Annotated in this window: 65 protein-coding genes (2 of these 65 only partly in view); 43 read left to right on the plus strand and 22 right to left on the minus strand. The window is 39.8% G+C overall.

The genetic code is table 11. From position 1 onward, the window contains the following. A protein-coding gene (locus HMPREF2979_RS03480) for an MDR family MFS transporter (RefSeq protein WP_070655144.1) crosses the window boundary here: on the minus strand, positions 1-245 show its 5' portion. 1522 nt of this gene lie to the left of the window's left edge; 245 of the gene's 1767 nt are visible here — the first part of the coding sequence; it begins with the start codon at positions 243-245; the stop codon falls past the left edge of the window. Positions 246-416: 171 nt separating this feature from the next. Here HMPREF2979_RS03480 and HMPREF2979_RS03485 point away from each other — a divergent pair, with 171 nt between their 5' ends. From HMPREF2979_RS03485 to HMPREF2979_RS03515, 7 genes are all read left to right on the plus strand, one after another. After that, the gene (locus tag HMPREF2979_RS03485; RefSeq protein WP_070655146.1) at positions 417-959 is read left to right on the plus strand and encodes a TetR/AcrR family transcriptional regulator; all 543 of its coding nucleotides are present in this window, start codon (positions 417-419) and stop codon (positions 957-959) included. Positions 960-1273: 314 nt separating this feature from the next. Beyond that, complete coding sequence (locus HMPREF2979_RS03490; RefSeq protein WP_070655148.1) at positions 1274-2113, plus strand: DUF4300 family protein; 840 nt, start codon at positions 1274-1276, stop codon at positions 2111-2113. A gap of 49 nt (positions 2114-2162) precedes the next feature. Beyond that, complete coding sequence (locus HMPREF2979_RS03495) at positions 2163-2912, plus strand: CPBP family intramembrane glutamic endopeptidase (protein ID WP_070655150.1); 750 nt, start codon at positions 2163-2165, stop codon at positions 2910-2912. A gap of 163 nt (positions 2913-3075) precedes the next feature. Further along, the gene (locus HMPREF2979_RS03500) at positions 3076-4119 is read left to right on the plus strand and encodes a FecCD family ABC transporter permease (protein WP_070655152.1); all 1044 of its coding nucleotides are present in this window, start codon (positions 3076-3078) and stop codon (positions 4117-4119) included. Between the two features lie 4 nt (positions 4120-4123). Further along, positions 4124-4879: an ABC transporter ATP-binding protein gene (locus tag HMPREF2979_RS03505; protein WP_070655154.1), complete on the plus strand. Its 756-nt coding sequence runs from the start codon at positions 4124-4126 to the stop codon at positions 4877-4879. A 20-nt stretch (positions 4880-4899) separates the two neighbouring features. Beyond that, complete coding sequence (locus HMPREF2979_RS03510; protein ID WP_021144450.1) at positions 4900-5916, plus strand: ABC transporter substrate-binding protein; 1017 nt, start codon at positions 4900-4902, stop codon at positions 5914-5916. Then, positions 5897-6586, plus strand: a complete 690-nt coding sequence (locus HMPREF2979_RS03515; RefSeq protein WP_070655156.1) for an alpha/beta hydrolase-fold protein — start codon at positions 5897-5899, stop codon at positions 6584-6586. The genes HMPREF2979_RS03510 and HMPREF2979_RS03515 overlap by 20 nt, the downstream gene beginning before the upstream one ends. Before the next feature lie 292 nt (positions 6587-6878). On the opposite strand, the gene HMPREF2979_RS03520 is transcribed toward HMPREF2979_RS03515, so the two are convergent. After that, positions 6879-7760 carry a diacylglycerol/lipid kinase family protein gene (locus HMPREF2979_RS03520; RefSeq protein WP_070655158.1) on the minus strand — a complete coding sequence of 294 codons (882 nt, stop codon included), beginning with the start codon at positions 7758-7760 and terminating at the stop codon, positions 6879-6881. 103 nt (positions 7761-7863) lie between these two features. Continuing rightward, the gene (locus tag HMPREF2979_RS03525; protein WP_060972391.1) at positions 7864-8889 is read right to left on the minus strand and encodes a DUF389 domain-containing protein; all 1026 of its coding nucleotides are present in this window, start codon (positions 8887-8889) and stop codon (positions 7864-7866) included. A gap of 698 nt (positions 8890-9587) precedes the next feature. Here HMPREF2979_RS03525 and HMPREF2979_RS03530 point away from each other — a divergent pair. The 6 genes from HMPREF2979_RS03530 (at position 9588) to HMPREF2979_RS03555 (ending at position 15663) form a co-directional block, all read left to right on the plus strand. Then, positions 9588-9827, plus strand: a complete 240-nt coding sequence (locus tag HMPREF2979_RS03530; protein WP_002890536.1) for a GlsB/YeaQ/YmgE family stress response membrane protein — start codon at positions 9588-9590, stop codon at positions 9825-9827. A gap of 256 nt (positions 9828-10083) precedes the next feature. Then, the gene (locus tag HMPREF2979_RS03535; protein ID WP_070655160.1) at positions 10084-10287 is read left to right on the plus strand and encodes a CsbD family protein; all 204 of its coding nucleotides are present in this window, start codon (positions 10084-10086) and stop codon (positions 10285-10287) included. Positions 10288-10855: 568 nt separating this feature from the next. After that, positions 10856-12196 (plus strand): dihydrolipoyl dehydrogenase, encoded by a 1341-nt coding sequence (gene lpdA / locus HMPREF2979_RS03540; protein WP_060972390.1) that lies wholly within the window; start codon positions 10856-10858, stop codon positions 12194-12196. A 105-nt stretch (positions 12197-12301) separates the two neighbouring features. Next, complete coding sequence (locus HMPREF2979_RS03545; RefSeq protein ID WP_014634179.1) at positions 12302-13375, plus strand: thiamine pyrophosphate-dependent dehydrogenase E1 component subunit alpha; 1074 nt, start codon at positions 12302-12304, stop codon at positions 13373-13375. 16 nt (positions 13376-13391) lie between these two features. Next, entirely contained in the window at positions 13392-14423 is a 1032-nt protein-coding gene (locus HMPREF2979_RS03550; RefSeq protein WP_004182823.1) for an alpha-ketoacid dehydrogenase subunit beta, read from the plus strand. Between the two features lie 10 nt (positions 14424-14433). Further along, positions 14434-15663 carry a dihydrolipoamide acetyltransferase family protein gene (locus tag HMPREF2979_RS03555; RefSeq protein ID WP_070655162.1) on the plus strand — a complete coding sequence of 410 codons (1230 nt, stop codon included), beginning with the start codon at positions 14434-14436 and terminating at the stop codon, positions 15661-15663. 179 nt (positions 15664-15842) lie between these two features. Here the strand turns inward: HMPREF2979_RS03555 and HMPREF2979_RS03560 are convergent, their stop codons facing one another. Continuing rightward, the gene (locus HMPREF2979_RS03560; RefSeq protein ID WP_070655163.1) at positions 15843-16436 is read right to left on the minus strand and encodes a class I SAM-dependent methyltransferase; all 594 of its coding nucleotides are present in this window, start codon (positions 16434-16436) and stop codon (positions 15843-15845) included. Positions 16437-16591: 155 nt separating this feature from the next. Here HMPREF2979_RS03560 and HMPREF2979_RS03565 point away from each other — a divergent pair, with 155 nt between their 5' ends. The 3 genes from HMPREF2979_RS03565 to HMPREF2979_RS03575 all read left to right on the plus strand — a co-directional run bounded on the left by HMPREF2979_RS03565 (position 16592) and on the right by HMPREF2979_RS03575 (position 18431). After that, positions 16592-17173, plus strand: a complete 582-nt coding sequence (locus HMPREF2979_RS03565; protein ID WP_070655164.1) for a TetR/AcrR family transcriptional regulator — start codon at positions 16592-16594, stop codon at positions 17171-17173. Between the two features lie 107 nt (positions 17174-17280). Continuing rightward, complete coding sequence (locus HMPREF2979_RS03570) at positions 17281-17592, plus strand: hypothetical protein (RefSeq protein ID WP_070655167.1); 312 nt, start codon at positions 17281-17283, stop codon at positions 17590-17592. A gap of 89 nt (positions 17593-17681) precedes the next feature. Beyond that, on the plus strand, positions 17682-18431 hold the full coding sequence (locus HMPREF2979_RS03575; RefSeq protein ID WP_070655169.1) for a CPBP family intramembrane glutamic endopeptidase: 750 nt from the start codon (positions 17682-17684) through the stop codon (positions 18429-18431). A gap of 246 nt (positions 18432-18677) precedes the next feature. Here HMPREF2979_RS03575 and HMPREF2979_RS03580 read toward each other — a convergent pair whose 3' ends face one another. Both HMPREF2979_RS03580 and HMPREF2979_RS03585 read right to left on the minus strand, forming a co-directional pair. Then, on the minus strand, positions 18678-18875 hold the full coding sequence (locus HMPREF2979_RS03580; RefSeq protein ID WP_070578006.1) for a bacteriocin immunity protein: 198 nt from the start codon (positions 18873-18875) through the stop codon (positions 18678-18680). Positions 18876-18974: 99 nt separating this feature from the next. Further along, the gene (locus HMPREF2979_RS03585; protein ID WP_070578009.1) at positions 18975-19394 is read right to left on the minus strand and encodes an SP_0198 family lipoprotein; all 420 of its coding nucleotides are present in this window, start codon (positions 19392-19394) and stop codon (positions 18975-18977) included. A 176-nt stretch (positions 19395-19570) separates the two neighbouring features. On the opposite strand from HMPREF2979_RS03585, the gene HMPREF2979_RS03590 reads away from it, so the two are divergent. The 5 genes from HMPREF2979_RS03590 to HMPREF2979_RS03610 all read left to right on the plus strand — a co-directional run bounded on the left by HMPREF2979_RS03590 (position 19571) and on the right by HMPREF2979_RS03610 (position 21794). Further along, entirely contained in the window at positions 19571-19963 is a 393-nt protein-coding gene (locus HMPREF2979_RS03590; RefSeq protein ID WP_070655170.1) for a YbgA family protein, read from the plus strand. After that, on the plus strand, positions 19960-20322 hold the full coding sequence (locus HMPREF2979_RS03595; RefSeq protein WP_070655172.1) for a TIGR02328 family protein: 363 nt from the start codon (positions 19960-19962) through the stop codon (positions 20320-20322). Before HMPREF2979_RS03590 ends, HMPREF2979_RS03595 begins: the two co-directional genes overlap by 4 nt. Before the next feature lie 12 nt (positions 20323-20334). Beyond that, entirely contained in the window at positions 20335-20712 is a 378-nt protein-coding gene (locus HMPREF2979_RS03600; RefSeq protein WP_070655174.1) for a hypothetical protein, read from the plus strand. A gap of 4 nt (positions 20713-20716) precedes the next feature. Further along, a complete protein-coding gene (locus tag HMPREF2979_RS03605; RefSeq protein ID WP_070655302.1) occupies positions 20717-21079 on the plus strand; it encodes a hypothetical protein in 363 nt (120 codons plus the stop codon). A 103-nt stretch (positions 21080-21182) separates the two neighbouring features. Next, complete coding sequence (locus HMPREF2979_RS03610; RefSeq protein ID WP_070655176.1) at positions 21183-21794, plus strand: CPBP family intramembrane glutamic endopeptidase; 612 nt, start codon at positions 21183-21185, stop codon at positions 21792-21794. Positions 21795-21862: 68 nt separating this feature from the next. On the opposite strand, the gene HMPREF2979_RS10420 is transcribed toward HMPREF2979_RS03610, so the two are convergent. Next, entirely contained in the window at positions 21863-22018 is a 156-nt protein-coding gene (locus HMPREF2979_RS10420) for a hypothetical protein (protein ID WP_244628731.1), read from the minus strand. Here HMPREF2979_RS10420 and HMPREF2979_RS03615 point away from each other — a divergent pair. The 3 genes from HMPREF2979_RS03615 (at position 21992) to HMPREF2979_RS03625 (ending at position 25081) form a co-directional block, all read left to right on the plus strand. Beyond that, positions 21992-22462, plus strand: coding sequence for a GDSL-type esterase/lipase family protein (locus tag HMPREF2979_RS03615; RefSeq protein WP_398584217.1), 471 nt, complete (start codon positions 21992-21994; stop codon positions 22460-22462). The two genes, HMPREF2979_RS10420 and HMPREF2979_RS03615, sit on opposite strands and share 27 nt — an antisense overlap. Before the next feature lie 95 nt (positions 22463-22557). Next, the gene (locus tag HMPREF2979_RS03620; protein WP_014633340.1) at positions 22558-23172 is read left to right on the plus strand and encodes a hypothetical protein; all 615 of its coding nucleotides are present in this window, start codon (positions 22558-22560) and stop codon (positions 23170-23172) included. A 247-nt stretch (positions 23173-23419) separates the two neighbouring features. Continuing rightward, the gene (locus HMPREF2979_RS03625) at positions 23420-25081 is read left to right on the plus strand and encodes a SulP family inorganic anion transporter (protein ID WP_070655180.1); all 1662 of its coding nucleotides are present in this window, start codon (positions 23420-23422) and stop codon (positions 25079-25081) included. 52 nt (positions 25082-25133) lie between these two features. Here HMPREF2979_RS03625 and HMPREF2979_RS03630 read toward each other — a convergent pair whose 3' ends face one another. Genes HMPREF2979_RS03630 through HMPREF2979_RS10425 form a run of 3 tightly spaced genes read right to left on the minus strand, consistent with a single transcriptional unit; the run spans position 25134 to position 26988 of the window. Further along, a complete protein-coding gene (locus tag HMPREF2979_RS03630) occupies positions 25134-25949 on the minus strand; it encodes a TIGR03943 family putative permease subunit (RefSeq protein ID WP_048790719.1) in 816 nt (271 codons plus the stop codon). Then, a complete protein-coding gene (locus HMPREF2979_RS03635) occupies positions 25949-26851 on the minus strand; it encodes a permease (protein ID WP_045771836.1) in 903 nt (300 codons plus the stop codon). Before HMPREF2979_RS03635 ends, HMPREF2979_RS03630 begins: the two co-directional genes overlap by 1 nt. A 5-nt stretch (positions 26852-26856) precedes the next feature. Continuing rightward, positions 26857-26988: an SPJ_0845 family protein gene (locus HMPREF2979_RS10425; protein ID WP_002885949.1), complete on the minus strand. Its 132-nt coding sequence runs from the start codon at positions 26986-26988 to the stop codon at positions 26857-26859. Between the two features lie 278 nt (positions 26989-27266). Here HMPREF2979_RS10425 and HMPREF2979_RS03640 point away from each other — a divergent pair, with 278 nt between their 5' ends. The 7 genes from HMPREF2979_RS03640 to HMPREF2979_RS03670 all read left to right on the plus strand — a co-directional run bounded on the left by HMPREF2979_RS03640 (position 27267) and on the right by HMPREF2979_RS03670 (position 32979). Continuing rightward, complete coding sequence (locus HMPREF2979_RS03640; RefSeq protein ID WP_070655182.1) at positions 27267-29399, plus strand: Tex family protein; 2133 nt, start codon at positions 27267-27269, stop codon at positions 29397-29399. Then, entirely contained in the window at positions 29386-29826 is a 441-nt protein-coding gene (locus HMPREF2979_RS03645; protein ID WP_070655183.1) for a SprT family protein, read from the plus strand. Before HMPREF2979_RS03640 ends, HMPREF2979_RS03645 begins: the two co-directional genes overlap by 14 nt. Before the next feature lie 65 nt (positions 29827-29891). Further along, entirely contained in the window at positions 29892-30155 is a 264-nt protein-coding gene (locus tag HMPREF2979_RS03650; RefSeq protein WP_070655185.1) for a PspC domain-containing protein, read from the plus strand. Positions 30156-30282: 127 nt separating this feature from the next. Further along, positions 30283-31212 (plus strand): HPr(Ser) kinase/phosphatase, encoded by a 930-nt coding sequence (gene hprK / locus HMPREF2979_RS03655; RefSeq protein ID WP_070655187.1) that lies wholly within the window; start codon positions 30283-30285, stop codon positions 31210-31212. Beyond that, positions 31212-32003, plus strand: coding sequence for a prolipoprotein diacylglyceryl transferase (lgt, locus tag HMPREF2979_RS03660; protein WP_070655189.1), 792 nt, complete (start codon positions 31212-31214; stop codon positions 32001-32003). The genes hprK and lgt overlap by 1 nt, the downstream gene beginning before the upstream one ends. Before the next feature lie 124 nt (positions 32004-32127). Further along, positions 32128-32526 carry a DUF948 domain-containing protein gene (locus tag HMPREF2979_RS03665; RefSeq protein WP_002885965.1) on the plus strand — a complete coding sequence of 133 codons (399 nt, stop codon included), beginning with the start codon at positions 32128-32130 and terminating at the stop codon, positions 32524-32526. A 12-nt stretch (positions 32527-32538) separates the two neighbouring features. After that, positions 32539-32979 (plus strand): YtxH domain-containing protein, encoded by a 441-nt coding sequence (locus HMPREF2979_RS03670; RefSeq protein WP_002885903.1) that lies wholly within the window; start codon positions 32539-32541, stop codon positions 32977-32979. 52 nt (positions 32980-33031) lie between these two features. Here HMPREF2979_RS03670 and HMPREF2979_RS03675 read toward each other — a convergent pair whose 3' ends face one another. Continuing rightward, positions 33032-33328: a DUF3270 domain-containing protein gene (locus HMPREF2979_RS03675; RefSeq protein WP_002886140.1), complete on the minus strand. Its 297-nt coding sequence runs from the start codon at positions 33326-33328 to the stop codon at positions 33032-33034. 238 nt (positions 33329-33566) lie between these two features. On the opposite strand from HMPREF2979_RS03675, the gene HMPREF2979_RS03680 reads away from it, so the two are divergent. The 3 genes from HMPREF2979_RS03680 to HMPREF2979_RS10060 all read left to right on the plus strand — a co-directional run bounded on the left by HMPREF2979_RS03680 (position 33567) and on the right by HMPREF2979_RS10060 (position 36195). After that, positions 33567-34496 (plus strand): peptidase U32 family protein, encoded by a 930-nt coding sequence (locus tag HMPREF2979_RS03680; protein ID WP_037603903.1) that lies wholly within the window; start codon positions 33567-33569, stop codon positions 34494-34496. 95 nt (positions 34497-34591) lie between these two features. Further along, positions 34592-35878 (plus strand): peptidase U32 family protein, encoded by a 1287-nt coding sequence (locus tag HMPREF2979_RS03685; protein WP_004182776.1) that lies wholly within the window; start codon positions 34592-34594, stop codon positions 35876-35878. Further along, the gene (locus HMPREF2979_RS10060; protein WP_083312366.1) at positions 35878-36195 is read left to right on the plus strand and encodes a CHY zinc finger protein; all 318 of its coding nucleotides are present in this window, start codon (positions 35878-35880) and stop codon (positions 36193-36195) included. Before HMPREF2979_RS03685 ends, HMPREF2979_RS10060 begins: the two co-directional genes overlap by 1 nt. A 46-nt stretch (positions 36196-36241) precedes the next feature. On the opposite strand, the gene HMPREF2979_RS03690 is transcribed toward HMPREF2979_RS10060, so the two are convergent. Both HMPREF2979_RS03690 and HMPREF2979_RS03695 read right to left on the minus strand, forming a co-directional pair. Next, entirely contained in the window at positions 36242-36781 is a 540-nt protein-coding gene (locus HMPREF2979_RS03690) for a biotin transporter BioY (protein WP_014634210.1), read from the minus strand. Between the two features lie 95 nt (positions 36782-36876). Then, positions 36877-37161 carry a hypothetical protein gene (locus tag HMPREF2979_RS03695; protein ID WP_037603900.1) on the minus strand — a complete coding sequence of 95 codons (285 nt, stop codon included), beginning with the start codon at positions 37159-37161 and terminating at the stop codon, positions 36877-36879. Between the two features lie 124 nt (positions 37162-37285). On the opposite strand from HMPREF2979_RS03695, the gene HMPREF2979_RS03700 reads away from it, so the two are divergent. Beyond that, positions 37286-37498 carry a YdbC family protein gene (locus tag HMPREF2979_RS03700; RefSeq protein ID WP_070655191.1) on the plus strand — a complete coding sequence of 71 codons (213 nt, stop codon included), beginning with the start codon at positions 37286-37288 and terminating at the stop codon, positions 37496-37498. Between the two features lie 36 nt (positions 37499-37534). Here the strand turns inward: HMPREF2979_RS03700 and HMPREF2979_RS03705 are convergent, their stop codons facing one another. Then, positions 37535-38869 (minus strand): Nramp family divalent metal transporter, encoded by a 1335-nt coding sequence (locus HMPREF2979_RS03705; protein WP_070655193.1) that lies wholly within the window; start codon positions 38867-38869, stop codon positions 37535-37537. A gap of 197 nt (positions 38870-39066) precedes the next feature. Between HMPREF2979_RS03705 and HMPREF2979_RS03710 the strand changes: the two genes are divergently transcribed. Together HMPREF2979_RS03710 and HMPREF2979_RS03715 are read left to right on the plus strand one after the other, a co-directional pair. After that, positions 39067-39375 (plus strand): hypothetical protein, encoded by a 309-nt coding sequence (locus HMPREF2979_RS03710; RefSeq protein WP_070655195.1) that lies wholly within the window; start codon positions 39067-39069, stop codon positions 39373-39375. A gap of 102 nt (positions 39376-39477) precedes the next feature. Continuing rightward, a complete protein-coding gene (locus HMPREF2979_RS03715) occupies positions 39478-39867 on the plus strand; it encodes a (deoxy)nucleoside triphosphate pyrophosphohydrolase (RefSeq protein WP_070655197.1) in 390 nt (129 codons plus the stop codon). A gap of 22 nt (positions 39868-39889) precedes the next feature. Here HMPREF2979_RS03715 and HMPREF2979_RS03720 read toward each other — a convergent pair whose 3' ends face one another. Then, positions 39890-42775, minus strand: a complete 2886-nt coding sequence (locus tag HMPREF2979_RS03720; RefSeq protein ID WP_070655199.1) for a DEAD/DEAH box helicase — start codon at positions 42773-42775, stop codon at positions 39890-39892. Positions 42776-42822: 47 nt separating this feature from the next. Continuing rightward, positions 42823-43695 carry a MerR family transcriptional regulator gene (locus HMPREF2979_RS03725; protein WP_070655201.1) on the minus strand — a complete coding sequence of 291 codons (873 nt, stop codon included), beginning with the start codon at positions 43693-43695 and terminating at the stop codon, positions 42823-42825. A 96-nt stretch (positions 43696-43791) separates the two neighbouring features. On the opposite strand from HMPREF2979_RS03725, the gene HMPREF2979_RS03730 reads away from it, so the two are divergent. Next, positions 43792-44823, plus strand: a complete 1032-nt coding sequence (locus tag HMPREF2979_RS03730; RefSeq protein ID WP_013990830.1) for an NAD(P)H-dependent amine dehydrogenase family protein — start codon at positions 43792-43794, stop codon at positions 44821-44823. Between the two features lie 299 nt (positions 44824-45122). On the opposite strand, the gene HMPREF2979_RS03735 is transcribed toward HMPREF2979_RS03730, so the two are convergent. Next, positions 45123-45659 carry a DUF7832 domain-containing protein gene (locus HMPREF2979_RS03735; RefSeq protein ID WP_070655203.1) on the minus strand — a complete coding sequence of 179 codons (537 nt, stop codon included), beginning with the start codon at positions 45657-45659 and terminating at the stop codon, positions 45123-45125. A gap of 52 nt (positions 45660-45711) precedes the next feature. Continuing rightward, the gene (lysS, locus tag HMPREF2979_RS03740; protein WP_037597643.1) at positions 45712-47202 is read right to left on the minus strand and encodes a lysine--tRNA ligase; all 1491 of its coding nucleotides are present in this window, start codon (positions 47200-47202) and stop codon (positions 45712-45714) included. A gap of 227 nt (positions 47203-47429) precedes the next feature. Here lysS and HMPREF2979_RS03745 point away from each other — a divergent pair, with 227 nt between their 5' ends. The 4 genes from HMPREF2979_RS03745 (at position 47430) to HMPREF2979_RS03760 (ending at position 50930) form a co-directional block, all read left to right on the plus strand. Continuing rightward, entirely contained in the window at positions 47430-48737 is a 1308-nt protein-coding gene (locus HMPREF2979_RS03745; RefSeq protein WP_070655205.1) for a LysM peptidoglycan-binding domain-containing protein, read from the plus strand. A 13-nt stretch (positions 48738-48750) separates the two neighbouring features. Continuing rightward, positions 48751-49230 carry a hypothetical protein gene (locus tag HMPREF2979_RS03750; RefSeq protein WP_002885961.1) on the plus strand — a complete coding sequence of 160 codons (480 nt, stop codon included), beginning with the start codon at positions 48751-48753 and terminating at the stop codon, positions 49228-49230. 320 nt (positions 49231-49550) lie between these two features. After that, positions 49551-50453, plus strand: coding sequence for an HAD family hydrolase (locus HMPREF2979_RS03755; RefSeq protein WP_002890593.1), 903 nt, complete (start codon positions 49551-49553; stop codon positions 50451-50453). A 57-nt stretch (positions 50454-50510) separates the two neighbouring features. Then, positions 50511-50930, plus strand: coding sequence for a hypothetical protein (locus HMPREF2979_RS03760; RefSeq protein ID WP_070655206.1), 420 nt, complete (start codon positions 50511-50513; stop codon positions 50928-50930). Positions 50931-51030: 100 nt separating this feature from the next. Here the strand turns inward: HMPREF2979_RS03760 and HMPREF2979_RS03765 are convergent, their stop codons facing one another. From HMPREF2979_RS03765 to HMPREF2979_RS03780, 4 genes are all read right to left on the minus strand, one after another. Further along, positions 51031-51669: a histidine phosphatase family protein gene (locus HMPREF2979_RS03765; protein ID WP_070655208.1), complete on the minus strand. Its 639-nt coding sequence runs from the start codon at positions 51667-51669 to the stop codon at positions 51031-51033. Positions 51670-51671: 2 nt separating this feature from the next. Then, on the minus strand, positions 51672-52145 hold the full coding sequence (locus HMPREF2979_RS03770; protein WP_014634221.1) for an aminoacyl-tRNA deacylase: 474 nt from the start codon (positions 52143-52145) through the stop codon (positions 51672-51674). A gap of 112 nt (positions 52146-52257) precedes the next feature. Further along, entirely contained in the window at positions 52258-53160 is a 903-nt protein-coding gene (locus HMPREF2979_RS03775; RefSeq protein WP_070655210.1) for a glycoside hydrolase family 25 protein, read from the minus strand. Positions 53161-53350: 190 nt separating this feature from the next. Then, the gene (locus HMPREF2979_RS03780) at positions 53351-53740 is read right to left on the minus strand and encodes a sodium transporter (protein WP_070655304.1); all 390 of its coding nucleotides are present in this window, start codon (positions 53738-53740) and stop codon (positions 53351-53353) included. Between the two features lie 151 nt (positions 53741-53891). Between HMPREF2979_RS03780 and HMPREF2979_RS03785 the strand changes: the two genes are divergently transcribed. Further along, positions 53892-54484: the 5' portion of a Cof-type HAD-IIB family hydrolase gene (locus HMPREF2979_RS03785; RefSeq protein WP_070655212.1), read on the plus strand. 250 nt of this gene lie beyond the right edge of the window; only the first 593 of its 843 coding nucleotides appear in the window; its start codon is at positions 53892-53894; the stop codon falls past the right edge of the window.

Raw genomic sequence — 54484 nt, forward strand, 5'->3', positions numbered from 1 at the left:
ATTACCACACCAATTAGCATAACCAATTTTCTACCGTAGATATCAGCGAGTTTTGAAACAGTAATAATAAATACAGACATTGCTAAAACATAGATTGTTGCTACCCAACTTGTATCGGTCAATCCCGTATGTAAGTCTTCCATAATATCTGGTAGGGCAATATTAACAATCGTGGCATCTAAAGCTCCCATAAAGAGTGCTAAAACTAGCCCTAAAAATCCTAGAATTTTTCTTGATTTTGTCATTAAATTCTATTCCCTTCATTAATTATTTTGTTAAATGATTAATGATGCATCAATTATCTTAGTGAACATAAAACAGTCTTTTTTAACTTTTATAATTCACATAAAAAGAATATAATAATACCCATATATTGACCATGACAACATCAAACAATATGTTTAATTAAGGAAAAAATGACAAAGAAAAGAAAGACTAATAGCGTTACTAACCTCAAGGCTGCTTTGATAGACCTCCTACTTGAAATGGAGTACTCAAAAATAACCATTGGAAATATAACTCAGAGAGCAAATGTGAGTAGGGGAACATTTTACCAACATTTTCTTGATAAGGATGATTTAGCTTATTCTATCGGAACAGAGACGATGCAAAGATTTTGGGAGATTTTAGCTCAAGGAAATTTAGATAAAGAGGACATGCTTTTAAAGGCTCTACTATTAATTAAAAATGACTATAAACATTTTAAAGCAATTTCAAAAGCACCTCACGTTCAATTTAAAGATAAGGTTCAACAACTAATTTGCGATTTAATAAATAACAACAAAACTATTAGAGAAAAAATCAAGAAAAACACGAAGATTTCAGATGAAATTGTGATAAAAGCCTTCTCCGCATCTTTTGAAACCATTATTTCTTTCTGGATTGATAATGATTTATCGGAAAGTCCTGAGAAAGTTGTAGATAATATAATAAAAATTGAACAACTATTTTGGAAATAATAAAGAATAGAGAAAAAATGATAACATTCCATAGTCTTCAAATGGTGTGAGGCTATACTGAGACTTTACGCTGTGATAAAAACGCCTGAAAGATTGGGATTTCAGGCGTTCGGAATTTTTGAGACTTAGGCTCAAAAATTAGCCATGGAACTTTGAAGAAGTTCGCTGGCGTCCGTTATCACCTAAGGAAAGTCTCAAGTAAAAGACTTCGTACTCAATCTAAAGCCTTGGCAACAAGGCTTTTTTCTTGTGAAAAAGTGTCTTGAGAATGAGTAGGCAGCAAAATCTGGTATAATGAAGCCAAGGAGGCGCCTATGAAATATTTGAAAAAACAGACGCTAATACTTCTATCTATCGCTAGCCTATTACTCGTTGGTTTAGCAGTTTTTGCACATATCCACAAAAAGGTGGAGAAACCAAGCTATTCCAACCTTAATAGCAAGGCCAGTCTTAATGAGGTGCGTTCCATTCTCTCGAAACATTTGGACAAGGGGAGTGTGGCTAACTTTATCAATCTGGTTAGGGATTACAATGATACCGTGGGTTCTGTTGGACTTTCTGGGGATTTTGCACCATTTAGCAAAACAGACTATGATGTGGAAAAAATCAGTAGCCTGTGGACAGCCAAGCATGGTGACTTTATCGGTACCAACTGTCGTATTAACACCTATACGCTACTGAAAGGCAAAATCAAGATTCCACAAGTCAAAAGTGATAGTGAGCTCCTTTTCCAAGATAAGGACGCTATTGACAAGGGTAAGCTCTTTGATGCCAAGGATCAGGAAAATTTTGAGATTCTTTTTTCAAGGGTCAAGACTGAAGCCACCCAAGATGTCAAGGTTCACGCCAAGCATATGGAGGATTACTACAAGCAATTCACCTTTGATGACAAGGCACGCATGCTGTCGGTTGTTGTCCACGATAATCTAGATGGCGATTCCCTTTTTGTCGGTCACGTCGGAGTCTTGGTACCTACGACAGATGGTTACTTATTTGTCGAAAAATTGACCTTCGAAGAGCCTTACCAAGCTATAAAATTTGACAGTAAGAAAGATTGCTATAAGTATCTCACAACCAAGTACAAGGACTATACTGGACCAGGTCTAGCCAAACCCTTTATTATGGACAATGACAAATGGGTGGATATGGACTAGCTTAACGTGAGAAGAAGGTTTTAAATAGGGAAGAAAAAGGAAGCAAGATATGAAAAGAAAACGAGCCTTGTTGCTTTATCTGGTGGGGACCCTTGGACAGATCTTACTGGTCAGTCTCCTAGTTTGGCTGCTAAGAGCAGGAGGAGTTAGGGTTGATTATGGAACTCCAATTGGCCTCTTTACCCTTATCTTAGGTGGCTTGTCATCAGCTATTTGGGGAGGCTATGTTAGCATCCGCTATCATCACTCCAGTTTTAAACAACTTATCAGAGATTTTTTCCAAGTCAAACAGCCTCTTAGTAACTATTTCTTAGTCCTCATTTTTCTAGGTTTGGATTTCTTACCACTGGTCTTGAGTGGAGGGTTGATTACTCAGGCTTGGTATCTCCCCATTATCTTATTTTGCAAAGCCCTTGTCTTTGGTGGTATCGAAGAAATCGGTTGGCGCTATTTTTTCCAGCCTGCCTTACAAGAAAAGTTGACCTATCTAGTGTCCACACTTTGTACCTTTGTAGCCTGGTCACTATGGCATTTGCTCTATTTTTACATTGATGGGTCTATGTCCACGATTCATTTATTGCCATTTTTGCTAGGTTTATTAAGCAACTGTTTTATCTTATCCGCCATTTATACAAACACCAGAAGCCTTTGGCTTTGTGTGATGACACATGCGCTTATCAATGCTTTATCGCAACTGTCATCAGCGGAGAGCCTTTGGTTGTCCCTTGTGATTAAGGTGTTGATAATTCTTCTTGCCATGAAAATTGCTAGTAGCAGTACGGAGAAAGTGAAATCCTAAGCTGGCTTGATTTTCATTGCTTCAGTTAGTTATAATTCCCAAGAGTAGTTCAATGACTGCTCTTTTTTTCCACTCAAATGACCTTGCCCATCTTTTTGAGGCATGTTATACTAGAAGAGTATTGTCAAAATTTTCTGACATTACAGGTGGAAAGGAGGTGCTAATGCCTTTTAAAAAAACAAAACACCTTGTTTTTTCCCGCTACCTAAGCCTGCTCTGTTTGCTTCTAGTTTTACTAGTAGCGTCAGTTTTTGTAGCAGTGTCTTTAGGGGCGGTCACTATAGATATAGGTGATACCTATGGTGTCATCTTCAGTAAATTGGGGCTTCCGATTGCCAGTCATAGCATAGCCAAGCCACTTGAAGCTATTATCTGGAATATGCGAGTTCCTAGGGTTCTCCTAGGGTTAATAGTTGGTGCAGGTCTTTCCATGTCTGGGAGTGTCATGCAGTCAACGGTTAATAATCCGATTGCCGAGCCCTATATTTTGGGAATCTCGGCAGGGGCAACTTTTGGAGCAACCTTGGCCATCATTTTAGGCCTTAAAGCTGTGGTAGGCTTGGGTGCCTTTGTGGGGGCTATCCTAGCGACGGTTCTTGTCTTAATCATTGCCTCTATGCAGGGGAGAGTGACCACATCTGGCCTGATTTTATCTGGAACGGTTGTCAATGCCCTCTTTATTGCCTTTGCCAATTTTATAATCTCTATTGGAGCGACTGCAGACAGTGTCATGACCATTAAGTTTTGGACCATGGGTTCATTGACAGGAACATCTTGGTCAGATTTGCTGCTTCCAGCAGTAGTAGTTGGTTTGGCCTTTCTTTTTTTCTCAACTCAGTATCGTGTCTTCAATGCCATGATGATGGGAGATGAAGCAGCTTTGACTTTAGGGATTCCACTTAAACTCTACTGGTATCTTTACATTGCCCTTGTTGCGGTCATAACGGCTGTCTTGGTTGCTAGCTGTGGGATTATTGGCTTTGTCGGCTTGATTACCCCTCATATTGCTAGAAGTTTAGTCGGAACTAACTATCGTAAGCTTTTTCCAGTGGCAACTCTCTTAGGTTCCTTGTTTGTGGTTTGGGCAGATGTCTTGGCGAGAATCCTCGTCAAAAATGCAGAGCTACCTATCGGTATCTTTACAGCCTTAGTTGGCGCACCTTTCTTTATTTATATTGTGACTAGAAATCGTAGAAAGGTGGTTTAGACTTATGGATGTAAAGTGTAAGGATATTCATTATTCGATTGGAGAGAAAAAAATCCTAAACGGTGTCTCTCTAGAGGTTGAAGGTGGGCAATTCCAGACCATACTAGGACCAAATGGGAGTGGGAAATCAACCTTGCTCAAAACCATTTACCGCCAGTTGAAACCAGATAGCGGTCAGATTTTACTTGATGGAAAAAGCCTAGATCAGATAAGCCTAAAGGAAACTGCAAAAGAAATGGCCGTTGTGACACAGTTTAACACCCTTCAATTTGATTGCACGGTGGAAGAAATTGTCATGCTTGGCCGAACGCCCCATCTTTCCTTTCTACAAAAAGAATCGGAGCAGGACCACTTGCTCGTCCAGGATGCCCTAGACAAGGTTGGCATGTCTGAAAAGAAGACACGCTATTATTCGTCCTTATCAGGTGGCGAAAAACAAAGAGTTATCCTAGCGCGTGCTTTGGCTCAGGAACCCAAACTCCTTTTATTGGATGAGCCTACCAACCATTTGGATATTAAGTATCAGTTGGAGATGTTGGCTCTGGTCAAGGAACTCGGCATTAATGTTCTTGCAGTTCTCCACGATATTCAATTGGCCTGTCGTTTTTCAGATTATATCTACTTAATGAAAGGGGGTGAGATTGTTGCCCAAGGTGTCCCAAGGGATGCCGTAACCCCACAATCCTTGCAGGCGGTTTATGATGTTCACAGTCGTATTACCTGGACGGATGACCAGCAGGCAATGATTCAGTATTTATAAGCCTAGGAAAGGAAGGCCTTATGAACAAGAAAACTTTTGGTATCGCATTAATCGCTGCAGCAGTCCTCACATTGACAGCATGCAGTTCTACATATAAAAACAGCACATCATCGTCATCAGCAGCAAAAGAAACGGTGAAAAAGACTAACTCAGAAACCCAGTATCCTTTGACCGTCAAAACTTATGATGATCAAGGAACTGAGCTAGATCAAGTCTTCAAAAAGGCACCAGAAAAGGTTATCACAAACAACCTTTCATCAACGGAAATCTTGATTGAGCTTGGTTTAAAAGACAAGATTGTCGGTATGCTTAACCCTGACAATGAAGTAACCGATAAATATAAGGAAGACATTGCCTCAATCCCACATATCGGTGATAAGAAGACCATCTCTCAAGAAGCCATCTTGGCTTACGGACCTGATGCCCTTATTGGTCGTAACATGATGTTCTCAGACAAATCAATGGGAACCATCAGCACGTGGAACAGCAACGACATTCCCGTCTATACGCAAAAAGCTTCTGTTTCAACAACCAAACAAGATTTGAATAATATTATCGAAGATGTTAAAAATATTGGTGACATTTTCAACGTTCAAGACAAGGCAGACAAGTATGCAGGACAACTCCAAAAGCGTATCGACGCCGTTAAAAAGAAAAACAAGTCTTCTGACAAAGACTTGAAGAAGGCTCTGATCATGTGTGCCTACAACGATGAGACCTTTGGAACTTACAAATCTGCCCTTCAAGAAAGTATGCTTAATCAGCTTGGCTATACCAATGTTGCGACAGGAACATCAGATTTGACTCTGGAAAATCTCGTGTCTATGGAACCAGAATTGATTATCTATGTAACTAGTGACCGTAATAAGGCCATGGACAAGGATGCTACAGACAAGATGGAAAAGAACGCTGTTCTTGAAAATGTACCAGCCGTTAAAAACAAGAAAATCATGACTATTTCTTATGATGAGCTTATGGATTACGGTCCATCTGTGATTGATTCTCTTGAGAAGGTTAATGACTTTGTTAATAAATAAAGACTTTGTCTGCCATGGCATTCGAGTGACGATTGCCCTTCCTGAGTCTTATGATGCTACTAAGACTTATCCAGCTGTTTTTCTGAACGATGGACAACTGGATTATCTGGGAAAACTAGCGGATTCTGTTATCCTGGTAGGCCTTGAGCCCAAGAATCGCTTGGATGATTTTACACCTTGGTATGCTCAGGCTTTGAGACCTGGAAGTCCTGATTTTGGTGGTAAGCTAGCCAGCTATCATGACCATCTATTTGGCCATATTTTAAATAGCATCCAAGAGGAGTTTAGACTGGATGAAAGTCGTATGGCTTACGGAGGCTACTCGCTGGGTGGACTGGCTGCTATCCACAGTCTTTATAGCAGTGATAAGATGCCTTTTATCTTTTCCATTTGTGGATCCTTTTGGTATCCAGATTTTGTAGATTACTGCCAATCCCATCAGCTTCTTAATAAGTCTTGCTCGGTCTATTTATGTAACGGTTTGACCGAAGGGGCTAATCATAAGAATAGACTGGTCAAGGCTCCTAGTTATGCCAAAGAAGTACATGAACGCATCAAAAAACAGTGCTTGTCCACTTATTCAGCACTTGACCCTTACGGTCATCATGACCATCTCCAAGAAAGATATGATGCTTTTTCGGACTGGTTGATTGAAGAGTGGAAACTCTGAAATGCTGCTATTGGTGATTGAGTAGAAAAGAGAGAAGAAAAGTAGTGAAGAAAATTCCGACGATGGAATCTCTTCACTACTTTTTGTTATGCTCGAAAACTACCATCACAGTTGATGCTTCCGAAAAGTTTTTAGACATGAATCAAAAAACGCCTTAACTCCGTATATTAAAAGTAATTTACTTACCTTTGACTTATATCCTAACTTCAAAAAGGACAAGACTATTATTGTTGCTGATGCAGTAACTTATATAATTTAAAACTTTTTTGTTGGTGAAGTAGAAGGGAAAAAACTATACTTTGGTGCCTGAGAACACTTCGATATGGTTCCCTAGTATTTTTATATCTACTGGAAGATTATCCGATTTGTCTCCATCAACATCTGACTCTAACTCAACCTCTGAAGAAATCCTAATATTACGCGCTTTGATATATTCGATATTATCGTTACCTACTAGATCCCCTTTTAACAAATCTGGGATAGTCGATAATTTAGAAATGATGGATGCATCTTTTAAAATCAAGATATTTCCATATCCATCTGTATTTTCATCAAATAGTTTTTTGTCTGCATAGTAATTAGATAGAAGAACTAGGACCTGACTAGCTTCACCTTCATAATTGCCATTTTCGCTTTCAATACGAACATTAAATATATCGTCTTCCACAACGGACTTCATCGTATTGATTGCATATGCAAAGATACCGTACTTTGTTTTATCTTCAATATCAACGTTATGAATAGCTTCTGGTAAAGATCCAACACTAAAAATATAGCCAAAATAATTTTGATTAGCTTTTCCAACATCAATGGTTTTAGTAAAATTGAAATCAAGTTCTTCAATCGCTTGATCAATACTTTGGTTGATTTCTAATAGCTTAGTGATTAAATTACCAGTTCCACCAGGAATAATCCCAAGTTTTGGAATGTGATTTTTTTCAGCAATCCCTGAAATAACCTCATTTACAGTACCGTCTCCACCAAAAACAATTACTGCATCATATTTTTCTTTAGAGGCTTTTTCAGCAAATTGAGTTGCATCTTTGGCTTTTTGCGTAATCTTAGTTTCAACATAATCAAAATACTCTTTAGCCTTATTCTCCAAGCTCTCTTTATAATCTAATGCTGTTTCTCCTCCAGAAGTTGGATTAATAATTATCATTACTTTTTTCATTGATATTTTCTCCTATGGACTACTAGTGACAATACTTTTCAACGGTTTCTTATGCTTATCAAATTAATATCTCACATTACTTGTTGTTATTTGGGGATTCTTTTTACTTATCCTTTTCTATTTGTTGAAGATCATCATCGTTTTTATATTGAATGATGTAGTCGACTAATTCTTTTTCAGTTAATCTATCATTTGTTAATTGTGAAACCTGAATCGAGATATTTTTCAAACCATATTCATTTTGTTTGTTAATGATACCTTGTAACTCAGCTTCTGAAAGATATTTACCTGAAATGGTTAGCTTTAGTGTATTGTTTTCTTTACTATATTTCTTTTTCAAAATAGTATGGTTTTCAAATTGATCAGATAGATAATTATTGATAGACTCATTGATTAGCGTATCTCTAACTAAGGTAGTTGCAGAAGCTAAACTTGGAATAATAAGAACAAGCGAGACTAGAATTAATATTTTTCGCATTTTAGAGGCTTTACGATTATGTTTAACATAAGGATTATTAACCATCATCACATTAGTGCCAATATATGTAGCAATCATAATAAAACTGCAGTTAATGGAGAACAAATATGACGCCCCTATCATATACTCAAGATTTCCTGTGGCAATAGAATACCCCACGGTACAAACGGGTGGCATAAGAGCAGTTGCAATGGCGACACCAGGAACAATGTTATTAGCTTCTTTCTTTCGTGCTCCAATAATGCCGGCTAATCCACCGACGAATGCTATTACAACGTCCCAAATTGTGGGCGAAGTTCTAGCAATAATTTCCGTACTTGCGTAAGAAATGGGCGAAAGTAAAAAATAAAGTGTAGAGGCTAAAAGGCTTACTGCAACTTGAATAAAAAGAACTTTAAACGATTTTTTGAGAAGTTTTGTATCTAATATTGCTAACGCAAAACCTACTCCAAGGATAGGTGTCATCAATGGAGAAATCAACATTGCCCCTATGATTGTTGGAATAGAATTCATATTCAAACCAATAGATGCAATCAATATCGCACACAATAAAGTGGTTAAGTCACTTTTTGATAAATCTAAATCCTCATAGATTTTGTCCCTAAATTCTATTAGAGAATAAAGTTTACCATCCTTCAAAACTTTTTCCATAACAGTACTTCCTTTTTGTTACTATAGTCAACTTTTTAAGCTCACTCTTTGACGACGTATCTAAATCATTGGCCATTATTATTGTAACTTCTTTACCTGGGTGTGTTTTATATTCTACTTTCAATTTGTAATCAATTCACTACTCCATATTAATTTTAAATTCCTACTGAAAGTGATGTAGTGTTTGGTGTATTATTTATACTATTTTGTTAGATACTTACCATTTAAAGAAAAATGTGTAAGGGTTTACATGTCTCAATTATACATTTTATTTTTACTTTCGTCACTCGAACGTCTTAGGGCTATTTTTTTTGTGGCTAAAATGCTAATCAATCATATGAATGTACCAGTTTAATCAAACTTTTTATTCATAAATCAATCCATTTAGAGGAAGTCCTAATAATAGTAGAAGTATGTGTAGATTTTTAACAAAAAAATGAGATAAGAGAAATTGTAAAACTATGCAAGCGATTGCAAAAGCCCAGGATGGTTTTCATGTCTATTTTTGTGTAAGCGCAAACATTTTCATTGACTTATCAATTTGATTACCTTATACTGTTATTAACAGGTATATACTAACATTAATCTTATGATTGTTAAGATTAATATAAAAAATGTTTTAGCTAAAATGTAACTCTTTAGATGGTTTGATTTTCCAAACAATCTAACTTTCCTCTATTTAGAAAGGGGGAGACATTATGCTTTGGGCTATTATTGTCGGAGGCTTTATAGGTTTTATTGCTGGTGGAATCACTAAAAAGGGAGGTTCCATGGGAATAATTGCCAATATCTTTGCAGGTTTAATTGGTTCATCTGTTGGACAGTCACTCTTCGGTTCTTGGGGACCTAGACTAGCTGGAATGGCCTTAGTTCCATCAATTTTAGGGGCAGTTATTGTTGTTGCAGTAGTATCATTTTTCTTAGGAAAAAAAGAATAATTTTCAATATTTCGATAGGAAGACTACAATCAACTAGCAAACTTAGTGCCGATAAATTAAAAAAGTGGTAAACATGGACTAGCTAATGCTTTATCAGCAAATAAAGATAACGTTAGTGAGGGTGTTCAAGCTGTTTATGACTCGACTTCAACACAAAAGCTATAATTTAACTTATCTTGTTATACTTAAAAATTTGAATGTATTGTTTAAGAGCGTTCATATTTAAAAATCTTTATGTCCAAAGGAGGATAAAATTATGTCAGTAGAAGAAAAACTCAACCAAGCTAAAGGCGCTATTAAAGAAGGTTTCGGAAAAGTAACTGGTGATAAAAAAACAGAAAAAGAGGGTGCTACTGAAAAAGCAGTCTCAAAAGTGAAAGAAGTTGCCGAAGATGCCAAAGATGCTGTTGAAGGAGCTATCGAAGGTGTGAAAAATATGATTAAAAAGGACGATAAATAATTAAATAGTCAGTTGATTTTTCACATAAAAGCTACAAAAGCTACTCTACAAAAAAATAGAGTTGTCATATTCTACTCCTAATTACTCACTTATAAGATTACTTTCAAAATAACTACAAATCGATATTCTTATAATATTATTCAGTTGAAAAATCAACTTTCTTTAGATTAATTCAAATTCCTTTTTAACTCCATATACATATTCTTTCTAATAGTAAAAGCACTCTAATTTCTATAGTTTTATCCAAGCTATAGAGGCTAGAGTGTTTTTTATAACATTTTGAAGAATTATTTAATGATTGGGGGAGATTTGTATTTTTCTAGTTTTTATACAAATCAGCAAAGTATAAGTGCTAACATCATCCCGATTAGAGAATGGCAAACGTTTGCATTGCTTGTGAATGTTTTCACCACCAAAACATCACATTTTCAGTGAATTACTTGATTTTCATAAGTATTAGTTTTATAATTGAAGCATAGAAAGCGCTTTCAAAAACATCTCCGAGTTTTTGTCCTACTTGAAGTGGTTCGGCTAACAGCCGACTTCCATTCTAGAAAGGAGTATTGTTTTGAGTCAATGTGATATTCTCATTATAGGGGCAGGTCCTGGTGGTTATGTTGCTGCTGAAGAAGCTGCCCGTTTAGGTAAAAAGGTAATTGTCATTGAGAAAAACTCCATAGGTGGCACCTGTTTGAACGTTGGCTGTATCCCATCCAAAGCCTATCTTGAACATGCTCATTGGCTATTAGCTGCTAAAGAAGCCTCTCAGTATGGAGTAACAGTTTTAAATGATAATCTTGATTTTCAAAAACTTGTTGCTCGCAAAGATCAAGTCGTAGCAACACTACAGTCTGGTATTCAATCAAGTTTTAAACAATTAGGTATCACCTATATTGAAGGTGAGGCAGCTTATATTTCTGATAAAACCTTCCAAGTTAATGGTGAAAGAGTCTCAGGTAAGTCTGTTATTTTGGCGACGGGTAGTCATCCATTTATTCCTCCAATTCCTGGTATTAACGATGTTGACTACTTGACAACAGATAACTTTTTCAACTTAAAGGAACTTCCTCAACGTTTAATTATCATTGGTGGAGGTATTATTTCCGTTGAGTTAGCTTTTGCCATGGCTCCACTTGGTGTGGATGTGACAGTGATAGAGGTTGCACCAACAATTTTAGCAACTGAAGATGACGAAGCACGTTCCATTATTAGAGAAAAGATGGAACCACTTGGAATTACCATTCTGGAGGGAGTTAGCATAGATAGGGTTAGAGAAAATGCTGTAATTTTAGCAGATGGCAAGTCCTACTCTTATGATAACTTACTTGTAGCAACAGGGCGTAAGCCAAATATTGAGTTAGCCCAAATGATGGGCTTGGAGCTGACCGAAAAAGGCTTTATTAAGGTAGATAGTTATTACGAGTCATCTCAATCAGGTGTTTATGCGATTGGGGATTTGATTCCTGGATATATGTTAGCTCATGTTGCTAGTAGCGAGGGAATCAAAGCTGTTCGAGCCATTTGTCGTCAGGCTGAGGAACCGGTTGATAATTCAAGTGTTCCACGGTCGCTCTTTACAACGCCAGAGATTGCTTCCTTTGGCTTGTCAGAAGAGGAGGCGTTACAACAAGGATATGATATATCAGTTGGTCAACTTCCTTATGTTTATAATGGTCGAGCCATTGCGTCTAATTCAGCAAAAGGTTTTGTTAAAATTGTCTCCGAAAAACGCTATCATCTACTATTAGGTGCCGTTATCGTTGGTCCACATGCAACTGATATTCTACAATCCTTGATTGTCTTGAAAGATGCTGAAGGAACACTTGATCAGCTTGATAAGACTATTTTTGCACATCCAACAATTTCTGAGTTGGTTCAGGAAGTTGCAAGACTGATTTTAAGGTCCTAAGCTCGATAGATAGGTTTAGTGTAGTCATTTTCATTTTTTCAAATTTATATATATGTCAATAATATTTGTTTTTTTATAAAGTTCTCTATAGAAGGAGGAAACAATATGACACATTATCAAGAATTGCCACAAGCCCTAATGAAAGAAAAACATCAGGGACAAACCTTAACCAAGGAAGAAGTTAAGGTTCAAACTGCCCATGATCTTGGTGTGGAAAATGTTTCAAAAGAAGAGGCTAAATCCATGTATAAGACTATGTGGGATATTAGAAATTTTGAAGAAAATGCACGACATTTCTTTTCAATCGGTCAAATTCCAGGATTTGTTCACCTTTACTCAGGTGAGGAGGCTATTGCGACTGGGGTATGTGCTAACCTAACTGATAAAGACTACATTACTAGCACACACCGAGGACATGGACACTGTGTGGCTAAAGGTGGAGACCTTAAAAAAATGATGGCTGAAATCTTTGGTAAGTCTACAGGGCTTGGTAAAGGTAAGGGTGGCTCTATGCATATCGCTGACTTGGATAAAGGAATCCTTGGTGCTAACGGTATGGTAGGTGGAGGCTTTGGTCTTGCGACTGGTGCTGCTATGCGTAACAAATATCTAAAGACTGATGATGTTGCTGTATGTTTCTTTGGTGACGGTGCTGCCAACGAAGGTAATTTTCATGAGTGCTTAAACATGGCCTCTATTTGGAATCTACCTGTGGTATTTGTAAATGAAAATAACCTTTTTGCAGAATCAACACCACAATGGTACTCATCAGGTTCACCAACAATTGCTGAACGTGCACAAGCTTACAATATGCCTGGAGTTCGCGTTAATGGTAAGGACTTATTTGCTGTTTATCAAGTGGCTAAAGAGGCCATTGAACGTGCGCGTCGTGGAGATGGTCCAACGTTAATTGAAGCTATTACTTATCGTAACCATGGCCATTTCGAAGGAGATGAGCAAAAATACAAAGCACCAGATGGAATCGAAAAAGAATGGGCAGATGTGGATGCCTTGGAAGTATTTCGTGACCTTGTAACTGAAAAGGGTATCCTTAGCCAAGATGAATTGGATGAGATTGTTGCCCAATCACAAAAAGATGTTGAAGATGCAATCCACTTTGCTCAAGAGAGCCCAATTCCAAAAGAAGAAGCTCTCTACGAAGACGTATTTGCAGACTGATTGAGGAGGATTCATAATGACTAGAGAAACATTATTTATGAAAGCCATCAATGAAGGGCTCGATCAAGCCATGGAAAGAGACGAGCGAGTTGTTCTTCTAGGAGAGGATATCGCAGGTGGTGTTAATGTTGAACACTTAGAAAATAATAACGAGGATGCCTGGGGCGGTGTCATGGGTATCACACGAGGATTGATGCCGAAATATGGCAGGGAACGTGTTATTGATACTCCGATTTCTGAGCACGGCTATTTATCAGCTTCGGTGGGTATGGCGCTTACGGGACTAAGACCTGTACCAGAGTTGATGTTTAATGATTTTATTGGATTCTGTTTTGATGCCCTATTAGGACAGGCATCTAAGATGCGTTACATGTTTGGAGGAAAAGCTAAAGTTCCGATGGTTGTGCGTACTATGCACGGTGCGGGTGCTTCAGCTGCGGCTCAACACTCCGGCTCATATTACGGTCTCTTTGGATCTATTCCAGGTATTAAGGTAGTTGTTCCTGCTACACCATATGATGCTAAAGGTTTACTATTGGCGTCAATTGAAGATGATAATGTTGTTATTTTTTCTGAGGACAAAACCCTCTATGGCTTAAAAGGGGAAGTGCCAGAAGAATACTATACTGTACCAATTGGAAAGGCTGCCGTTCGTAGAGAAGGTAAGGATTTAACAATTGTGACAATTGGTAAGATGTTGTATGTAGCTTATGAGGTCGCAGATCGTTTAGCAAAAGACAACATTTCTGTAGAAGTGATTGATCTTCGTACAGTTGCTCCATGGGATGAAGAAACAGTGTTAAATTCCGTGAAGAAAACGGGTCGTTTGATTATTGTGGATGAGGCAAACCCGCATAACAATACTGCAACTGATATTGCATCTGTAGTTTCAGATAAAGCTTTTGATTATCTTGATGGACCAGTGAAATGTGTTTGTGCACCAAATACTCCTGTTCCATTTGCGACAAACTTAGAACAAGCCTATATCCCGGATGCGGATAAGGTTTTGAAAGTAGCTGATGAATTGATTCAGGACTTGAAAGGATAGGAGGGCGCTTATGGCAACAGAAATTTTAATGCCCAAGCTCGGCCTAACCATGACTGAAGGACTCATTCAAAAGTGGTTGGTCCAAGTTGGTGATACAGTAACAAGTGGTCAGCCTTTATTGGAAATTAGTTCTGAAAAATTGACTAGTGAAGTCGAATCCCCTGCTTCTGGGGTTGTTCTAGACATTGTGCATGGTGAAGGTGCTACAGTTAAATGTAAAGAAGTTGTTGGATGGGTTGGCCAGGAAGGAGAAAATGTAGGAACCCAAGAAGCTCCTGCACAAGAGGAAGCTCCAACTGAAGTCGCTAAAGATCCAACACCGTCTAGTCCTAAATCTACTACAGCACCTGTAGCTCGTACTAGTGGGGAACGAATTTTCATTACACCGGTGGCTCGTAAGATGGCTACTGAGAAAGGCTATGATATCTCCCTTATTAAAGGAACAGGTGGAAATGGTCGTATTACAAGACGTGATGTAGAATCTTACCAACCAAGTCTTGTTGCTGATAAGGTCGTTGAACCTCTAACACAAGCTATGGCCACAGGACAATACGGTGAGGGACTCGAAGGCATGCGTAAGATTATTGCCGAACGTATGATGAATAGTCTTCATTCTTCTGCTCAAGTGACACTCCATCGTAAGGCTGATTTAACTGAGCTTTTGAAATTCCGTAAAGAACTTAAGGCCAAGGTACATACTCCACTTGAAAATGGTGAACTAGGTATCACGACTCTATTAACTAAAGCAGTAACCAAAGCTTTGAGAGATTTTCCAGCTTTGAATGCTTGGTATGGTGGCGGAATTCATCAGATTCACGAACGCATTCATATTGGTATGGCAACAGCTTTGGATGATGGTTTGGTTGTTCCTGTGATTCAAGACGCAGACCGTATGACTTTAGCAGATCTTGGTCAAAGCATTAAGACTTTGGCTAATCAAGCTCGAAAAGGTACACTTGCATCTGACCTATATAGTGGTTCTACTTTCTCAATTACGAACCTAGGGGGGCCAGGTGTAGAATACTTCACACCAATCCTTAATTCCCCAGAGGTGGCAATCCTTGGTGTAGGAGCAACTCAACAAGCTTTAGCATTTAATGAGGAGGGAGAGGTTGTTCAAAAAGACTATCTTCCATTGAGTCTGAGCTTCGACCATCAAGTCATCGATGGGCTTCCAGCTGCTGAATTTTTAGCAAGAGTTGTTTCTTATCTTGAAGATCCTTATCTCCTTATCTTCTAACAGAAGTATCCATTTGTAAGATGCAATTGTGGACGAATAGGACTTACTAGAGGTATAAAAGTAAAGTAATTGTTGATGTTCCGCAACCTAGTATGAAGAGAAGACTAAATTAGTCTTCTCTTTGTGTTTTGCTAGGGTTGAGACATTAGATTTGATTAAGGAGTTTTTTATTAAATTTCCTAATCACTCTTAGTGACAACATACACAACCCATTTGTAATTTTGCTTTTCTTCAATCTTTGAAAAGCCAATGCTTGTTAACAACTGCCTCAATTCATGGCTTGTCCCATAATCTGTCATATGATACTTTATTTTTTCTTTTTCGGAAGCAATAATTAGAGTGGAAGTATTGGACATGACTCTGTAGATTTCCTGAAGACTTTGCTTTAAATCTTCCCAGAAAATATGTGTCTGGATGGCAAATACCAAATCAAAATCATTATTTTGGTAGGGAAGGTTTGCTACATTGCCAATCCGCAGCTTAACACTTCCGTTTTCTATAGCATCTGAGTGAACTCGTCTAGCAGTTTGATAAGACTCCTTAGAAATATCAATACCATGAATGTCAAGATTTTTATCTAACTCAAGAAGGTTTTTAATAGTGCTGCCACCGCCATAGCCGATTTCTAAAATCCGACTATTGTTGGGGATAGTGGTTTGTTTGATTGCCCAAAGGCTGAGTTCCTTAAAATAGGACGACCAGATGTTGGTAATCAATCGCCCGACAAGACCACTCGGTTTTCTAGATTGCTTTATAAGATATTGAATGAGCATGGTCCCTCCCATTTTTGAAAATAAAGTTTGAAATATACATTATTAAAATTCAAACTTCATTATAGAGAAAGCTAGTAAGAATAGCAAGGAAAAATGAAATATATGAATAAATATTTCAAACTTATGCTACAATTGTTAATAACAGAGGTGTTCACATGAATCAATATCAAAAGACGACTGAGAAAAAGAAGCAAGCGATTATTCAAGCAGCCTTACAATTATTTAAAGAAAAAGGTTTTAAGGAAACGAGTATAAAATCTATTGCAGAGGTAGCAGAAGTATCACCAGTTTCTATCTACAATTATTTCGGGAGCAAAGATAATTTGGTAGCTCTCTGTGTTAATGACTTGTTTGAAGAAATAACCCAGCAAGCTGAGAATATTTTAAACAGCGATCTAGATTTTAAAACAAAATTAGACCATGCTTTTGCCCTATGTCAGGAGAAAATGAGTCAGCAAATTTCGGACTATTTTCAAGATAAAATGGTGGAAGATTCTGTTTTCTCAACTCTTCTAACGAAAGCAATCACTGCAAAAAAACGTGACATCTATCGTGCTTATATTAAGCTCGGAAAAGAAGAGGGCCTTATTGCTAAAGACCTATCGACAGAGCTTGTCCTAAATGTCATGGATGCTCTTAATGGTATGGGAAATCAGTTAGACCACAGTGATAATTTAGAGACAGAGGTTGACCAAATTCATCAGATTTTTTTGTATGGTATTTTTGGAAAGAAGTAATCCTATCTTTTATGGTATTTTATAACTTGCCCCGTCCATCCCAATCAGTTGTATATTCTCATGCAGGGGTGTAAAATCTACTATATAAAGATAAAGAGGAATAAGTAATGGATTTAAAAGATTTTACTGAAACAGAACAAAAGCAAATCGAAAAAGGTTTGAGTACTGCCGAGATTTCTGACAAGGAAGCTTCTAAGAAGTTGCTCGCTCTTGTACCACAAGAATGGATTAAACGTATTCCTTTCTTTGTTAGAGGACATGCGACAACCAAGACGGTGGAGCGTGTAGCCAAGCAATACCCTGAACTCTACGCAGTAGCTAAACGCCAAGGGGACCTTCCAGAAAAGGAAGGCCAAGAGTTGCGTAAAATCATGACAGGCATTTTTGAAGAAAAAATGAACAAACACAAGATTAAGTAAGATTTATAAAGATTGTGAACAATACCACTTTGAGTCGATGCGGATTAGGGTGCGATCTATCTGATTTATCATACCGTTACGGAGGAAAAATGAGCAAATTTATTTCAAAACAATCAGTCGCTATCTGGTATGCACTGACTGCCCTCCTTGCTACATTTATAGTAGGGCAAGTTATCCTTTGGTGTTTCCCAGATGGAAAGGGCACAGGTTCCTCACTGCTGTTTATCCTAATGAACTGTATTCCCCTGATTATGGCGGCTATCTTTTCTCTTGTGTTGAGTGAAGTCAAATCTTTGGGCGATTTTTTCAAAAAGATCTTTCTTCAAAAAGAAAGTCCCCTGTCCTGGATTCTAGCTATCTTCATTCCAGTCATCTATTATGGGATTTCAATCCTGCTCATGAATGTTCGCTTTACTGGGAACTCCCTCTTGGCCTTCTTCCTTTATTTCCCCTGGACCTTATTATATGGAGGCCTAGAAGAAGTCGGTTGGCGTTGGTTTTTACAAGATCATCTTTCCTTTAGTAAGCACTTTATACCTAAAATGATGGTTCTTTCCATTGTCTGGTTCCTCTGGCATATCCCTATCTATCAACTCCCTTGGATTACAGCAGGCTCGTCCAACTATCTCATCTTTTACCTGATGATTTTAGGGAATACCTTTCTTTTGGGAGCTCTCAAAGAGTACTCGAAAGGAGCTGTTCCTTGTATCCTCGCTCATATGCTGATCGATAGTTTGGCTGTCCTTATGCTGGTTCAGAGTTCACTCACTCAGATTATCCCTCTGGTTATTTTCGAAATCCTAGTATCCTCTTGGCTGGTGGCTATAAGAAAATCATAAAACTAGAGTTTAACCTCTCACCAGATTTAGGTGAGAGCTTTTCTTTCCTATCTGTTGACATAATGACATAGTGTCATTTTTAGGAGGTGACTCGTTTGGCTTCATCATCTAAAGACTGAAAAAGAAGGCCAAGAGTTGCGTAAAATCATGACAGGCATTTTTGAAGAAAAAATGAACAAACACAAGATTAAGTAATGTTGTATGAAAAGAGGTATAAGTTCGCAAACTTATACCTCTTTCTCATCTTTACTTCTTATTTGATTTGGATAGACTAATGGCAACCATTGTCGCGCACAGGAAAAAGGCTGCTAGTAAACCTTTTGTAGTGGCAGTCATAAAGGGTTTATCAAAGACATAATAGTTATAGACAGCAAATCCCAGTCCAATAAGAGTTACAATAATCGACACAACAAATAGCGTCACCCATAATCTTCTTTGAGTCATCGTCAACCTCCTCTTTGTATCCGTTTTCTTTCTGCCTATAGTATAACATAAAAAACCTTAGCTAAATTCCAGAGAGTAGTTTGGCTAAGGTTTTTCATTTTATTTCATCAAGACAACCGTATCATTTGGATCATGGTCGTCATCTTCAATAGTCAGTTGATTACCATCGAGTTTATAGTATTTGGTGTCGTCACCGATTGTCAGACTTTGATTGTCAGAGTTAACTGTTACAGGCTTGCTTTCCTTCTCGCCATCTGCCTCATCCTCTTCCCAAGTTCCAGTATTTCCAGAGATGGTAAGAGTAATGCGATCATTTTCGTCAGTCCCTTTATAGGTGCCATCTAGCCCTTCAGTTTGTTTAGAGGCTTCAGAGCTTTGTGAAGATGAAACCTTACTTGAACTTTGTTGGGTGCTAGAAGAGCTTTCAGGTGTTTGAGCTTTCTGGTTTGAGCAGGCTGCTAAAAGACCAAGAACTGCCATAGAGGCAAGAGAAAGTGTGAGTTTTTTGGACAATGTCATAGGCTTGTCTCCTTTCTTTGATACCTTAAGTATAGCAAACGCTTACAGACAAACCAAGCAAAAAACTTTTTCTGAAAATGCTTGAAAATCACTCTTTCGAATTCTCAAAGGCATAATCTATTATCCCTATTTAAACTATGCTATACTGATAAAAAAGCAATCAAGGAAGGTTCCTAATGACAACTACCAATCCACGTCGCCAGTGCGAGCGACTTTGGGCAGCCAATAAGTATCTGGTGCTCAGCCATTCAAACAAGATTTACTTGGAAATCCGTAACTATCTCAAGAATGATGAGGTTAGTTTGGATCAGGTTCAAGCCTATATTGATCAAGCGCTTGACCTTCCTGAAAATCCTGGTCAGGTCGTCAATGCCTTTCAACATATCTGGGGGTATTTTAAGAAAAAGGCGACTGCCAGCGAAAAGGAAAAGTTTATGGCCCAACTGGATAGCTACGCAGCAGGCAAAATTCCCCAGACGTGTTTAGTGGAATCCGTCAAAGAGCTCCTCAGCAAGTATCCTAATCGTTATCTGGAGGAGTCAACCTTAATTAATGGGGGTTCAAAATGAGACTGTGGCATCAAGGCTTGATTGCAAAACTACCTCGTCAGCAATTATTAGGACAACACCGAGAATGTTGTGCCCTTCGTGGCAAGGGATGGCAACGCAAGCATGCTACGGTTAACTATGTTTTTGATTATTCACCGTACCGCTTGTTTAAATACCATGAACTTATTATGCAAGAAATGACGAAACGTGGCTATCGTGTCAGCCCTGAGTGGTTAGACAAGGAGTATCGAGGCAAGCAGATGCCAGCCTATGATAAGCTTGAAGTTGAGGAGCTACCAGCCATCATCTACCCAGAGCATGATGCCGCCTATTTACAGGAATGTCTGGACAATCTCAAGCAAAAAGGAATCATCATCTAAAGGAGGAAAACGATGCATTTATTTAAGTGGCTAGCACCTAAAAAGAAAGTAGCAGAAGGCCTTGTCATGCGTATATCGACAGCGGATCAGGTGGACTATGCGATGATTACAGCCCCAAGTGACAGTGATATCTGGGATGCCTTGGTGCAACTCCCAGTATCCTACGATAGTCTCTATCTCACCTATGGCGATAAAAGGTCAAGGAGCTTTATCTTTGTTGAGTACGAGGATGACCAGTATCGCTTAGAACACGACACACCTGAGCTAGGACTAGACTTGACCAATGTCGCGCGTGTATCCCAACAAGTTGCCAGAAACATCCTTATTCGCTTTTCTAAAGAGCACACAGTGATTTTGGATGACCATTGGAAGCAAGAGAAAGTCAGGTAATCCTATGGCACACCTCACCCCAGAAACCAGACGAAAAAGGCGAAAAGCCTTTTGCTTAATCATTGAAATCATTTGTCTGGTTCATTTTGCAATCATTGTCCCTCGTGACCGAGTCTTTACGCCTGAAAAATGGGCTCAAACACCAGCTTCTATGCGACACAAACTCATGTGGAGTTTTCATCGTCAGTATCAGATTGAGGGCATGACGAGAGAAGAAGTGGAGAAGCTCTTGGGCAAGGGTGACGACCATAAAGGAAGTGTTGAGTACAAGCTGAAGGACGATTGGATTGGTGGCTGGCGTGTTTACCATATTGACTATAAGCAGGACCGTGTGATTCGTGCCAAAGAAACCTGGCAAGATTGGTGAGAATGAGCTTTCTCTTCCCCTAAAAGTAGTATAATGAAAATGTAGAGGTGTACGCTTTCAAAAGGTCAAAACTGTCTTTTGACTAGAAGAGGAGGACAAACTCATGACCCTATTTATGTCTAAACTGATGAGCGGTATTCTGGAACTGTTCATAGTCTCTCTCATTCCTTTTATCACTTGGCTGATTTGGAGCAGGAAAAAGGTCGGTTTCTTTGACTGGATTGGGTTGAAGAAAGTTGAAAGTCAGCAGAAGAGGCGATTACTACTGACCATTCTGGGTATTAGTCTACTTTTTCTTCTTTTTTCAATTGTCGTCTTCAGTTGGTTCGACTCTAGCCAAACGGCCACAGCAGCTTTTTCTGGAAAGGGACTTGGAGCCTTTCCTGCTATCATGGCCTATGCTATTTTTGGGACTGCCTTGCCAGAAGAAATCTTCTTTAGAGGTTTTCTTTTGAAAAGGTTACAAGGAAAACTAGGATTCCTAGGGGCCAATCTGGTTCAGTCTCTCTTATTTGGCCTCATCCATGCACTTATGTTTATCCAATTAACTGGTTATCTAAAAGCTTTTGCTATCATGGCCTTTATCAGTCTCATCGCTTACGTTTTTGGTGCTATCAATGAGAAAAAAGCAGGAGGCTCTATCCTTCCAAGTGTCTTTATCCATGCCTTGGCCAATACGGTTGTAGGGCTTCTCTTTGCCTTCTCCCTCATTTAGATAAAGTTATATAGAAGAAAGTTATTATGGATGAATTAAAAGAAATCAAACTTAAAAATTATCAGTACTTAAATGAGGTTGCTATCAAGGGGGAGACACTCTTCACGGGCTCCTCTCTCATGGAGCTTTTTCCCATTTGTGAAATCGCTAGGAGTAGAGGTGTCGACGACATTATCTACAATCGAGGCATCAGCGGCCTGAATACGGATGAATTTCTCCAGCATATCCATCCCCTGCTTTTGGATCTGCAACCGAGCAAGGTATTTATCAATATCGGTACCAATGACATGACCGAGGAGCCTTATGGAGACCAATGGTTCCAGCATTTGACAGCAAATATCAGGCGGATTTTGGAGCAAACACAAGCTGTCTTGCCTCATACCAAGATTCACCTCATGGCTTTCTACCCAGCCAATCTTCATTTACCTTGGCAGACCAAGGCTTCAATCCAGTGGATGAAACTGCGAACAACTGAAAATCTTGACCGTTGTAATCAGGCACTCGAGGAAATCGCCCAAACCTATGGCTGCCACTTTATTAATTGTAATGCTGGGCTGGTCAATGATAGGCAAGAGCAGAAGGCTGAGCACACCTATGACGGTGTCCACCTTTATGCCAATGCTTACTTAAAAGTCTATGAGGCTCTCGAACCCTACCTCTTGAATTAAGAAAATATGAGAGAATTTCCAGTTCTTACTCGCTTTTTTCCTTTGATTACAGTACAATAGACGTCAAAAGTGAAAAATTGAAATGAGGTATCCCTATGTGGAAATGGTTTAAACGACTCATTGTCCTCGTCATTGTGGTCTTTTTTGCAGTGGCGGCTCTACTCATTCCGGACAAGATCGACAGTCAGGACCAATTAAAAAATGTATCAACACAAACATCCCTTGCTGATTTAGCCCAGGCTGGTATTGGTGGGGCCTCCCTTTCATCAGGTGGAGTTTCAACTGAGATTAATCTTGATAGTAATCAGTTTCGTCAAATCCTAAAAGCAAGCATGGCTGATTCTAATGACGAGACTTTGCTAAACAGTACTGTAGAGTTGAATGATTCTTATCTGACAGCTAAGCTACCGGTGTCTCTTGGACCTATCGAATCAACATTCAGCCTTGATTTCACGGTTAGCACTAACAAGGAAGTCATCCTTCTAGACTTGGCAGGTGCCCACCTGGGTCGCCTCCCTGTACCTAAATCACTGGTTCTACCTTACCTCAAGAAGAGTATTGCCCAGTCAAGCAGTGGTGTTCGCATGGTTAACAATCAGATTCAGCTCAAGCTTCCTGAAATCGGCTACGAAATTGAGCAAGCCACTGTGACCAACAGCAAGATGAAGGTCAAGCTTAATATTCCGATTTCCTTGCCAACCAGTTGGTAATGTAAGAGAAATCTATCAATCGATGAAAAGTCAAAACAAGTCCATAGTCTGGACTTGTTTTTTGATGCCTTCATTTCTAAACTAAGAAAGTTGAAAAATTCTTGAAATAATACGTTTACATCTCTCAATCCCCTAGAAAATGGGGATTTCCTGTGCTATCATAAGACTGTAAAAATGATAAGCGTCTGACACTCATTGAAAAAAGAGTTAAGTCAAAGAGTTTTAGGATAGTAGTTAGGAGGAACAAATGGACGCTTTAAAATATATCACACCCAAATTTTTCACCACCATCAAGGATTATTCCAAGGGACAGTTCATCAAGGACCTGATTGCAGGAGTTATCGTGGCTATCATTGCCCTGCCCTTGTCGATTGCCCTAGCGATTGCCTCTGGTGTTAATCCCGAACAAGGTCTTTACACAGCAGTGGTTGCAGGCTTTTTTATTTCCTTTTTAGGAGGTAGTCGAGTTCAGATTGGTGGACCTACCGCAGCCTTCGTTGTCATCATCTATGGCATCATCGCCCAGTATGGCATGGCGGGTCTGACTGTTGCCACGCTTATGGCGGGACTCATGCTTATTATCATGGGGCTCCTGCGTTTCGGTGACCTGATTAAATTTATTCCCAAAACCATCACACTTGGTTTTACTTTGGGGATTGCCGTTGGGATTGTAGCTGGACAGATTAAGGATTTTCTAGGCCTTGAGATGAAGTCCGTTCCAGCTGAGTTTCTGGAAAAGATGATTGCCTATGGCGAGCATCTTTCAACTATTAGTTGGGCAACCCTAGCTATTGGTATTTTGGCCCTGCTCATTCAAATCTTTTGGCCACGCCTTTCTCAGAAAATTCCGGGTTCTCTGGTTGCTATCTTTGTGACCACAGCCATCGTGGCCTTTGGTCATCTCCCAGTCAAAACCATTGGTGACCTTTACACCATCAAGGCGGGACTTCCAAGTTTCACGGTTCCTGACTTATCATTTTCTTTGATTCGTCAAATGATTTCGCCAGCCTTCACCATTGCCATACTGGCTGCCATTGAATCGCTCCTTTCTTGTGTGGTTTCAGATGGCATGATTGGTGGTAATCACCGCTCTAATGCAGAATTGGTCGGCCAAGGTGTTGGGAATATCATGTCAGCCCTCTTTGGTGGGATTCCGGCAACGGGTGCTATTGCCCGTACCGCAGCCAACGTCAAAAATGGCGGACGAACACCAGTAGCAGGGATGGTTCATGCCTTCACTTTGCTTCTGATTTTACTCTTCCTCATGCCCTATGCCTCATTGATTCCTATGACCTGTCTGGCCTCAATCCTTATGATTGTTGGTTATAACATGAGTGGTTGGCGTACAGTTGGTCGTATGATTAAACGTGCCCCTAAAAGTGATGTGGCAGTCTTGCTAGTGACCTTTGTCTTAACCGTTTTCTTCGACCTAGTGGTTGCTATCGAATTTGGTATGGTCCTAGCAGCCTTCCTCTTCCTCAAACGCATGTCCGACGTGGCTCAAATCCGTCAGTGGGTGGATAAGGAAAATCTGGACGATCCAGTTTTGTCTGAGGATAGCGACTTGAAGCAAGTCCCTAAAAATACTGTCGTCTATGAGGTTTTTGGTGCCCTCTTCTTTGGTGCAGCCAATAACTTCTTGAATGTAATCAATGATGAAACTAAGAATGTTCTCATCCTACGCATGCGAAACGTTCCAGCCATGGATATCTCAGGTCTAGATGCCCTTGAAGAAACCCTGGCCATCTGCCAAAAACGTGGCATGACCTTGCTTCTTTCTCACGTTAATGCTCAACCCTACAGAGTTCTTGAAAAATCTGGCTTTATCCAAACTATTGGACCAGACCATATCTGCGAGTCGACTGACCAAGCCCTTGAAAAAGCTGCAACCCTAGCAAAAGAAGCCTAGACAAATGTTTTTAATACAAGAAGAAAAAGCCAGTTCAACTGAACTTGGCTTTTTAAAATACACGATATACATAAGGATTGTCAGGCTGACCAACCTCTTTGACCTCAGTCAAATTGAGAATAGGCAGGCTCTGTTTGAGATTTTGATAGTAATCCACAGTGATGGTACCAGTGACTTTTACCCAGGTATTGTCCTTAAAGGTTTGGTCACTTCCTGTCGTCGCCAGTCCGTAAACACCTGAATCGGCGATACAGTGGATAATTCCGAAACGGAAGATGAACTGATAACCCTTGGTTTGTGGGTCATTGTAGACAAAACCGGTATAGGTGACCTTCTTGCCCACGAAATCGTTAGGATAGAGGTAGATGAGCTCCATGACTTCCATGTAATTTTCCGTGGTAATCTGGATGGTGTCACGTCCCTTGTACTTGGCGAGCTCTCTGGTCATTTCCTTCTCATAAGCTGAGGAGGTGAAGTAGGAGCTGGTGTCCGGCTTCAAGTACTGAATAGTCGTTCCCTCTTGGTCGGCCTGATTAGGATCGCTCCCTGCCGCCAGTGGAAAATGGTAACCCTTAGCTGATACGGTATTGGCATCCAAGGTCACTGTTGGCACCAAGAGCCCAGTGAGGACTGGAAAGGCCAAGAGAACGATGCTGGCTACCTTGGCTACTCGACCTGACAAATGTGAGTGAACTTTTATCTGCTTCATCCAAACGATGAGTTGAACCACAGCAAGGATAAAGGACAGCACCATGGAAATGTAGGCCAAGTAGGAGTAGTGGATGTTAATGTACTGGTTGAGCTTGCCAGAAACTTGCAAGTACATGACGAGCTCAAAATACCCAGATAAGATGAGAAAACGTAACATTAAATCACCCCCAATAGCAGACAGTAAATGATTGTCACCAGACTTGCGGTTCCTACGAAGAGACCGACAAAGCGTGTCTTAAACTGGTGTTTCATCATAATCAAGTTCTTGATATCAACCATAGGACCAATGATGAGAAAGGCCACCGTTGGTGCCACTCCGAAACTAGAGAGTAGCGAAGCTCCGATAAAGGCATCGGCCTCTGAACAAAGGGAGAGGATGAAGGCCAAGAGCATCATGATCAGGATGGCTGTCACTGAATTATGACCGATGGTCGTGAGGATACGGGTCGGTAGGTAGGTCTGCATACTTGCTGCCACCAAGCTCCCAAAAATCAAGTAACGCCCAGTGTCAAAGAACTCGTCAACCGCATGAACCAGAGCTTGAAAGGTTTTCTTACCAGCTGACAAACCACTATAGTCGTGCACATGACTGGCCTTACGATTGTCCTTGAGAATCTGGTCATCCACCACAAAGCCCAGTAAGATTCCCAAAATCATGGCAATCAAGAAAGCCCCGACGAAACGTAAAAGCACGTAGTACCAAGAGTTCCCAAAGGCCGTGTAGGTGGCAAAGAGAACGACTGGATTAATGATAGGAGCAGTTGCCATGAAAGGAATAGCCGTGTAGCTAGGCACTTTTTTCTCTAAAAAGCGTGTGATAATTGGAACAATCCCACACTCACAAGAAGGGAAAATAAAACCAATCAGAGTTCCAAAGAGAATAGCCAGGACCTTGTTTTTAGGAAGGAAGTTTTGGACCTTTTCAGGAGTCACAAAGACCTCGATAAAGCCAGATAGGATACTTCCCAGCAAAACAAAGGGCAGAGCTTCGATAATAATCGATAGAAAAACTGCCAGAAGCTGCAGAACGCTATCTGGTAGTTGATGAAAAATAGCCATAAAAATTATTTCTTCTTATCTTCTTGAAGACGTTTATCCTTCTTAGGATCAGTTCCCGCCTTTTCAAAATCAGGGATAGCCGCAAAAGATGCCATCATGCTTTCAAGTTCATTTGTTTTTTTCTGAATAACTGCCATAAAAAGCCTCCGAGTTAATTAAGATACTAAGGGCGTTATTTCTGACAGAAAATTAGGGCATCAGACGAAGAAGCTCTGCTTCTAGGAAGATGCATCTATTTTCCGAAAGAAATAGCCCGAGTTCAGTTACAAAAGATACTAAGGGCGTCCTTTCCGAAAGAAATAGCCCCTAACAATAGGTTTACTTTTCTATTATACTACCTCTTGCTTAAAATTTCTCGCTTCAGCTACAAGGTTTTCTCCCCAAGCAAATCTCCTATCGTGGTATAATAGAACTTATGGAAAATCGTAATTTAGAGACATTGGCTCAGGAATTGGGCCTAAAAAAACAACAAGTTGAAACTGTTTTAGAATTGACCGCAGAAGGCAATACCATCCCCTTTATCGCCCGTTACCGTAAGGAAAAAACAGGCAATCTGGATGAAACGCAAATCAAGGCCATCATTGATATGGACAAGTCCTTGACTGCTCTTCAAGACCGTAAGGAAACAGTTCTTGCCAAGATTGAGTCTCAGGGCAAATTGACTGATCAACTTAAAGCAGCTATTGAAGCCGCTGAAAAGTTGGCAGACGTGGATGAACTCTACCTTCCCTATAAGGAAAAACGCCGCACCAAGGCAACTATTGCCCGTGAAGCAGGTCTCTTCCCCTTGGCTCGTCTTATCTTGCAAAATAGTCCTAACCTCAAGGCTGAAGCTGAAAAGCTGACATCTGAAGCCTTTCCAACAGCCGATAAGGCACTTGCGGGTGCTGTGGATATTTTGGTTGAGGCTTTTTCTGAGGATAACAGTCTTCGTTCTTGGACCTACAACGAAATCTGGAATAACAGTGACATTACGTCGACCCTCAAGGATCAATCTCTGGATGAAAAAGAAACCTTCAAGATTTACTATGATTTTGCGGATAAGGTGTCTAAACTCCAAGGTTACCGTACTCTGGCCCTTAACCGTGGTGAGAAACTAGGCGTTATCAAGGTAAACTTTAAGCATAATATTGAGAAAATGCATCGTTTTTACAGTGCCCGTTTTAAGCAAAAAAATGATTATATCGAGGAAGTTATCAATCAATCTCTCAAGAAGAAAATCATCCCAGCTATGGAGCGTCGTATCCGTAGCGAGTTGACTGAAGCAGCAGAAGATGGAGCCATTAATCTTTTCTCTCAAAATCTTCGCAGCCTTCTCCTAGTATCACCACTTAAAGGTAAGATGGTACTCGGTTTTGACCCAGCCTTTCGTACAGGGGCTAAGTTGGCCGTGGTTGACCAAACTGGTAAGCTCATTACAACGCAAGTTATCTATCCAGTGGCTCCAGCCAGTCAGGCTAAGATTGCCCAAGCTAAGAAAGACTTGGCTGATCTCATTAAGAAGCATGCCATTGAGATTATCGCTATCGGTAATGGAACAGCCAGTCGTGAAAGTGAAGCTTTTGTGGCAGAAGTTCTCAAGGATTTCCCAGAGACTTCATATGTCATTGTCAATGAAAGTGGTGCCTCTGTTTACTCTGCTTCAGAGTTGGCCCGTCATGAGTTCCCAGACTTAACGGTCGAAAAACGCTCTGCTATTTCCATTGCCCGTCGTCTCCAAGACCCATTGGCTGAGTTGGTTAAAATTGACCCTAAATCAATCGGAGTAGGCCAATACCAGCATGATGTTAGCCAGAAGAAACTCTCTGAAAATCTTGATTTCGTCGTCGATACCGTGGTTAACCAGGTTGGTGTTAATGTCAATACGGCAAGTAGTACCCTCTTGTCACACGTGTCAGGACTCAACAAGACCATCTCTGAAAATATCGTCGCCTACCGTGAGGAAAATGGTGAGATTGCATCGCGTGCTGAAATCAAAAAGGTCCCACGTCTTGGTGCCAAGGCCTTCGAACAAGCTGCAGGTTTCCTTCGTATTCCAAATGCCAAGAATATCTTGGATAATACGGGAGTCCACCCAGAGTCCTACCCAGCGGTAAAAGCCCTCTTCAAGCAGTTGGATATCACAGACTTGGACGATTCTGCCAAGGCAAAATTGAAGGCTCTTAATCTTAAAGAAACAGCGGAAGGATTGGGACTTGGACAGGAAACCCTCAAAGATATCATTGCTGACCTTTTGAAACCAGGCCGTGACCTCCGTGACGATTTTGAAGCACCAGTGCTTCGTCAAGATGTTCTTGAACTCAAAGACTTGTCAGTAGGACAAAAACTTGAAGGAACGGTCCGTAACGTTGTGGACTTTGGTGCCTTTGTGGATATCGGTGTCCACGAGGATGGACTTATCCACATCTCAGAGATGAGTAAGAGCTTCGTTAACCACCCAAGTCAGGTCGTATCTGTTGGGGATTTGGTTACCGTGTGGGTATCAAAAGTTGATTTAGAGCATGAAAAACTCAATCTCTCCTTGGTGAATCCACGTGAATCTAACTGATTATGTTAAGACTGTTTCTATAGAAGATTTTGGTTGGGAATTTAAGCATCAAGCCTTGTGGAACAAGCGTCTCCGAACCACTGGAGGTCGGTTCTTTCCCAAGGATGGTCATTTAGATTTTAACCCAAAACTCTATGAGGAACATGGTCTTGAAACCTTTCGAAAAATCGTCCGCCACGAACTCTGTCATTACCACCTTTATTTTCAAGGGAAGGGCTATAAGCATGCGGAGAGAGATTTTAAGGACTTACTAGCCAAGGTTGATGGCCTTAGATACGCTCCAAAGATGCAAGGGCAAGTGGAGAACTATTATCTCTATCAGTGCCAATCCTGTGGTCATACCTACCGTCGAAAACGCCGTGTCAATACACAGAAATTTGGCTGCGGTCTGTGTCGAGGCAAGCTCATTTTTCTAAATCAGTCCTAGGGCTGATTTTTTTAGTTTTAAAAAATCATATAATTAAATCAAAGAAATGATGGGAGAAGAAGACAATGTCAAATCGTTTTTATAAGACACGAAAAAATAGACTCGTCGCCGGTGTTGTTGCAGGTTTGGCAGATAAGTTTGGCTGGGACCTAGCTCTGGCTCGTATCTTGGCTATCATTCTCATGATTTCAACGCAGTTTGGAATCTTCTTATATTTGGTTTTAGCCTTCCTCCTTCCTTACAAAGAAGATATTTATCCCGAAATCAAACTCAAGGATGGACGCAAACGTAAAAACGCTGAACCTGTTGAAGATGAGTGGAATTGGTAAGTAACTGTTAATAGATATTGACCTGTGATTGGCCCTGGTGCTAGTCACAGGTCTTTTTTGCTTTGAGAACCGCATTGAAAACCTTTTTATGATACAATGAAACTAGTAAATAATCGGAGGAAATAATATGACAGTAACCGTTAAAATGTTGGTTGACAGGCTTAAACTCAAGGTTGTCTATGGGAATAAGGATCTTTTGGCAAAAGCGATAACAACGGCTGATATCTCTCGTCCTGGGTTAGAAATGACGGGCTATTTTGACTATTATTCACCTGAACGACTTCAGTTAGTAGGAATGAAGGAGTGGTCCTACCTTAAAACCATGACTGACGATAACCGTTATTCTGTTTTTACTAATATGTTTAAAGCGGAAACTCCAGCTGTTATAGTGGCGCGTGGTCTTGAGGTTCCGGAAGAGATGCTTCGAGCCGCTAAGGAAAATGGCGTAGCCGTTCTTCAAGGCCGTAGCGGAACATCATCACTTTCAGGTGATATGTCTTGGTACCTCAATGCACAGTTGGCGGAACGTACCAGTGTTCACGGTGTTTTGGTTGATATCTACGGCATGGGTGTTCTCATCCAGGGTGACTCTGGTATTGGTAAGAGTGAAACAGGGCTCGAGCTAGTCAAACGTGGTCACCGCCTTGTCGCTGACGACCGTGTGGATGTCTATGCTAAGGATGAGGAAACTCTCTGGGGTGAGCCTGCGGAAATCCTCCGCCATCTTCTTGAGATTCGCGGAGTTGGTATCATTGATGTCATGAGTCTCTACGGAGCTAGTGCTGTCCGTAATTCTTCTCAAGTTCAGTTGGGCATCTATCTTGAAAATTTTGAAGACGGTAAGGTCTTTGATCGTCTTGGAAATGGGAACGAAGAAATTGAATTGCAAGGCGTTAAGATTCCACGTGTCCGCATCCCTGTTAAGACAGGCCGTAACGTATCAGTCGTTATCGAAGCTGCAGCCATGAACTACCGTGCTAAGCAAATGGGATTTGATGCAACCAAAACCTTTGAGGAGCGTTTGACCAACCTCATTAGTAAGAATGGTGAAGACTAATGTTAGCTACTATTGATCCTATTGCTCTAAGACTTGGCCCCATTAGTATTCATTGGTATGCCATCTGTATTGTATCTGGTCTCTTACTTGCTGTTTATCTGGCTCAGCGTTGGGCTCCTGAAAAGGGAATTGACCCTGAAAACATCTTAGATTTTATTCTTCTTGCCTTTCCTATAGCCATTGTTGGTGCTAGGCTCTACTATGTGATTTTCCAGTGGTCTTACTACAGTCAAAATCCTTCAGAAATTTTTGCGATTTGGAATGGTGGGATTGCCATCTATGGTGGCTTGATTGCTGGAGCAGCTGTTCTCTATTGGTTTGCTAAACGTCATGCCATTGCTGTCTTAGATTTTCTAGATATCGCGGCACCTGGCGTTATGATTGCTCAGAGTATCGGTCGCTGGGGAAACTTTATTAACCAGGAGGCCTACGGAAAAGCAGTTAGTCATCTGAATTATGTCCCAGAATTTATTCGTCAGCAGATGTACATTGATGGTAGTTATCGTGTACCGACCTTTCTTTACGAAAGTCTCTGGAACCTATTCGGTTTTATCATCATTCTAGGACTAAGACGCTTTAATAAGAAACTACGCCAAGGAGATGTGACCTCATTTTACCTTATCTGGTATGGTCTTGGACGCTTCGTCATTGAAGGCATGCGTACGGATAGCCTCATGTTTGCTGGCTTGCGTGTCTCTCAATGGGTCAGCATTGCCATCATTATCTTGGGTACTAGCCTCTTATATTTCCGTAAGCAACGTCCAGAGGCAGATTATAAAATGAAAAACTAGTCATACCGCTCAGACTTTGTTATAATATAATGAAAATTATCATAACAAAGGTTACTGGAAACTGAAGAATCTATTTCAGTTTTCTTGTAGTGACCTTTTAAAAAGGTCAAAGGAGTCCTAAACTATGGCAGAAATTGCATTTCTTATTATCGCAATCGCACTTGCTGCGTTCCTCATTGCATTAATCCCTACCCTACTTCGTACCCGTCATGTGGTTAAAGAAGTTGAAGAAACAGTTGCTGTGCTTCGTACAGATATCAATGTAACCCTTCATCAAACAAATGAAATCTTGGCTAAGGCAAACGTCTTGGTTGAAGATGTTAATGAAAAAGTTCAAACCATCGATCCTCTCTTTGTAGCAGTAGCTGAGCTTTCAGAAAGTGTCTCTGACTTGAATACTGAAGCCCGTTACCTCGGTGCTAAAGCAAGTGCAGCAGGAGCAAGTGTCGGTAAGGCAGGTTCAGCCTTTGCTATCGGTAAGGTTGCCTCAAAACTTTTTGGTAAAAAAGACAAGAAAAAATAAGGAGATCTTTTCATGAGTAAATTTTTAAATACCCTAATCATTGGTGCAGCTTCTGGAGCTGCAGCAGCATACTTCTTTACAACTGAAAAAGGTAAAGCTGTTAAAGCACGTATTGATGAAGAAATCGCTTCATTCAAAGAAGATCCTAAAGCTTATCAAAATCAAGTGGTGGAAAAAGCTAGCGACTACAAAGATTTGGCAGTCGATACTTTCCAAGACTATAAAACAAAATTTGAAAATGGCGACATCACTGCGGATGATTTGACAAAAGCTGTCCAAGAAAAAACAGCTCAAGTTGCTGACTTTGCAAAAGAGAGCTTTGAACTTATCAAAGAGAAAACTGCTCAAGTAACTCCTGAGCAAGCAGATGTTGAAGCAGAAACAAAAGCTATCGTTGATGATATCGTCATTGATATCAAAGATATCTCTGAAGAAGCAGCAGAAGCAAAATAAAAAGAAAGCCCATGAGGCTTTTTTTAGTACGAAAAAAACGTTGACCAAACAGTCAACGTTTTTGTGCTTTATAATATTCGATTAGGACATAAATGCCAATCTGACCAATAACGCTAATGGTAATTGCCCAGAAGAAGGCCCAGAAGGTAGCCACCTGTGCTACCAAGAAAAGGAAGGCAACTAGGACTGTTGAAACACAGAAGCTTGAGATACGTCCAAAGAAAATCATATCTTGTAGCTTAATACTATTACTATTTAAACCCTGATAATCTTGATAATTCGTCGTTTGAGGACGCTCAGTCTCGAAATCTTCGATGTGATCAAATTGACGGTGTAAGTTGTCAGCCATGTCTGCCTCCTTTCTATATAAAATATCTAAATCACTTTTTCGTGTAGGTTAAAATACTTAGTCAGTATTTCACTATTTAGAATCTCATTAATAATACCATAAAAAATTTATATTGCAAAGTTTTTTTTGATTTTTGTGAAAATTGTAGTATTCGAAAACTAATTTAAAATATTTAGATACAGAGTATTGAGCCTAAAAATTCTAAAAAAATCAAATCATTTGTGCTATAATGTGAGTTATGGAAAAAATAGTGATTACAGCGACTGCTGAGAGCTACGAGCAGGCACGTGAGCTCCTAGAACTTGGCGTAGATCGTATTTATATCGGCGAAAAAGCCTTTGGCCTTCGTTTGCCTAAGCCTTTTTCATTCGCAGAAATGCGAAAGATTGCAGAGCTGGTACATGAGTCTGGCAAGGAATTGACTGTTGCCGTTAACGCCCTCATGCACCAAGGTATGATGGATGCTCTTCCAGACTATCTTGATTTTCTTGAAGAAATCAAGGCAGATTATATCACGGTTGGTGATGCAGGAGTTTTCTACATCTGTAACCGTGACAAACGTCCCTTCAAAATGATTTATGATGCTTCAACTATGGTAACCTCTAGCCGTCAGATTAATTTCTGGGGCAAACAGGCAGGAGCATCTGAAGCGGTTTTGGCTCGTGAGATTCCATCTGCGGAACTATTCATCATGGCTGAAAATCTTCAGATTCCAGCTGAGGTTTTGGTTTATGGTGCAAGTATCATTCACCACTCAAAACGTCCACTTCTTCAAAACTATTACAACTTTATCAAAACGGATGAAGCTGTTACCAAAGAACGTGACCTCTTCCTTTCTGAGCCAGGAGATCCAGATTCTCACTACTCAGTTTATGAAGATATGCACGGGACACATATCTTTGCCAACAATGACTTGGATATGATGACTAAACTTTCAGAACTCGTTGAACATGGTTTTGACCACTGGAAGTTGGACGGCGTTTATTGCCCAGGTGAAAACTTTGTAAAAATCACTGAGTATTTTGTGAAGGCTCGTGACCTCATCGAGGCTGGCGAATTTTCACAAGACCAAGCCTTCCTCTTTGATGAGGCTATTCATAAATTACACCCAGCCAACCGTGGTTTGGACACAGGTTTCTACGACTATGAACCTGACCGTGTAAAATAAAAATACTTCCTCCTTCGTTTGAGAGTTTTCCATTTTCAGGGAACGAAGGAGACTTCTAAAAATAAAAATCGACAATCTTGCAAATTGGAGAAATTATGACTACAACTAAAAAACGCCCAGAGGTTTTGGTACCTGCTGGGACTTTGGAAAAATTGAAAGTCGCTGTAAATTACGGCGCAGATGCTGTTTTCGTTGGTGGACAAGCCTATGGTTTGCGTAGCCGTGCCGGAAACTTTACTATGGATGAGCTTCGTGAAGGTATTGAATACGCTCACGCACGTGGTGTTGATGTGCACGTCGCTTCAAACATGGTTACCCATGAAGGAAATGAAAAGGGAGCTGGTGAGTGGTTCCGTGAATTGCGTGATATGGGACTCGATGCCGTTATCGTATCTGACCCAGCCTTGATTGAAATCTGTTCAACCTACGCTCCAGGACTTAATATCCACTTGTCAACGCAAGCATCTGCGACAAACGTTGAAACCTTCCATTTTTGGAAACAGTATGGCTTGACCCGTGTTGTTTTGGCACGTGAGGTTACTATGGAGGAATTGGCTGAAATCCGTAAACGTACGGACCTTGAAATTGAGGCCTTTGTCCATGGTGCTATGTGTATCTCATACTCAGGTCGCTGTACCCTTTCTAACCACATGTCAGATCGTGATGCCAACCGTGGTGGTTGCTCACAGTCATGCCGTTGGAAATATGATCTTTACGACATGCCATTCGGCCAAGAGCGAAAGAGTATCCACGGTGAAGTTCCTGAAGAATACTCAATGTCAGCCGTTGACATGTGTATGATTGAAAATATCCCAGACCTTATCGATAATGGCGTTGACAGCCTTAAAATCGAAGGTCGTATGAAATCTGTCCATTATGTATCAACAGTTGCTAACTGCTACAAGGCTGCTTGTGACGCTTACATGGAAAGTGCAGAAGCCTTCTACGCCATCAAAGATGATTTGATTAACGAACTCTGGAAAGTTGCCCAACGTGAATTGGCAACAGGTTTCTACTACAAGACACCAACAGAAAACGAGCAACTCTTTGGTGCCCGTCGTAAGATTCCACAATACAAATTCGTTGGTGAAGTAGTAGACTTTGATCCAGCTACTATGACAGCTACAATCCGTCAACGTAACGTTATTCTCGAAGGTGACCACGTTGAATTCTACGGACCAGGCTTCCGTCATTTTGAATGTGATATCAAAGACCTTCACGATGCTAATGGTAACAAAATTGACCGTGCACCAAACCCAATGGAACTTCTTACAATTACCGTGCCACAAGAAGTTAAACCTGGTGACATGATTCGTTCAACTAAAGAAGGTTTGATTAACCTCTACCAAAAAGACGGTTCAAGTAAAACTGTTCGTGCCTAATGACAAGACAAATCAATGGCCTCCTGGTAGATGACCAGAGTAGGTGCCAGCACTATCATTCCTTTCTAGATATTGTTGCCTTAAAATGCTTTGAGTGTCTGAAGTATTATGCCTGTTATCAGTGTCATGATAGCTTGGAGGAACATAGCTTTCGAGCTTACCCCTGTCAGTTGAAACAGGACAAGGTCCTTATTTGTGGCGTTTGTCGGCATGAGATGACTATTGAGGAATATCAAGAGGCAGTAGCCTGTCCCAATTGTCATAGTGCCTTCAACCCAGCTTGTTCAAAGCACTATGATATTTATTTTGAAAAATAAAAAGATTGAAGATTCTGTTCCCACGAACAAAGTCTTCAATCTTTTTTTAGTTAAAGTAGCTATGATTTTTTAGTGCTTTTAAAACTGGCTTAGTCACCAAAGCGACAATCAGACCTTTTAAAAGATCAGGAATAATAAAAGGTGTCAAGCCAACAGCCACAGCCGCAGACCAACCCATCTTTCCAAGAAAGTGCAGGCTGAGAATACCGCCAACAAAGACAAGTGCATCACCCAAAACAAAAGCCACAAAGATTTTCCAGATAGGAGTCTCAGCATGAGTTAGTTTTGAAGTGACAAATGCGAAAAATGGATAGGCCAACAAATAGCCAGCTGAAGGGCCAAAGAAGGATTGGAGCCCACCTCCTCCACCTGCAAAAACTGGAAGACCAATGGCACCTAGAATCAGGTAGAGGGTAGCAGCAAGTGTCGCTTCTCTTGGTTTAAGAATGGCAGCAACAAGTCCGACAGCGAAAGTCTGTAGTGTGATTGGAACTGCACCGATAGGAATAACAATTTGAGCCAGTGCGGCAATGATGGCAGCACCAAAAGCTGGAAGAATAAGTGACAGTGTACGATTTTGTGTCATTTCTAGTTAACCTTTCGTAAATAAATAGTTAACTTATTATAGCAAGTGGTTTCAAAATAGTCAACCTAATAATAAAACGAGGTTAACTGATAAACTTAACCTCGTTGTGATATGATTTTTAGACGTTTGATTTCATCAAGTTCAATCATGCTGATGATCTTATCCTGCTCGATAAAGATGGCTTGTCGCTCCCTGTCATAACGGTTGATGTAGCCCTTATAGGTCTTCTGATTGGATGTCAGCATGACCATTTGATTATGATCAATAGCATGATAGATATCGTTAATAAGTTGATTCTGCATTAGGTGGACAGGTTTGCTGTGACCTATTTCCACAAACTGATGAAGCTGATGCTTTACGGCTTCTAAAAAGTTTATCATGGTCATTTCCCTCGTTTCTTGATAAAATAATTATAGCATGAAAGGTGAATTTTTGTGGATAACTTCATTCTAAAACAGACAATTTTCACAGAAAAAAACGAATAAAGCTAGTGGAGGTAAGCAAATGGCAGAATTTTCATTTGAAATTGAAGAAAAACTCTTGGTCTTGTCTGAGAATGACAAGGGTTGGACTAAGGAACTCAATCGTGTGAGCTTTAATGGCGCACCGGCTAAATATGACATCCGTACATGGAGTCCAGGCCATACCAAGATGGGCAAGGGGATTACCCTCAGCAACGAAGAATTCCAAGTTCTCGTTGACGCCTTCAAAAACTAAAACAAGGTCAGCATGGCGCTGGCCTTATTTTTTTGTTTAAAACGTATCAAAGATAAGTTTGAGATTAAGAATGGTTAGAACAACAGCAATAGCATAACCGAGGAAGGTATTCCACTTGGCATTGACGTGTTTTCCCATGAGTGATTTCTTAGAAGTATAGTAAATCAAAGGGAAAATAGAGAATGGCAAGGCAATTGAAAGGAATACTTGTGAATAAACCAAGAGTTGATCCAGTGTCTTTTCTTGATCGCCGTAGAGAATGGCTACAATGATAACAGGTAGCAAGGCGAAGAGACGTGTGAACAAACGAATTACCCACTGTGGTAACCTCATATGGAGGAAGCCTTCCATGACAATCTGACCAGTTAGGGTACCAGTAATGGTAGAGTTTTGACCACTAGCCAAAAGGGCCAAGGCAAAGAGGGTTGAAAGTGTTGAACTAGCAACCGCACCAGCAATCTTAGAGTCCTGAAGGGCATTGTACATTTGAGAGAAGGCTGAAATATCAGAAGCGTGACCAAAGAAGAGAGCTGCCCCCAAAATTAAGAGGAGGGAGTTAACCACAAAGGCCAAAGTCAATTGAATGTTGGAGTCCCAGGTCATGAAACGGACAGCCTTGGTTACGTCTTTACCATCAGAATAGTCAACCTTACGAGTCTGTGACAAGGATGAGTGTAAGTAGAGGTTATGTGGCATAACGGTTGCACCCACAATCCCAAGTGCCAAAGTCAACTGGTTGGTGTGCCCAGCAGCATGTGGTTCAAAGAGCGCTGGCGTAGGGAGATAACCCTCGAGGATTCCCGTAATACTAGGCTCAGACAAGGCTACCAGGTAGACAAAGATAACCAAGATGGTCAAAATCAAGGTTGAAACAATAGCCTCGATTTTCTTGAATCCCAGCTTCATGATGAGTAGGAGTAGGAAGACATCTAGGACTGTCACCAGAATGGCAACCATAATTGGAATACCAAAGAGCAGGTTAAGTGCGATGGCAGAACCAAGCACCTCAGCCAAATCTGTCGCCATTAAGGCAAGCTCCAGAATCACCCAAAGCGTGTATCGCAACCATTTGGGCGAGTGGTAGGCTGTCGCTTGGGCCAGGTCCATTTGGGTCACAATCCCTAACTTTCCAGCCATTTGTTGCAACTGCATAGCGATTAAAGATGAAATTAAGATGACAAAAAGAAGACTGTACTTGTAGGTCGCTCCACCGACGACACTGGTAATCCAGTTCCCTGGATCCATGTAACCCACGGCCACGAGAGCCCCAGGTCCCAAGAAAGCCTTAAGATTTTGCCAAAAACGATTATTATTTGGTGTATCTATTGATTGGTTAACCTCAGAAAGGGAAACCTTTTTTGAAGATGTCATAAACACCTCTTTCTAAGTCATTCTGCCTAAAAGTTGCATTATTTCTAGACAGACCGACAATTTTATTATAACACTATGAGGAAGATGTGCAAGGTTTTGACTTATCTTACATTGGTGTCATAGAGGACTTTTCAGAATTGCCTTTTTATACTAAACTATAAGAGTAGATGATTTCATAGATGAGGGAGAAAAAATAATTGAAAACATTTCAACTAACAGCTAAGAAAAAGATTACCCTGGCACTCCTAGTTGTCATTGCGCTTGCTTTGGTTATCTTTATCATTAACGTGCAGATGAATCAGCCAGATAACCTACCTGCCAACTACATGGAGCGCCTTAAAAATCCTGGAATGACGGGCGATTACATCGGCCTTTGGAAGTCTCGCTGGCATGAAGAAAACAAAGCCTGGCTCTATCCTGCGAAACAATACGCTATCTATGCAGTAGTAGCCCTTGCTTGTTTGTCAGCTTGGGTCACAGCTTCAAAAGCAAAATTTTGGAAATAAGAAAATGCTTCTCTCGAGATGAGAGAAGCATTTTTTCATAACAAATTAAAGTTTGCTTGTCATGATAGCTTTTTGATAGAATACTATTTGGAGGAATGTTACATGTCTAAAAAAATCATTAATGTTGTAGCAGCAGCCATCGAAAAGGATGGCAAAATCTTTTGTGCCCAACGACCAGAAGGAAAAAGTTTAGGAGGATACTGGGAATTTCCTGGAGGTAAGTTGGAAGAAGGAGAATCACCTGAAGAAGCATTAATTCGAGAGATTCATGAAGAATTAAATTCTCAGATTGAGATTATTTCCTTCGTTAATGAAGCTTCCTATGATTATGATTTTGGAACAGTTATTATGAAAACCTTTCATGCTAAACTCGTTTCTGGAAATCTAGATTTGTTAGAACATCAGGATTCAGCTTGGTTAGAGCCAAGTCGCTTGAAAACTTTGAATTGGGCACCTGTAGACCGACCAGCTGTAGAATTGTTAGCAAAATAAGAGCATCACAAATGTGGTGCTCTTATTTATTAGTTATGTAGCGATAGAGAGTATCAGGAATAGGATTATCTAGTTTGAAATTCATAGTAACAATACTTTCATTACCACTTTCCAGTGGGCGCACTAATTCTTCAACAGTAGATGGTACGATGGTTAAGTCACCTAAATAGTAAAAATCTCCACCTTCAGCATCATCTTTAATGATAAATAATTTTAGATCTAATCCATTTTCAGGGGAATTGATAATTGTTTTTACATCTGGTGACTCAAGTGTACGCTTGTTTTTAGAAAACCATTTTAGAGTAGTTTCATTTAATAACTCATCTTCGTATTTGATAGTATCACTGATTTCATCATCTTTATGATAGGTGATGAAGATTGGACAAGTGTTAGTGTTCTTGTCTATTTTATAGCCACCAATATTAAGTGGAGGTTCATCTTTAGACCAGTTAAGAAGTTTACAGACATCACGACGAGAATATTTTTGACCGATTGTAAATATTTCAGGATAATCATTCGTTTTGTAGAGTCCAGCCTCAATAACATCATTAAAAAGCAAGGCAAAATCAGAGTTCTTGAAACAATCTAGGACCTCAGGATTGAGCTTATAAACATTTTTTTCTAGAGTGACCAGAGGTTCAGTACCGAATTTTTTTACCTCTTGAGATTTAAGAAATTGAAGACTTAATACATTTTCAACAGAGGAGATGATTGAGTCTTTAGTAGATAATTGTTCTGTTTCCAATATCTCAATAAATTTATCTTTCGAGACTTTATCCTGTTTGATAAGTTCCTGAAGTAGAAGAAGCTCATGTTTTCGTTTGCCAGGAAGAAATTCAAATGTGATAAAACTCAACCAGTTACTTTCAGCATCAGTGAGTTCAATTGACTTGTTTGAAAATTTGTTAATAACATCTGCATAGTTTTTAAAGCTGTTATTGTTGAAAAATACTATGGGATCAATATTATCAAAGGTTAAATGGTCGATTAGCATAGGCGTTCTACCAAGTTTATTTTCAAGATCTGTATAAGCATCTTTGAGAATTTTCATGTTAGATAGAACCGTGTTTGTAATCGATTTGAAGATTTGTTCTTTAGCAACTTCCTCAAAGTTTACGGTTGTTAAACCACTCAAGATATTTGGTTCACGCAGTTCACGACGGTAATTATCTTTATTCATAGATTTATCACCGAATAATGCAATTGGAATCAGATAGTTATTTTTGTAATTACCAATAAAATCAATAATAGTAACGTAATCCTTGCTTTTATGCTTACGAAGTCCACGACCAAGTTGCTGAACAAAAATGATACTTGATTGCGTGTTACGTAACATAACTACCTGGTTTACGGATGGTATATCTATTCCCTCATTAAAGATATCAACGGTTAAGATATATTCAAGCTTTCCATCTTCTAATTGCTTAACAACCTTTTCACGATAGTTGATATCGTCATCACCAGTCAATGCGATGGTACGTTTCCCATGTTGATTAAGTTTTATTGATAATTCTCTGGCTTCTGCTTTTGATGAGCAAAAAATAAGTCCTCGAACTTGATTATTACAAACACCATAGAAGTCAATTTTATTTAGAATATGTTTAACACGCTCATCTGATGTAAGGTTTGAGATATTTGATTTTTCGTCAATAAGTTGACCATCAATTTCAATGTCTTTAACACCAAAATAAACGAAAGGACAAAGCATGTCATTTTCTAATGCATCTTGTAGGCGAATCTCATAGGCAATATTATAGTCAAAAATCTCGTAGATATTTTGGCCATCAGTACGTTCAGGAGTTGCTGTCATACCTAGATAAAAATTGGGTGTAAAATGGTCCATAACTTTTTTGTATGAATCAGCCCCAGCCTTATGCACTTCGTCAATGAGAATATAGTCGAAGAAGTCTTTTGAAAATGCTTTTAAGTTCTCCTCGCGTGACAATGTTTGAATAGTCGCGAAGATATATTTTTTACCAGTTAAATCGTCACCTGAGTGATAAATATGTCCTTCAGAGGGATTAAAGCCCAGAACTTTTTGAAAATCTATTAAAGATTTTTTGAGAATCTGTTCACGATGGACGATAAATAACATGCGTTCAGGATTATATTGTTTAACGTCAAAGGCAGATAAAAATGTCTTACCAGTACCTGTGGCACTGATAACGAGTGCCCTATCTTTTCCCTGTTCACGAATATTTCTGAGTCCTTCTAGTGCGGCTTCTTGCATTTTATTAGGAACTATTTTTTCAGCTGAATAGGGGAGTTTCTCTTCGTCATTAATCTTTGTGAGACTAATAACCTTCTTTCTCTTTTGAGCATAGGTATCAATTATTTCGGGTGTTAGTAACTCTGACTGTTCCCAAATACGGTCAAATTCTGATTTGGTATTCTGAATGAATTCCCCGTTATGAGTAGAGGTTAGTTTGATATTCCATTCATAATTGATTTTTAGAGCCGTATGAGTAAGGTTGGAACTACCTGAAATCAGTACCTGTTTACCAGTATGTTCGAAGAGATAAAATTTAGCATGCATCTGCATTTTTTCAGGTGTTAAACGGACTTCAACGTTTTTAAGTTTTAGTAGCTCACGCATTGCATCAGGGTCGTTGAAATCTAGATAAGGGGAAATCAAGATTTTTCCTGGCACTTTCTTGTCCATTAGATCTGATAACTGAGACTTAATCATGGCAATTCCATTTTTAGTGACAAAGGCAACAGAAAAGTAGAAAGCAGTACACTTACTTAATTCTTCCTGCAGGTCTGTCAAGACATAGCGCTTTTCATCACTATTATTCACAAGAATTTGCGGAGAATACCCACCCTCTTGATATTTAATGTTATCAACAAAACCAAACTTAAGTGATTTTATCAAAGTGTCCTGAAATAAATTAATTCCCTCTGGCATTGTATAAGCCCTTTCTAAGTTGCAGGATAAACCTATTATAGCAAATACTAGTTACGAAAATGGTTTAGGTTGAAATTTTTAACTTTTTTTCCAATTCTAACTTGCATTCGAATAAACATATCTCTTTTTTGTTCTTCTAGGCTAGGATGCTCATGGATGACCTCACAAAGATAGTCTCCAATAATTTGATAACCTTGTTCACGAATATCTAAGAGGAATTGAGGCAAGAGCTTAATTTCTTCTTCGAATGATTTACAGTAACGTATAGCGTAGTTACCTTCTGGGAGTATGTTTTTGGTTAGATGAGAGTGATAGATGGGTTCATCATCAAATAGTGTAAACTCTTTGGAATCAAAGTTTTGACTGATGAAATTCTCTTTTGGCATAATTGAACCTACTCGACTAAAATGATTGAAAAAAGGATTGTATTGTATGATTTCTTGCTTAAAACATCGTAAATGAAGTTCGTATTCCTCAGTTGACATCTGATAGATATTTGAATCAATCTGAAAGCGATAAAGAGAACGTTCAGGAAATGTTTGGATTTCCAAGTGTTGAGAGTGGGATTTCGCCTGGTAAAGCAAGGCTCCAGATTGATAGATTTCAATTTCTCGAAGTTGTTTTTTGATACGTTTTTGTTCTTCAATGAGTTGCTGATACTTGTCGATAATCAGTTTGTGAAGGTGTGAATTTTCGATATCAGACAGGATTTCCTTAATCTCTTCCAAAGAAAAGTCAAGTTGACGCAAATACTGTATGGCATCCACAAGGGATGATTGCTCAATATGATAACCTCTATAGTTGGTTTCAGGGTCGACTTGATATGGTTTCAAGAGACCAATCTGGTCATAGAATCTTAGCGTACGAATAGGAATATTATTTAATTTGGAGAACTCTCCAATTCGTAAAATGTCTTTCATTTTTCACCAAACTTTCTATTGACTCTCTAGTTACTAGAGACATTATAATATAATTGTGAAATAAATAACAACCTTTATAGAAAGAAGGCGAAATCTATGAAAAATACTAAAATTCGTGCAGTACAATTTGGTTGTGGGAAAATGTCTCAAGTTCTTTTCAAATACATGTTAGATCATGGTATTGAAATCGTTGGAGCGATTGATAATAATCCAAATATTGTTGGTCAAGATGTAGGTGATTTTGCAGGACTCGGTTATAAAACTGGTGTCCTAATTTCAGACAATGCGGAGGAAGTCTTTAGCAATTGTGATGCTGATATCGCCATCGTGACAATTCTTTCCTATATGCCAGAAATGTATGATTTCTTTGAAACAGCTATTAAGCATGGGGTCAATGTTATAACAACTTGTGAAGAAGCCATTTATCCTTGGACAACCTCACCATCTGAGACCAATCGCTTAGATAAATTAGCGAAAAAATATGGCGTTACAATTATGGGATCTGGGATGCAAGATATTTACTGGATTAATATGCCTTGTCTTGCCATGGCAGGGCTAAACAGAATCGATAAGATCAAAGGTAAGGTTAGCTATAATGTAGAAGACTATGGACTTGCTCTTGCAGAAGCTCATGGTGCTGGTTATGATTTAGAACGATTTGATGCTGAAATCGCAAGTGCTGAAAGTTTCCCATCTTATATGTGGAATTCTGCTGAAGCTATTTGTTCAAAAATGAATTGGACCATTAAGGATATTTCTCAAAAGAGTGTTCCTTATGTTCTAGATGAGGATGTCTATTCTGCAACTCTTGGTCGAACTATTAAAGCAGGTGACGTGACAGGTATGTCAGCAGTAACAACGATTCATACTCATCAAGGAGTTGAGTTTGAAGTGGAATGTATAGGTAAGGTATATCGTGAAGATGATGGAGATATGTGTGACTGGGAGATTACTGGTGAGCCTAATCTTGTCTTCTCAGTGTCAAAACCAGATACAGTTGCACATACCTGTGCAACTATTATCAACCGAATTCCTACAGTATTAGATGCACCAGCTGGCTTTGTGACATCTGAAAAAGCTCGTGAAGTTGAATTCCCTACTTATCCATTGCATACTTACGTTAAATAGCAGAAAGTTCTCCCTCTGAAGTTATCAAGAGGGAGAACTTTTTGATAGTTTTGAGTTAAACAACTTCCTTATGTTAGGAGAGTAACATGAAGGTGATGGTTTGGGGATACTTGCAATTATAGTAGTAACTTTGGTAAGTTTTATTATCACAAACCAGGTGAATCAACTAGCTTATTTTTTTACTAACCACTATGCTAGCGGTGATGGGAGGTTCGGTTACTTGAGTAAGGGCTCCAAGAGCAAAATATAAAAGAAGGTTTCACGGTAATTACGAGAGAAATTTTTTCTATTTATACTAATTATTCTTTGTAACTAGCAAACATCTCATCGATATCCTCTTCAACCAAGTGATAGATTTTCCAATCAAATTCAGTTCTAGCAACATCATCAACCAAGACTGTATAACAGAAATCCATGTAATCTTCATAAAAATCAGAGATGAAGGGGAGGAGTGTGTCACTAATATCAGATGAATAGAGTTTTTCATCAAGATGTTTAAAGAGATAGTCTGTACCCATAATCGTTTCATTCTTGAGTTTTTGTGCATCTTCAAGATTAAAGCTATCACTTTGGGGATTCAGAAAATCGTGCTTTGCTAGCCAGGCTACGAAGACACTGAGATGAAAGGCAGCTCTTTTGCTAATCTCTAGCATATCTGATTTGCTTAGTTTTTCTGACGGGATATCATTTTCTTCACAATAGAATACAAGTGCATGATTGAAAAAATAATCTGCGCGGTCTATGGGAAAGTCTAATTGACTTTCTTCTCTCTTTGTCTCAGGCTGTTCAATTACAGTTGATTTTTTCTTAAAAAGGGACTTCAGTTTTCTAAACATGTTTATACCTCATATAAAAATATCCCATTATTTGACTAATGGGATATCATTTTTATTTCATCGTTGGGAACAACAAGACATCACGGATGGTTGTTGTGTCAGTGAGGAGCATGCAGAGACGGTCGATACCGATTCCGAGTCCCCCTGTTGGTGGCATACCGTATTCGAGGGCTTCAACGTAGTCGTAGTCGATGCCTGTTGCTTCGTCGTCCCCGAGTTCTTTAGCAGCAGCTTGTGCTTCGAAACGTGACAATTGATCGATTGGGTCGTTCAATTCGGTGAAGGCATTTCCGTACTCTTTAGTCATGATGAAGAGTTCGAAACGGTCAGTGAAGCGAGGGTCTTCTGGGTTTTTCTTAGCCAATGGAGACACAGCAACTGGGTGACCGTAAACGAACGTTGGTTGAATCAATGTTTCTTCAACGAATTCTTCGAAGAAGGCGTTGATGATGTGACCAACTTCAGTGTAGTGTTTTTCAACTGGAACATTCTTTTCTGCAGCAATAGCTTTGGCTTCATCCAAAGTCATGTCTTGCCAGAAGTCAACGCCAGTGATTTCCTTGATAGCGTCAACCATGTGGATGCGTTTGAATGGTTCGTTGATCTTGATTTCAGTTCCTTGGTAGTTGATAGGTCCGTCACCTTTAACAGCTTTAGCAGCGTGTTGGATGATACCTTCAGTCAAGTTCATGATATCGTGGAAGTCAGCGTAAGCTTGGTAAACTTCGATAGATGTGAACTCAGGGTTGTGAGTGGCATCCATACCTTCATTACGGAAGATACGTCCGATTTCGTAAACGCGTTCCATACCACCAACGATGAGACGTTTGAGGTGGAGTTCAGTCGCGATACGAAGCACCATGTCGATGTTTTGAGCATTGTGGTGCGTGATGAAAGGTTTAGCAGCAGCACCACCAGCTTCATTGTGAAGAACAGGTGTTTCTACTTCAAGGAAACCTTGAGCATCAAGGTAGCGACGGATTTCAGAAATGATTTTTGAACGTGTGACAAAGCGGTCAAAGCTTTCACGGTTAGAAATCAAATCGAGGTAACGTTTACGGTAGATTGTTTCAACGTCTGAAAGTCCGTGGAATTTCTCAGGCAATGGACGAAGGGCTTTAGACAAGTGTGTGATATGAGTAGCTTTAATAGAAAGTTCTCCCATATCTGTACGCATAACTTCACCTTCGATACCGAGGAAGTCACCAAGGTCAGCTTTCTTGAAGATTTCGTAGTTTTCTTCACCGACAGCATCTTTACGCACGTAGATTTGGATTTGACCATCGCGGTCTTGGATGTGGGCGAAGCCAACTTTACCTTTACCACGTTTAGTCATCAAACGACCTGCGATAGTAGCAGTTTCGTTGATTTCGTGCAATTCTTCTTTTGTTTTGTCAGCGTATTTTTCTTTTAATTGACCAGATGTAGCTGTGCGTTCGAATCGCTTACCAAAAGGATCGATTCCTTGTTCAGCCAAAGCCGCCATTTTTTCACGACGGACAATCTGTTGATCGTTCAATTCTTCCATGTGTTGATTTGACATGTTAGTCCTCCATAAAATAGTCGTAATTATTGTATCATAAATCACCTTCTAAAGATAGGACAAATGATTAAATGTCAGATAAATAAAGCTAGGATTTGTCTATTTTTAGGACAAATCGTTAACTAGCATTAATCTTTGATTAGAAAGTTATAGAATTTATTGACAAATATAATAAAAAGGGTGTACAATAGCAAAGTAAGCTTCGTATGATATAAGGAGGAAATACGATGAAAAAGAAAAAATATGTTAGTAAAGCCGTGATGCTTGGCGCTTTACTAGCACCTATTGGGATGCCTACGGTATCTGTGTTAGCAGATAGCTTTTATCAAAATCAAACGAGTGCTCATGCTGCTGATATTACAAACTGGATTGCCAGCACACCTGAACAAATTACAAATAATTTGACAACTCAGAATATCAATCCACAGCAGTTAGATGGCCAACAGTACGTGATTCAATGGGGAGATACCTTGTGGGGAATCTCTCAAGCAACTGGGATTTCTATTGAAAAATTAGCCTACGATAACAATATTCAGAATATTGATCTTATCTTTGCAGGTGATATCCTCATCTTGAAACGTGACGGTGATGTCCCAGCAGGTTACCATGTGACTGGTAATGGTTACCGTTGTGCACATTCTAAGATTGTTATCAACAACTACTACGGTGATAACAACCGAGTGATTATCAATAACAGCACTTTTGTCTCTGATGACCATTCTAAGAATACAGTGATTTACGCTCCAGATAATTCTGACAATAGCGTTTCATTCTCAAATAGCACAACTAACAATAACAACGGTAAAGACAAAGATACTAAAGATTCTAAAGATGGCAAGGACTCTTCTTCATCATCAGAATCTAAAGATGCTTCATCAAGTTCAACAAGTGGATCATCATCATCTTCTGCATCAAGCTCAACAGCAAGCAGTAGTGAAAGCAAAGCAAGTACAGAAAGTTCTAAGGAAAAAGAATTGACTGATGATGCTTTCCAAGACAAGGTTCAAAGCGAATTCGAACAAGTATATCAACAAAAACGCTCAGGTAGTCCTGCATGGACATTCTTCTCACATGAAGGTGATAAGACTGGTGCAAATGCTACTGCTAAGAAGGACACTGAAAGCAAAGCCCTTTACCTTGAAGGTGAAACGCCAAAAGCTAAAGATATTGTTGATGGACCTAAAGATGGTGCCAAAACGGAAGCTAATGCGAAAGCTCTCGCTGAAAAGATTTACGACACCCTTAGCAACGGAGGTAAGCTGTCAGATCTTATTAAGGCAAAATATGCTCAAATTCAGGTAAGTTATAAGGGTGATAAGTGGGCTTTCAACGTTGATGTTTATAAAGAAAAAGAAAGTTCATCATCAAGCACTGAAAAATCATCAGAATCTAAGGCGTCATCAAGTGATGATTCTCAAACAGAAACACGCATGAGTTCAAGCTCATCAAGTGTTGAACGTTCATCATCAAGTTCTTCAAGTCACACTGAAACAGACTCAGAGGCAACTTTCTCTGACCTAACTGGTGACGAATAGAGAGGGGCAGCACATGTCAAAGAGAAATATCATTATTAGTGTCGTTCTCGCCTGTCTCTTGGTTACGGGAGCTGGATTTGGTGCTTTCTATTACTGGGGAACACACCATTTGGATAGTGTTGTACCTGGTAAGGTTTACCAATACTCAAGTACTCTAAACGGTGAGGTCAATAATCGTGTCATGTATGTAGCCTTCCAAGAAGGTGGTAACAAGGCACTTGTGAGTCAAGATCGTACGACAGTGGTTAATGCTGCTAAGAGTCAGACTGATTTTGACAAGGCCTATAATGACCAAACAGCTAAGTGGGAATACAGTGTAACAAAAACAACATTGACTCTTGGTAAAAAAGAGGACGATCAATTGTCACAATGGCAGTACAACAAGGTCTTTGCTTATGGTGACCACTTCACATCAAAAGATTTTTATTACCAGATTGCCAAAGGTGGTCAGGGTGAAGTCAAACAAAAAATGACCTTCAAAGAAATTAAATAAGTGTCTGAATATGACAAGATGCATTAGGTTTGGGACAGTATGTTCCAAACCTTTTTCTATCTTCAAAACACGAATAATCTTTTCTTAAGTGGGGTCGAAATTTGAAATAAGAGGGTAAAAACGGTATAATAAGACTGTTTGGGCAATTGCATTCTGATAAAAAATAGACGAGTAAGATTGCCCCAAGACAGTTGACTTAAAGCTTACTTTTGCAAGACTTAGGATTAAATTAGGAGCTGACTGATATTGCAGTTTAGTTATTAGATCTCTTAATTTACCTAAGTCTCTGACAAGAGAATGATATAAGAAAGAACGGACAGATGATTACCTCTATTGTTTTTGACGTTGACGATACTATTTACGACCAACAGGCACCTTATCGTATTGCCATGGAAAAATGTTTCCCTGACTTTGATATGAGTCACATGAATCAAGCCTACATTCGTTTCCGCCACTATTCTGATGTTGGTTTTCCACGTGTAATGGCAGGTGAGTGGACAACCGAGTATTTCCGTTTTTGGCGCTGTAAAGAGACCCTTTTGGAGTTTGGCTACCGTGAAATTGATGAAGAAACGGGTAACCATTTCCAAGAGGTTTACGAGCATGAGTTGGAAAACATCACCATGCTTGATGAAATGCGCATGACCCTTGATTTCCTCAAGGAAAAAAATGTGCCTATGGGGATTATTACCAATGGACCAACAGAGCACCAACTTAAAAAGGTTAAGAAGTTAGGACTTTATGATTACGTTGATCCTAAGCGTGTCATCGTCAGTCAGGCGACAGGCTTCCAAAAGCCTGAGAAGGAAATCTTCAACCTCGCAGCTGAGCAATTTGACATGAATCCATCGACGACGCTCTACGTTGGAGATTCTTATGACAATGATGTCATGGGGGCCTTCAATGGTGGCTGGCACTCAATGTGGTTTAACCACCGTGGACGTAGCCTTAAACCAGGTACTAAGCCAGTCTTCGACTTGGAAATTGATAGTTTTGAGCAACTCTTTGGAGCGGTGAAAGTCCTTTTCGACCTTCCAAATAATAAATATATCTTTGATATCAATGATAATGAAAATCCAGTCCTTCAACTAGGTATCAATAATGGTCTTATGATGGCGGCTGAACGTCTTCTGGAGAGCAATATGAGTATTGATAAAGTGGTTATCCTTCTTCGTTTGAATGCGAACCAGGAAAAAATCCTTCGTATGAAATATGGAAGATAATAGAGCGGCCTCGTGTGGCCGTTTTATTGTCTAGAACGTGAGATAAGGAGTTTGAAAATGGTAGAAATCAACAACTTAAAACATGATATTGAAGCACTAAGTGCTGAACGTGAGGCTTTGAGAAAAGAGGTCGAATCACTCGAAGCCAAACGTGACGATCTCTTTGAAGGTGTTAGAGATGCAGAACAGATGAAGTGTCTTGCCTGGGATTCCTATAATGCATTATCAGACCACCTTAATACTGAAGAAAAGCAACGAGAGTTTGCTAACAACTATTGGGAACATGTTCATAGAACTGTCAAAATATATATGGAATTTGTCTTGAGTCGTGGTCTTCGTTTTAAGCGTTTATTGTCTGAAGGACAGTATGATCTTGTTTTACAGGAACTAGACGTTTTCGAAAAGGAATTAGATGATTTGGCTCGAGGATTTGGTGTTGAATTAGACCGTTTGCCAGAGGAACCGAGTTGGAAATAATGGAAGTGAAGCTCTTAAAGTAATAGCTTTAAGGGCTTTTTGAGTGCAAAAAAGCGACCCTAAATCAGGATCGCTTGTCTTATGAAGTTGGTCGATGATTTTAGCTAATCTTGTTTTGTTCATCCATATAAGATGTATCATTCCAACATTTAAGAGTGAAGTGCTCGAAATCATTGGTTTCGAGAATAGTGACAGAGGCATTGTCAAGACCTCCTGCCTTACGAAGAAGACCAGGTTCAAAACCAAGGAGGGTACGGATAGAAGCTGTTAGGTTAGCTCCGTGACCGACAATGAGGACATTTTTAGCATTACTATCTTTAAGTGTTTTGACAAATTCAGCCACACGTTTGGTTGTCTGGTAAACAGACTCAGCTTGGAAGTCATTAGCACGGAAGTTGGCTAGGTTATGACGGAAGGCATCCATTTCTTTTGGATAGATGGCCTGAACGAGTGAAATTTTTTGTCCTTCCAGTTTTCCAAGCTGCCATTCACGCAAAGCTTTAGTGTAGGTAACTTTAGCTTTAGGTTTTTGAGACTCCATGATGAGCTCTGTAGTTTTTTTAGCACGTGGTAGGTCACTTGAGAAGACCAAGTCAAAATGAGTGTCACTAAGATAGTGACCTAGCTCACGTACTTGTTCAATAGATTCTTTAAGCAAAGGCGAGTCTCCCTTGGCGCCTTGAAGTCGGCCTTCCAAGTTCCACTCAGTTTTACCGTGACGTACAAAATACAGTTTCATGATTACTCCTTAATATCAGCAAATTCAGCATTAACAAAATCAGCAAGTTCTTGACTATTGATACGGATAGAACGCCCAATTTCTCCCGCTGAGACAATAAGGAAGCCAGCTTCTTGGGCAGACTGATCGATGTAAATAGGGAAATTGTGTTTTTGGCGAATACCCACTGGGTTGTTGGCCCCGTGAACATAGCCTGTTGTTTTTTGGAGATCCTTTTGTGGAATCATTTGAACCTTCTTGTTCCCTGAAATTTTAGCTAATTTCTTTTCAGACAGGTGCTCGGTGATAGGGACGATGCCGATGACTGGTCCTGTCTTATCCCCCTTAAGGGCGAGGGTTTTATAAATGCTCTCACGCGCCACATCTTCTGGAAGCTCCCCTTCTAAACCATTGAAGGATAAGCTATCATGGTCAATCTTAGCTTTATCAAGAATTTGGTCAACCAGGGTCTTCTTGACTTTGCCTTTCTTAGCCATTGTCATATCTCCTTTTAAAGTTATACATTTCTACCATCCATTATAACACATTCGACCGAACACGCCTAAACCAATTTGACAAGAAGAAAACCAGTGCCTTAGACACTGGTTTTTACTGACTACTAGATGAACTTGTCGAAGTAGTCTTCTTATTTTTAGTTGGTTTTTGCTTAATCTTACCAAAGAGTTTTTCAAAGGTTTTACGTTTGTTTTTCTCAGGATTAATTTGGTTAAGATCTAGGATATTGTCGAAACCAGGAAGGCTTCCTTGTGATGTATATTGGTGAAGGTCATAGTCGATTTCAGTATTTGGCAAAGCCTCATAATAACCAGAATCGGTACCATAGGCTGGAATCCAAACAGCGTCGAAGTTTTTAGTTGAAACTTCTTGCTCAAGCATGAAATAAGCACCAATATAGAGACCAACTTTTTCAGCTCCAAGACGTTTGAGCTCAGCAAGAAAGGCTTGGACACCTTCTTCCATGTTAGACATGGTTTCCTCTTCAACGTCAATCCAGTAATAGGTAGGTTTATATGGAGAAGCATTCTTGTAGAAAATACGAGCTTCTTCCTTCATCTCCTTTACAGAAGTACCTTGAGCGTAAGAGTAAACGGCAACTGGAACGTCACGTTTTTTGAGTTCTTTGATATGTGTTTTAAAAGATTTATCGATCCCATTTGAACTTGCGGCATTACTATCCTTACTAATCTGTGATCCACCAAAGACGCGGACGATAGCACCAGAAATATGATTTGACAAGACATCGTAATCGATATCCTGAGGTAGTTGCCACCCCGAAAGGTCGATAATGGGATTGAGTATCAGCTCCTCGTCGGAACTGCTAGATGTACTACTGGTTGTTGTTTTTGGTTTAGTAGCAGAAGGAATAGCAGATTTCACGTTTTGAAGATGCGCCTGCTGTTTGGACGTATTGTGAATATTTGCAATAACTAATGCTAATCCTAAAAGAGCTAGAACCACGTAAACAACGATCGGTTTTATTCTTTTTCTCATTACTCCCATTCTACCTTAAATAGCGCAAAAATGCAAAATAGAGTGTTTATAAATTCTGTGAGAGATATTAAAGTGACTGATTTTCAAAAAGCCTTTGTAGTGCTGACTTAGGCACATTTTATGAATAAGGGTGTTTTGCGCTGGTCTTGAATTAAGTGAATTTTTCATTTATTAAAGCAAGAAATTTAACTTAAAAGTCAGTTTCTTCCTTGAAACTAGCGCCACTAGTGGCATCAGACCAGGCGACAAGAGCTTGAGCAGAGTTATCCAGATAGGTCTTGAGAGGTTGCTTCAAATCATAAATAGTCTCCCAAAATCCTAGGACCTTTCCTTCGTTGTCGATAGCAGCTTGGTAGGTCTGGATGAGGACTTGATCAAAACTGTCAGTTGGAATCTGATAACTTCTTTCTTTGGTAGGAGACGCTAGAACTTCAGATACAATCCAATCAGGCAGATTTTCAGGCTCACGGGGGAAGAAACTACCGTCAGCGCCACCGTTGTCGTAGAGAAAGTTTCCTTGGGGATCATAGGCTGCTAATTTATAGGGCAGGTGATTCAGTAGTGTTTTTAAATCGTTCATACCTTCATCATAGCTTCTTTCAGGAGAAATGGCAATGCTTTGGATTGAGAAGAATACTATCATAGGATAGTATCAGTTTGTCCGAGGAAAGTATTATCTCTTGGAGCAGTATCAGGGTATAATAAGGTAAAAGAAGACTCGAGGTGAAAACATGTCAAAACTTATATTTCTAGATGTTGATGGGACATTGGTGGATTATCATAATCGTATTCCAGAGTCAGCAGTCAAGGCAATTCGTCAGGCGCGTGAAAAGGGGCACCTGGTCTATGTTTGTACCGGACGTAGCAAGGCAGAAATGCAACCGGAATTATGGGAAATTGGCTTAGATGGGATGATTGGTGGCAATGGTTCTTATGTGGAGTATCATGGCCAGGTCCTCATGCATCAGCTGATTTCCAAGGAAGATGCAGCAAAGATTGTGGATTGGCTGACAGAGCGCCATCTGGCCTTTTATCTGGAGAGTAATAACGGCCTCTTTGCCAGTCCTGATTTTCGGGAGCGGGCGCGTGAGACACTTAAGACTTACGCTATTCAAAAGGGGCAATCTGCAGAGCCTGTTGAGGGTAAGGAACCAGAAGATTTCATTCATGGCCTCCAGTATGGTGGGGAACTCTACCGTGACGACCTAAACAAGGTCAGTTTCGTTTTGGAGTCCTATCAGGATCACTTGGATTCCAAAGAAGCTTTTCCACAGCTTGAAGCCCATACTTGGGGAGGACGAGGTGAAACAGCCTTATTTGGTGA

This window comes from Streptococcus sp. HMSC078H12 (genome assembly GCF_001814615.1).
GTDB classification, from domain to species: Bacteria; Bacillota; Bacilli; order Lactobacillales; family Streptococcaceae; genus Streptococcus; species Streptococcus salivarius_F.

Bases quoted from the DNA above. Each gene is read 5' to 3' on its own strand.
- HMPREF2979_RS03485 (WP_070655146.1), top strand. From the start codon at position 417: ATGACAAAGAAAAGAAAGACTAATAGCGTTACTAACCTCAAGGCTGCT.
- HMPREF2979_RS03490 (WP_070655148.1), top strand. From the start codon at position 1,274: ATGAAATATTTGAAAAAACAGACGCTAATACTTCTATCTATCGCTAGC.
- HMPREF2979_RS03495 (WP_070655150.1), top strand. From the start codon at position 2,163: ATGAAAAGAAAACGAGCCTTGTTGCTTTATCTGGTGGGGACCCTTGGA.
- HMPREF2979_RS03500 (WP_070655152.1), top strand. From the start codon at position 3,076: ATGCCTTTTAAAAAAACAAAACACCTTGTTTTTTCCCGCTACCTAAGC.
- HMPREF2979_RS03505 (WP_070655154.1), top strand. From the start codon at position 4,124: ATGGATGTAAAGTGTAAGGATATTCATTATTCGATTGGAGAGAAAAAA.
- HMPREF2979_RS03510 (WP_021144450.1), top strand. From the start codon at position 4,900: ATGAACAAGAAAACTTTTGGTATCGCATTAATCGCTGCAGCAGTCCTC.
- HMPREF2979_RS03515 (WP_070655156.1), top strand. From the start codon at position 5,897: ATGACTTTGTTAATAAATAAAGACTTTGTCTGCCATGGCATTCGAGTG.
- HMPREF2979_RS03520 (WP_070655158.1), bottom strand. From the start codon at position 7,760: ATGAAAAAAGTAATGATAATTATTAATCCAACTTCTGGAGGAGAAACA.
- HMPREF2979_RS03525 (WP_060972391.1), bottom strand. From the start codon at position 8,889: ATGGAAAAAGTTTTGAAGGATGGTAAACTTTATTCTCTAATAGAATTT.
- HMPREF2979_RS03530 (WP_002890536.1), top strand. From the start codon at position 9,588: ATGCTTTGGGCTATTATTGTCGGAGGCTTTATAGGTTTTATTGCTGGT.
- HMPREF2979_RS03535 (WP_070655160.1), top strand. From the start codon at position 10,084: ATGTCAGTAGAAGAAAAACTCAACCAAGCTAAAGGCGCTATTAAAGAA.
- HMPREF2979_RS03545 (WP_014634179.1), top strand. From the start codon at position 12,302: ATGACACATTATCAAGAATTGCCACAAGCCCTAATGAAAGAAAAACAT.
- HMPREF2979_RS03550 (WP_004182823.1), top strand. From the start codon at position 13,392: ATGACTAGAGAAACATTATTTATGAAAGCCATCAATGAAGGGCTCGAT.
- HMPREF2979_RS03555 (WP_070655162.1), top strand. From the start codon at position 14,434: ATGGCAACAGAAATTTTAATGCCCAAGCTCGGCCTAACCATGACTGAA.
- HMPREF2979_RS03560 (WP_070655163.1), bottom strand. From the start codon at position 16,436: ATGCTCATTCAATATCTTATAAAGCAATCTAGAAAACCGAGTGGTCTT.
- HMPREF2979_RS03565 (WP_070655164.1), top strand. From the start codon at position 16,592: ATGAATCAATATCAAAAGACGACTGAGAAAAAGAAGCAAGCGATTATT.
- HMPREF2979_RS03570 (WP_070655167.1), top strand. From the start codon at position 17,281: ATGGATTTAAAAGATTTTACTGAAACAGAACAAAAGCAAATCGAAAAA.
- HMPREF2979_RS03575 (WP_070655169.1), top strand. From the start codon at position 17,682: ATGAGCAAATTTATTTCAAAACAATCAGTCGCTATCTGGTATGCACTG.
- HMPREF2979_RS03580 (WP_070578006.1), bottom strand. From the start codon at position 18,875: ATGACTCAAAGAAGATTATGGGTGACGCTATTTGTTGTGTCGATTATT.
- HMPREF2979_RS03585 (WP_070578009.1), bottom strand. From the start codon at position 19,394: ATGACATTGTCCAAAAAACTCACACTTTCTCTTGCCTCTATGGCAGTT.
- HMPREF2979_RS03590 (WP_070655170.1), top strand. From the start codon at position 19,571: ATGACAACTACCAATCCACGTCGCCAGTGCGAGCGACTTTGGGCAGCC.
- HMPREF2979_RS03595 (WP_070655172.1), top strand. From the start codon at position 19,960: ATGAGACTGTGGCATCAAGGCTTGATTGCAAAACTACCTCGTCAGCAA.
- HMPREF2979_RS03600 (WP_070655174.1), top strand. From the start codon at position 20,335: ATGCATTTATTTAAGTGGCTAGCACCTAAAAAGAAAGTAGCAGAAGGC.
- HMPREF2979_RS03605 (WP_070655302.1), top strand. From the start codon at position 20,717: ATGGCACACCTCACCCCAGAAACCAGACGAAAAAGGCGAAAAGCCTTT.
- HMPREF2979_RS03610 (WP_070655176.1), top strand. From the start codon at position 21,183: ATGACCCTATTTATGTCTAAACTGATGAGCGGTATTCTGGAACTGTTC.
- HMPREF2979_RS10420 (WP_244628731.1), bottom strand. From the start codon at position 22,018: ATGCTGGAGAAATTCATCCGTATTCAGGCCGCTGATGCCTCGATTGTA.
- HMPREF2979_RS03620 (WP_014633340.1), top strand. From the start codon at position 22,558: ATGTGGAAATGGTTTAAACGACTCATTGTCCTCGTCATTGTGGTCTTT.
- HMPREF2979_RS03625 (WP_070655180.1), top strand. From the start codon at position 23,420: ATGGACGCTTTAAAATATATCACACCCAAATTTTTCACCACCATCAAG.
- HMPREF2979_RS03630 (WP_048790719.1), bottom strand. From the start codon at position 25,949: ATGTTACGTTTTCTCATCTTATCTGGGTATTTTGAGCTCGTCATGTAC.
- HMPREF2979_RS03635 (WP_045771836.1), bottom strand. From the start codon at position 26,851: ATGGCTATTTTTCATCAACTACCAGATAGCGTTCTGCAGCTTCTGGCA.
- HMPREF2979_RS10425 (WP_002885949.1), bottom strand. From the start codon at position 26,988: ATGGCAGTTATTCAGAAAAAAACAAATGAACTTGAAAGCATGATGGCA.
- HMPREF2979_RS03640 (WP_070655182.1), top strand. From the start codon at position 27,267: ATGGAAAATCGTAATTTAGAGACATTGGCTCAGGAATTGGGCCTAAAA.
- HMPREF2979_RS03650 (WP_070655185.1), top strand. From the start codon at position 29,892: ATGTCAAATCGTTTTTATAAGACACGAAAAAATAGACTCGTCGCCGGT.
- hprK (WP_070655187.1), top strand. From the start codon at position 30,283: ATGACAGTAACCGTTAAAATGTTGGTTGACAGGCTTAAACTCAAGGTT.
- lgt (WP_070655189.1), top strand. From the start codon at position 31,212: ATGTTAGCTACTATTGATCCTATTGCTCTAAGACTTGGCCCCATTAGT.
- HMPREF2979_RS03665 (WP_002885965.1), top strand. From the start codon at position 32,128: ATGGCAGAAATTGCATTTCTTATTATCGCAATCGCACTTGCTGCGTTC.
- HMPREF2979_RS03670 (WP_002885903.1), top strand. From the start codon at position 32,539: ATGAGTAAATTTTTAAATACCCTAATCATTGGTGCAGCTTCTGGAGCT.
- HMPREF2979_RS03675 (WP_002886140.1), bottom strand. From the start codon at position 33,328: ATGGCTGACAACTTACACCGTCAATTTGATCACATCGAAGATTTCGAG.
- HMPREF2979_RS03680 (WP_037603903.1), top strand. From the start codon at position 33,567: ATGGAAAAAATAGTGATTACAGCGACTGCTGAGAGCTACGAGCAGGCA.
- HMPREF2979_RS03685 (WP_004182776.1), top strand. From the start codon at position 34,592: ATGACTACAACTAAAAAACGCCCAGAGGTTTTGGTACCTGCTGGGACT.
- HMPREF2979_RS10060 (WP_083312366.1), top strand. From the start codon at position 35,878: ATGACAAGACAAATCAATGGCCTCCTGGTAGATGACCAGAGTAGGTGC.
- HMPREF2979_RS03690 (WP_014634210.1), bottom strand. From the start codon at position 36,781: ATGACACAAAATCGTACACTGTCACTTATTCTTCCAGCTTTTGGTGCT.
- HMPREF2979_RS03695 (WP_037603900.1), bottom strand. From the start codon at position 37,161: ATGATAAACTTTTTAGAAGCCGTAAAGCATCAGCTTCATCAGTTTGTG.
- HMPREF2979_RS03700 (WP_070655191.1), top strand. From the start codon at position 37,286: ATGGCAGAATTTTCATTTGAAATTGAAGAAAAACTCTTGGTCTTGTCT.
- HMPREF2979_RS03705 (WP_070655193.1), bottom strand. From the start codon at position 38,869: ATGACATCTTCAAAAAAGGTTTCCCTTTCTGAGGTTAACCAATCAATA.
- HMPREF2979_RS03715 (WP_070655197.1), top strand. From the start codon at position 39,478: ATGTCTAAAAAAATCATTAATGTTGTAGCAGCAGCCATCGAAAAGGAT.
- HMPREF2979_RS03720 (WP_070655199.1), bottom strand. From the start codon at position 42,775: ATGCCAGAGGGAATTAATTTATTTCAGGACACTTTGATAAAATCACTT.
- HMPREF2979_RS03725 (WP_070655201.1), bottom strand. From the start codon at position 43,695: ATGAAAGACATTTTACGAATTGGAGAGTTCTCCAAATTAAATAATATT.
- HMPREF2979_RS03730 (WP_013990830.1), top strand. From the start codon at position 43,792: ATGAAAAATACTAAAATTCGTGCAGTACAATTTGGTTGTGGGAAAATG.
- HMPREF2979_RS03735 (WP_070655203.1), bottom strand. From the start codon at position 45,659: ATGTTTAGAAAACTGAAGTCCCTTTTTAAGAAAAAATCAACTGTAATT.
- lysS (WP_037597643.1), bottom strand. From the start codon at position 47,202: ATGTCAAATCAACACATGGAAGAATTGAACGATCAACAGATTGTCCGT.
- HMPREF2979_RS03745 (WP_070655205.1), top strand. From the start codon at position 47,430: ATGAAAAAGAAAAAATATGTTAGTAAAGCCGTGATGCTTGGCGCTTTA.
- HMPREF2979_RS03750 (WP_002885961.1), top strand. From the start codon at position 48,751: ATGTCAAAGAGAAATATCATTATTAGTGTCGTTCTCGCCTGTCTCTTG.
- HMPREF2979_RS03755 (WP_002890593.1), top strand. From the start codon at position 49,551: ATGATTACCTCTATTGTTTTTGACGTTGACGATACTATTTACGACCAA.
- HMPREF2979_RS03760 (WP_070655206.1), top strand. From the start codon at position 50,511: ATGGTAGAAATCAACAACTTAAAACATGATATTGAAGCACTAAGTGCT.
- HMPREF2979_RS03765 (WP_070655208.1), bottom strand. From the start codon at position 51,669: ATGAAACTGTATTTTGTACGTCACGGTAAAACTGAGTGGAACTTGGAA.
- HMPREF2979_RS03770 (WP_014634221.1), bottom strand. From the start codon at position 52,145: ATGGCTAAGAAAGGCAAAGTCAAGAAGACCCTGGTTGACCAAATTCTT.
- HMPREF2979_RS03775 (WP_070655210.1), bottom strand. From the start codon at position 53,160: ATGAGAAAAAGAATAAAACCGATCGTTGTTTACGTGGTTCTAGCTCTT.
- HMPREF2979_RS03780 (WP_070655304.1), bottom strand. From the start codon at position 53,740: ATGAACGATTTAAAAACACTACTGAATCACCTGCCCTATAAATTAGCA.